Genomic DNA, 50,518 nt, shown 5'->3' with positions numbered 1-50,518 from the left:
TTTTATTGCCTCACCGCTTACGCCGCACTGAACAACTTGTGCGGATCAATCACAAACTTCTTCGGCACGCCGGCATCGAACTCGCCGTAGCCTTCCGGCGCCTGATCGAGGCTGATGACTTGCACGCCCACCACTTCGGCAATGTTGATGCGATCCCACATGATCGCCTGCATCAGCTGACGGTTGTACTTCATCACCGGAGTCTGGCCGGTGTGGAAGCTGTGGGATTTGGCCCAGCCCAGGCCGAAGCGAATGCTCAGGCTGCCCATTTTCGCGGCGGCATCGACAGCACCCGGATCTTCGGTCACGTACAGGCCCGGAATACCGATCTTGCCGGCGACGCGCACCACGCCCATCAGCGAGTTGAGCACGGTGGCCGGGGCTTCGGATTTGACGCCGTCGTGACCATGACCACGGGCTTCGAAGCCCACGCAGTCCACTGCGCAATCCACTTCAGGCTCGCCCAGCAGCGCGGCGATCTGTTCGTGCAGCGGGGTGTCTTTCGACAGGTCGACCACTTCAAAACCCTGAGCCTTGGCGTGGGCCAGGCGGATGGTGTTGACGTCGCCGATGATCACCACCGCAGCCCCGAGCAAGCGGGCGGAGGCAGCAGCGGCCAGACCGACCGGGCCGGCGCCCGCGATGTAAACGGTGCTGCCCGGACCAACGCCAGCGGTGACGGCGCCGTGGTAGCCGGTCGGCAGAATGTCGGAGAGGCAGGTCAGGTCACGGATTTTCTCCATGGCCTTGTCGCGGTCCGGCAGTTTCAACAGGTTGAAGTCGGCGTACGGCACCAGCACGTATTCGGCCTGGCCACCGGTCCAGTCGCCCATGTCGACGTAACCGTAGGCACCACCGGCGCGGGCCGGGTTGACGGTCAGGCAGACACCGGTGTGTTGCTCCTTGCAGGAACGGCAGCGCCCGCAAGCCACGTTGAACGGAACGGACACCAGATCGCCGATCTTCAGATTCTCGACATCGGAGCCTTTTTCGATCACTTCACCAGTGATCTCGTGGCCCAGCACCAGACCGGTCTGCGCCGTGGTACGGCCGCGCACCATGTGCTGGTCGGAGCCGCAAATGTTGGTTGAAACCACACGCAGGATGACACCGTGCTCGATCTTCCTGCCGCGCGGATCCTGCATTTTCGGATAGTCGATTTTCTGTACTTCGACCTTGCCAGCGCCGAGATACACCACACCACGATTGCCAGACATGCTTTCACCTCGCTGTTGTTTTTATGGAACCGCGCCGCCCAGGCAGGCAGCGCGTTAAGTGCTCGGGTTATTGCTTGTTGGTTTTGCGTTGTTATGACTTAAAGAACGACGGTGCGATTGGCGTTCAGGAACACCCTCCGCTCAATGTGATACCCCACGGCCCGGGCCAGGGTCAGGCCTTCGATGTCGCGGCCCTTGGCGATCAGGTCTTCGGGGTAATGACTGTGATCCACGGCCTCGACGCCCTGGGCGATGATCGGCCCCTCGTCGAGGTCGTTGTTGATGTAGTGCGCGGTGGCGCCCACCAGTTTCACGCCCTTGTTGTAGGCCTGGTGATACGGCTTGGCGCCCTTGAAGCCCGGCAGCAGCGAGTGATGAATGTTGATCGCCTTGCCATCGAGCTTGCGGCACAGCTCCGGCGACAACACCTGCATGTAGCGGGCGAGGATCACCAGTTCAGCGCCAGCCTCCTCGATCACCTGCCACACCTGCCGCTCCTGGCCCGGTTTGTCGTTCGGGTCGAGGGGGAAATGGTAGTAGGGAATCTGGTGCCAGTCGGCCAGCGGCTTGAGGTCCGGGTGGTTCGACACCACCGCCGCCACGTCCATCGACAGCTGGCCGATGCGCTGGCGGTAGAGCAAGTCGTTGAGGCAGTGATCGGCCTTGGAGACCATTATCACGACTTTTGGCCGGTAGTTCGGCGCGGTCAGCTCGAAGATCATGCCGAACGCCTGACCACGCTCGGCGAGGCCGGCGCGGAAGGATTGCTCGTCGAAACCGTCGGGCTGACGGAATTCCACACGAATAAAGAAACGCCCCGAGAGGCGGTCATCGAACGAGTGGTGTTCGGTGACGTAACAGCCCTGCTCGAACAGAAAACGCGTCACCGCGTCCACGGTGCCGAGAACGCTGGGGCAGTCGGCGGTCAGAATCCATGTGTCTGGGGCGCGGCTCATGGTGCGGTGACTCCTGTTCTTTGTGCGGGTGTCAGGGAGCTTCCCCTCACCCTAGCCCTCTCCCGGAGGGAGAGGGGACTGACCGGGTTGTTCTTTCGAGCTACGCCGACGTGAAATACCGAGCCGAACTCAGGCTTTGAAACCAACCGAGATCAGCTCCCTTTCCCCCTCGCCCCCTTGGGGGAGAGGGTTGGGGTGAGGGGGCAAAAATCTCAGGCCCTACACGCAAGCAAGATCGACGCAATTCACCTCAAGCCTGAACGCTAAGGCCGTATTCTGCGGACGCATCCTGCAACCACAACCACCAGTAATCCGAGAAGCTGCGTCGGATAAGCAGTTCCCAGGTGTCTTCGGCGGTGTGGCGGATCATCAGCTGCGACTTGGCGAACACCGTGCCCACAGCCTTGCCGACCGGGAAGTTGTTCGGGTGCACGTCGTAGCTGGTGGATTTCATCAGCACCTGACGCACGTTCGGGCCGCTCAATTCGAGAATCTGCTGGCCGCCGCTGACGTTGACGATGGCGATGTGCAGATCGCCCAGCGCTTCGCGCAGTTTCTGCTCGGCGGCAAACTCTTCACCGCTCGGCACAATCAGCAGCCACTCATCCGGGCCCATCCATTGCAGGCTGGTTTCGCCTTTGACGATCACACTCAGGGCGCCCGGCAATTCAATGCCCAGCGCCTTGTGCACACCGGCGGCGAACGCGGCATCGTGGCCATCGCCACGGATGGTCAGATGGCCGAGGAGTTTCTTCTCGCGCACGGTCACGCCGGCGGTCTTGCGGCCCTTGCCGACCAGGCTGGCGAGGTCGGCGTGATGCAGCGACGACTCGGCCTTGGCCCCGGTGGTCGGGCGTTGTTGGTAAACGTTGGCTGCGGTCATAAAGCACCTTTCCTGAATTCGGTGTCGCTCCCGCGCCAGGCGCGGGAGCGATCAATTAGATGTTCTGGCGATCGCCTTTCGGATCGAAGAACACCGAAGAAACGATTTCCGCCTCGATCACGCTGCCATCCGCCAGCGGTGCGAACACCCGCTCGCCCATGCGCTTGAGACCGCCCTTCACCACGCCCATGGCAAACGAATAGCCGAGGGAGTTGTGCGCGTAGCTGGAGGTCACGTGGCCGACCATGGTCATCGGGATCGACTGCTTGGTGTTGAACACCAGTTGCGCACCTTCCGGCAGCCATACGTTCGGATCGATCGGCTTCAGGCCCACCAGTTGCTTACGCTGGTCACGCACGCAGTCTTCACGGTTCATGCCGCGCTGGCCGATCCACGAGAACGGTTTGGTGCGACCGACGCACCAGCCCATGTTCAGGTCGTCCGGGGTCATCGAGCCGTCGGTGTCCTGGCCGACGATGATGAAGCCCTTCTCGGCCCGCAGAACGTGCATGGTTTCGGTGCCGTACGGCGTCAGGTTGTACTGCTTGCCCGCCTCGACGATTTTTTCCAGCACGCCCATCGCGTAGTCGGCCTGGACGTTGACTTCGTACGACAGCTCACCGGTGAACGAGATACGGAACACCCGCGCCGGCACACCGCCGACCAGACCTTCTTTCCAGGTCATGAACGGAAACGCTTCATTGGCCAGGTCGATGTCGGTCACGGCGCTGAGCAGCTTGCGGCTGTTCGGGCCGGACAGGGTCATGGTCGCCCAGTGGTCGGTGACGGAGGTGAAGTAGACCTTCATCTCTGGCCATTCGGTCTGATGGTACAGCTCCAGCCACTGCAGGACGCGAGCCGCGCCGCCGGTGGTGGTGGTCATGACGAAATGGTTGTCGGCCAGACACGCCGTCACCCCGTCGTCGAAGACCATGCCGTCTTCCTTGCACATCAGGCCGTAACGGGCCTTGCCCACGTCGAGCTTGGTCCAGGCGTTGGTGTACACGCGGTTGAGGAACTCGCGGGCGTCCGGGCCCTGGATGTCGATCTTGCCCAGGGTCGAAGCGTCCAGCAGACCGACGCTGTCGCGCACAGCCTTGCATTCGCGTTTGACGGCGGCATGCATGTCTTCGCCGTTTTTCGGGAAGTACCACGGACGTTTCCACTGACCGACGTCTTCGAACTCGGCGCCGTTTTTCAAGTGCCATTGATGCAGTGCGGTGTAACGCACAGGTTCGAAGATGTGCCCGCAGTGACGACCGGCTACCGCGCCGAAAGTGACCGGCGTGTAGTTCGGACGGAACATCGTGGTGCCCATCTGCGGGATGGTCACGTTCAGCGAGCGGGCGGCAATCGCCAGGCCGTTGACGTTGCCGAGCTTGCCCTGATCGGTGCCGAAGCCCAGCGCCGTGTAGCGTTTGACGTGTTCGACCGACTCGAAACCTTCGCGGGTCGCCAGTTCGATGGCGGCGGCGGTCACGTCGTTCTGCAGGTCGACGAATTGCTTCGGTGCCCGGGAAGTGCCCTTCTCGTGCGGCACCTGGAACAGCGCCAAGGTTGGTTCTTCGAGACGGCTCAGGGCTTTCGGCAACACGGCTTCAACGGCCTGAAAACCGGCTTCGGACGCAGCGCGCACGCCGCCTTCAAAACCGTCAGCCAGCGAATCGCCGAGACCGTAGACGCCGTTGATGCCACCGACGCAAACACGTTTCTGCGGTGCTTCGCCCGGTACGAAACCGAGGATGTCTTCACGCCAGATCGGCTTGCCGCCGAGGTGCGACGCCAGGTGAACCACCGGGCTGTAACCGCCGGAGCTGGCGATCAGATCGCAGTCGAGCCATTCGCCCGGGCTGGTGACCTTGTGGCCTTTGACATCGATCGCCGCCACGCGGGCAGTGGTGACGTGCTTGCTGCCACGGGCCTCGATCACGGCGCTGCCGGTGAGGATGCGAATGCCTTTGGCGCGCGCCTCTTCAACCAGTGCGCCACGCGGATTGCTGCGGGCGTCGGCGATGGCGACCACTTGCAGGCTGGCATCGAGCCAGTCCAGCGCCACGCGATAGGCGTGATCGTTGTTGGTCGACAGCACCAGCTTTTTGCCCGGTGCCACGCCGTAACGGCGCACGTAAGTCGACACCGCGCCGGCGAGCATGTTGCCCGGCACGTCGTTGTTGCCGTAGACCAGCGGACGCTCGTGAGCACCGGTCGCCAGCACCACACGCTTGGCGCGGACGCGGTGGATGCGCTGACGCACCTGGCCGATCGGCGCGCGGTCACCGAGGTGATCGGTGAGGCGTTCATGAATGGTCAGGAAGTTGTGGTCGTGGTAGCCGTTGACCGTGGCGCGCGGCAACAGCAGCACGTCCGGAGTGCTCTTCAATTCAGCGATGACGCCGGCCACCCATTCCATCGCCGGTTTGCCGTCGAGGCTTTCGCGGGAGTCGAGCAGGCTGCCGCCGAACTCTTCCTGTTCGTCGGCGATGATCACCCGCGCACCGCTGCGTGCAGCGGCCAGTGCTGCGGCCAGACCGGCCGGGCCGGCGCCGACGATCAGCACGTCGCAGTGCTGGTTCATGTAGTCGTAGGTGTCCGGATCGACTTCGGTCGGCGAACGACCAAGACCTGCGGCCTTGCGAATGTACTTCTCGTAAGTCATCCAGAACGATTGCGGGTACATGAAGGTTTTGTAGTAGAAACCCGGCGGCATCAGCTTGCCGCCGACCTTGCCGAGAATCCCCATCATGTCGTTGTTGACGCTCGGCCAGCCGTTGGTGCTGGTGGCGACCAGCCCTTGGTACAACGCCTGTTGCGTGGCGCGCACGTTAGGGATCTGGGTGGCTTCGGTAGCACCGATCTGCAGCACCGCGTTCGGCTCTTCGGCACCGGCGGCGAAGATGCCGCGCGGACGCGAATACTTGAAGCTGCGGCCAATGATGTCGACGCCGTTGGCCAGCAGGGCTGCGGCCAGCGAGTCGCCTTCAAAACCTTTGTAGGTCTGGCCGTTGAAGGTGAAGCTCAGCACTTTGTTGCGGTCGATCCGTCCACCGTTGGACAGGCGATTGGTCTGGCTCATACCTTCTCTCCCAGCGCCGTCGTGGCTGTTTTCGCAGTGTCAGCCTTGTCGGTGAATTGCGGCTTGGTGCCGATCTTGTAGGTTTCGAGAATCTCGTAGGTCACGGTGTCGCGGGTGACGTTGAAGTACTGGCGGCAACCGGCGACGTGATCCCACAGTTCGTGGTGCAGACCGCGCGGGTTGTCGCGGAAGAACATGTAGTCGCCCCACTCCTCGTCGGTGCAGCTGTTCGGATCCAGCGGACGCGGGATGTGCGCCTGGCCGGATGCGTGGAATTCCTCTTCGGAGCGCAGTTCGCCGCAGTGAGGACAGAAGATATGCAACATGGGGATTTCTCCTGTTAGTGGGCGACAGCCGCAGCGCCGTGTTCGTCGATCAACGCACCGTTGTGGAAACGGTCGATGGAGAAAGGTGCGGCCAGCGGGTGCATTTCACCCTTGGCCAGACTCGCGGCAAACACGTTGCCCGAGCCAGGTGTGGCCTTGAAGCCGCCGGTGCCCCAACCGCAGTTGAAGAACATGTTCGGTACCGGGGTTTTCGAAATGATCGGGCAGGCGTCCGGCGTGGTGTCGACGATGCCGCCCCACTGACGGTTCATGCGCACCCGCGACAGCACCGGGAACATCTCGACGATGGCCTGAATAGTGTGCTCGATCACCGGGTACGAACCGCGCTGACCGTAGCCGTTGTAGCCGTCGATACCGGCGCCGATCACCAGGTCGCCCTTGTCGGACTGGCTGATGTAACCGTGCACGGCGTTGGACATGATCACGCTGTCGATGATCGGTTTGATCGGCTCGGACACCAGCGCCTGCAGCGGGTGGGATTCGATCGGCAGACGGAAACCGGCGAGCTTGGCCATGTGCCCGGAGTTACCGGCGGTGACCACACCGACGCGTTTGGCGCCGATGAAGCCCTTGTTGGTTTCAACGCCGATGCACACACCGTTTTCCTTGCGGAAACCGATCACTTCGGTCTGCTGGATCAGGTCCACACCGAGGGCGTCGGCGGCACGGGCAAAGCCCCACGCCACGGCATCGTGACGGGCCACGCCGCCGCGACGCTGAACGGTTGCGCCCATCACCGGGTAGCGGGTGTTTTTCGAGCAGTCGAGGTACGGAATTTCGTCCGCGACCTGCTTGGCGTTGAGCAGTTCGCCGTCAACGCCGTTGAGACGGTTGGCGCTGACCCGACGCTCGGAATCACGGATGTCCTGCAGGGTGTGGCACAGGTTGTAGACGCCGCGTTGGGAGAACATCACGTTGTAGTTCAGGTCCTGAGACAGGCCTTCCCACAGTTTCATCGCGTGTTCGTACAGGTGCGCCGACTCGTCCCACAGGTAGTTGGAGCGAACGATGGTGGTGTTGCGCGCGGTGTTGCCACCGCCCAGCCAGCCCTTCTCGACTACGGCCACGTTGGTGATGCCGTGCTCTTTGGCCAGATAGTAGGCCGTCGCCAGACCGTGCCCGCCGCCGCCGACGATGACCACGTCGTAGACCTTTTTCGGGGTCGGCGTGCGCCACATGCGCTGCCAGTTTTCGTGGTGGCTGAGGGAGTGTTTGAAGAGGCCGAAGCCCGAATAGCGTTGCATAGTCATGTACTCCAGAACGCTCAGCGATAAACCGGGAAGTCAGCGCACAGGGCCGAAACCTGCTGGGCGACGTTGGCCTCGACATCGGCATCGCCGAGGTTGTCGAGGATGTCGCAGATCCAACCGGCCAGCGTCACGCACTGGGTCACCTTGAAGCCGCGGGTGGTCACCGCCGGGGTGCCGATGCGCAGGCCGGAGGTCACGAACGGCGACTGCGGGTCGTTCGGTACGGCGTTCTTGTTGACGGTGATGTGCGCGCGACCGAGGGCAGCGTCGGCGTCCTTACCGGTGAGGCCCTGACGGATCAGGCTGACCAGGAACAGGTGGTTGTCGGTGCCGCCGGACACTACATCGTAGCCACGTTTGATAAAGACGCTCGCCATCGCCTGGGCGTTGTCGATCACTTGTTGCTGATAGGCCTTGAAGCCAGGCTCCAGTGCTTCCTTGAAGCACACGGCCTTGCCGGCGATGACGTGCATCAGCGGGCCGCCCTGGGCGCCGGGGAATACCGCCGCGTTGAGCTTCTTCTCGATTTCTTCGTTGGCCTTGGCCAGGATCAGCCCGCCACGCGGACCGCGCAGGGTCTTGTGAGTGGTGGTGGTGACCACGTCGGCGTACGGCAGCGGGTTCGGGTACAGACCGGCAGCCACCAGACCGGCGACGTGAGCCATGTCGACGAACAGCAGCGCACCGACCTTGTCGGCGATCTGACGGAAGCGCGGGAAGTCGAGGGTTTTCGAGTAGGCCGAGAAACCGGCGACGATCATTTTCGGTTTGCACTCGACGGCCAGACGCTCGACTTCGTCGTAATCGATCAGGCCGGTCTTGGTATCGATGCCGTACTGCACGGCGTTGTACAGCTTGCCCGAGGACGACACCTTGGCGCCGTGGGTCAGGTGACCGCCGTGGGCCAGGCTCATGCCGAGGATGGTGTCGCCTGCTTGCAGCAGGGCCAGGTACACGGCGCTGTTGGCCGAGGAACCGGAGTGCGGCTGGACGTTGGCGTAATCGGCGCCGAACAGCTGCTTGGCGCGTTCGATGGCCAGGGCTTCGACCTTGTCGACGTGCTCGCAGCCACCGTAGTAGCGCTTGCCCGGATAGCCTTCGGCGTATTTGTTGGTCAGGCCGCTGCCTTGCGCTTCCATCACGCGTTTGCTGGTGTAGTTCTCCGACGCGATCAGCTCGATGTGATCTTCCTGACGTTGCTCCTCGGCATTCATCGCCGCCAGCAGTGCATCGTCGTAACCCTGGATCTGGTCTTGCTTGCTGAACATCGCGTCTCTCCCAGCGGCATCTGTGCGCCATTCGTCTCGGTAAGGCACGGCGTTCAGCCAATGCCCTTTGATGCGATGGTATGGCCGGCGCAGGGAGGTCAAATGCCTACGGACGCCACGCAAAGGTGCGTTTACGACATGGCGGCGGCGACGGACTCAAACAAGTAGCTGGCGCAAGGCCAGAAGAACCACGAAATGCGCGGGATAGAGCGCATACGCCCAGCGCCGCATGGGTGGCGTGTGGAGGTAAGTGGCTTGTCGCAACAGGAACATTCCGAGCAGTGGCGCGATCAGGCAAGTCACAATCCCGAGGATGGCGACAATGTTGCCGAACTGCGCGGATTCGTAGAGCGTCCGCCATTGATTCGCGGCCAGACACAGCAGGCCCGGCAGCAGGCTGAAATACCAGGGCCGACGAAACACCAGCAACATCGCCAGTGGCAGCAGGACGCCGAACAAGCCGAACATCAGTCGCTCCGGGAAAATCGCTGCCACCAGCAAGGCGCTGACGCCGAGCAGTCGCGAAATCAGCGCTGGATCCTGCCAGCCCCGCGCCACCAGCAAGCCCAGCGCCAGGGTGGGCATCACGTTCAACGTGTCGGGTTCGGGAATGTACAAACGGTAGGGAATCTCGCTGAGCAGACTGAACAGCAGCAGCCAGCCCAGATAGCGCCATTCGGTCTTGCGCGCGCCGTCACGGGCCAGGTTCGCCGCCATCGCCAGGCAGAACCACGGGAACGCCAGCCGTCCCGGCACATACAGCCAATCGGCGCTGATCCCGACATATCGCAAGTGATCGAGCAGCATGCTCAGCAGCGCCAGCCACTTGAGCAGATCGAGTGCGCCGTCGCGCCGGCTCAGGTGCATAATCGGCTCGCATCCTTGTAAAGTTCTGACAGCGACATCCCGTGTGCTCCCCGGATGATCTTCGGTACAGTGCGCACCATCATTGACCCCACGAAGCGCCACAAGCGCCTCGATCACGGAAGCCGGCCATGACCGACAAGAGCCAACAATTCGCCAGCGACAACTACTCCGGTATCTGCCCCGAAGCCTGGGCTGCCATGGAACAGGCCAACCACGGCCACCAGCGCGCCTATGGCGACGATGAGTGGACAGCACGCGCCTCCGATTATTTCCGCAAGCTGTTCGAGACCGACTGCGAAGTGTTCTTCGCCTTCAACGGCACCGCCGCCAACTCCCTCGCGCTGTCGTCGCTGTGCCAGAGTTACCACAGCGTGATCTGCTCGGAAACCGCCCACGTCGAAACCGACGAATGCGGCGCTCCGGAATTCTTCTCCAACGGTTCGAAACTGCTGATCGCCGGCACTGAAAACGGCAAGATCACCCCGGCTTCGATCCGCGAAGTCGCGCTCAAGCGCCAGGACATTCACTACCCGAAACCGCGCGTCGTGACCCTGACCCAGGCCACCGAAGTCGGCAGCGTCTACACCCCGGAAGAAGTCCGCGCCATCAGCGACACCTGCAAGGAGCTGGGCCTGAACCTGCACATGGACGGCGCGCGTTTCTCCAACGCCTGCGCCTTCCTCGGCTGCTCGCCGGCGGACCTGACCTGGAAGGCCGGCGTCGACGTGCTGTGCTTCGGCGGCACGAAGAACGGCATGGCGGTGGGTGAGGCGATCCTGTTCTTCAACCACAAACTGGCCGAAGACTTCGATTACCGCTGCAAACAGGCCGGGCAACTGGCCTCGAAAATGCGCTTCCTGTCGGCGCCGTGGGTCGGCATCCTGGAAAACGACGCCTGGCTCAAATACGCCCGCCACGCCAACCACTGCGCGCAACTGCTGGCCGAACTGGTCAGCGACATCCCGGGCGTGGAACTGATGTTCCCGGTCCAGGCCAACGGCGTGTTCCTGCAACTCTCGGAACCGGCCATCGCCGCCCTGACCGCGCGCGGCTGGCGCTTCTACACCTTCATCGGCAAGGGCGGCGCGCGCTTCATGTGCTCGTGGGACACCGAAGAAGAACGCGTACGCGAACTGGCACGCGACATCCGCGGAGTCATGTCGGCCTGATTTATCCCCTCCTCCTGATCGTTCCCACGCTCTGCGTGGGAATGCCTCCCGGGACGCTCCGCGTTCCTGCCGCACCGCCGATGCAACGCCAGGCATCGTCATGACGCGGAGCGTCAAAGGCTGCATTCCCACGCGGAGCATGGGAACGATCTCACGCCACAGCTCCTCCCCCTCCTGTTTCAGCTCCATCGTCTACATTGTCTGTCGAGCCATCACTCACATAACAATAAGCAGGAGCTTGCGCATGTCGCTTAAAGGCAAAACCTTGTTCATCACCGGCGCCAGCCGTGGCATCGGGCGCGAGATTGCGCTGCGGGCTGCACAGGACGGGGCCAATATCGTGATCGCGGCCAAGAGCGCCGAGCCGCACGCCAAGTTGCCCGGCACCATCCACAGCGTCGCCGCTGAAGTCGAAGCGGCCGGCGGCAAGGCCCTGGCGCTGCAACTGGATGTGCGGGATGAGGAGGCGGTGCGACAGGCGCTGGCCCAGGCCAATCAACATTTTGGCGGGATCGATGCGCTGGTGAACAACGCCGGGGCGATCAAACTGACCGGCGTGCAGCACATCGAGCTCAAGCGTTTCGATCTGATGCACCAGATCAACACCCGCGCGGTGTTGTTGTGCAGCCAGGCCGCCCTGCCCTATTTGAAGAAGTCCTCCGGCCACATCCTCAACCTTTCACCGCCGCTGAATCTGGCCAGTAAATGGTTCGCCCAGTACAGCCCCTACACCGTGACCAAATACGGCATGAGCATGCTGACGGTCGGGATGAGCGAGGAGTTTGCCAACTACGGCATCAGCGTCAATTCGCTGTGGCCGCAGACCATGATTGCCACGGCGGCCATCGAGTTTCAGCTGGGCAATCGGGAGTCGTTCAAGCATGCGCGCACGCCAGCGATCATGGCGGATGCGGCGCATGTGATTCTGAGCAGCAGCGAGCGGCGGATTACCGGGCGGTTGTTGATTGATGAAGAGATCTTGCGCGAAAGCGGCGTGAGCGAATTCGACCACTATCGGTTTGAGCCGAAGAGTGACGCGAAGTTGATGACGGATCTGTTTATCGACTGAGCATTTTCAGAATAGACCTACACCAGGACCTACATAAACCAAACAGGCTTCGCCATAGACTGCCTGCTCCTTTTTCGAGGAGTGCTGACTATGGCGAACCCTGCCTACATGACCATTACCGGCAAGACTCAAGACCTTATTTCAGCCGGGTGTTCGACCCCGGAATCGGTCGGCAACAAATACCAGAAAGCCCATACCGATGAAATCATGGTGTTCGCCTTGAGCCATGAAATGCGCCGCGACAACAACCTCGGCAAAGCCGTCCACCAACCGGTCATCATCACCAAAGCGGTCGACAAATCTTCCCCCTTGCTGGCCCAGGCGCATTCGAACAGCGAAGAACTCGAATGCACGATCAGCCTTTACCGAACCTCGCCTCAAGGTCAGCAGGAGAAGTTTTATTCAATTTCCCTCGATGGGGCCGTTCTGGCTGAACTCTCGCAGGAAGTGCCCCACGTCATTCTGCAAAACGACGCTCAACCTCAAGAACAACTGGCCATTCGTTACCGCGGCATCAGTTGGGTACACCACATTGCGGGCACCACCGGCCATACCTCGTGGGGCAGCCAGGATTGAACCCTCGATCACATGATCCCTGCGGCGTTGAGGATGCCGCAGGCAACTTGCTCGGCCAGGCGCTGACCGCCAGTGCTCGCCATCTGGCGTTCGGCATCGCGCGGGTGCAGTTCAATCAACAAGTCGCATATTTCGCCAAGCACATCACCGATGAGGTTGCCGCCGGACGCCTGACTCCGGAGCAGGGAATCCTTGCGCTTGTGCAGGAACAACACAACCTGCTGAACCAGTCTCGGATCCTGCAGCAAAACAGGCACGGAGCGATCACCGGCACGGCCAAGGCACGACGCTTGTCGATGCTCCCACAGCCTGCAGCAACTCCCGATCCGGAACGTCTGCTGCGGGCCGCTCACCAGCAGAACCTGAAAGTGACACGCCCGAACTCAGCCCCGCCCTCCTCTCCGCGTCCGGTCAACGACTTGCGAATGGTTCCCCGCGAGCATTGGCCGCAGGAGCTGCCGGCGCCCGAAGAGCCGGGGTTCTACATCGTGCCGAAAAGCGTGTCCGCCGAGAAACTTCAGGCGCAGCTGTTTGCGTCGCCAAACCCGAGTGTCATCGCCAAATTCAAAAGCCTGAATCCACTGGAGGACGTGGTGAAGGCCGGATCGATGATTGTTCTGAGTGATCCAGACAATCAGCAATGCACTTATGAAGAATCACTGCTGATGGAAACCGCGCACATCGTCAGCATGGCGCTGGCGCCGTTGACGGTGGAAGAGGCGGACTTTTTTGCCCAGCACTATGAGGTCATCAGAAGGACGCTTTCAGATGGGTCAAAAGTTATTGGGGTTGGTACTGCCATGGCGGCTAATCATCTGGATGGCATAAAAGCCGCTTTGAAAGACATTGAGGCATTGCATATCAGCACTATCGAGACCAATGGCAGCCTGAACTCAAAAGCATTCAAAAAGCGGCGCGCCGAATTACTTCAACGGCTGGACGGACAGCTAACCGGATTGACGAAGAAAGTCATTGGCCTCCCTGATCACCCAAACCTCAAGATCGCTCTAGGAATCGAGCATCCGCACCTGGTGCACCGCTGGAGGAAGGCTGGCGGCATCGGCCAGCCGCCCGGGTACGCCACTCACATTCAAGGCGTGGTGAAAGCCTCGCAATACGTAAAATATGGCGGATGGATTGGTACGGCCGTGGCTGGCGGAGCCTCGGCAATGAAGGTTCAGGATGTCTGTACGAACGAGAACGCCGAGGAGTGCGAAAAGATTAAATTCACCGAAACCGGAAGTTTTCTGGGTGGAGCTGTCGGTTCTGCTGTAGGTGCAAGCACGGCCTCCACCATTTGCGTAGCACTCGGGGTATCCAGTGCAGGAATCGGTGGGGCACTGTGCGGGATCGTGGTTGCGGGAGCCGGATCCTTTACGGTCGGCTATATGGGCGAAAAAGGCGGCGAAATCGCCGGTGAATTGATTTACGAGAAAACCCGATGAGTTATGAAACTGCAAGAGATGCCTTTATCATTCTAAACATCATAAACGTCGCCGCACTCATAATAATCAACTGCATCGTTTTATATATCGCAAAAACAAAAATAGAACTAATAATGAACAGCCTTCAAAACAGTTCGATCGCCGTAGGCCTTATGATGCTATGGCATGGAGGCGTGCGGGGGCGGATCTACATGATGGGGGAAATTTTTAGCTTCCTGAAACGTCCAGAAATCTACCTTTACCAAGGGAAACTGAGCGCAAAAGATATTAAAAATTTTCCGCCAGACTTCAAACGCACGCTACTTACACTATATAAATATCAGAGAATTTCCGGCTTAACTTTTTTGCTCTTTGGACTTCTCGCCGCATTAGAAATTATTTAAAAACAGCAACTAATGACTTCATACGATCTCCCCTACGAGAGATCGCCCCCAAGCCTGCAAACTGAATTCAATATTCGATCCGAACATCCCCCTTCGGCACACTGCAGCAAGAAAGAATGTACCCCTCCGCCTCGTCGTCCTCGGTGATCCCGCCGTTGTGATCCATCTCCACCTCGCCGCCCAGCTTGAGTACCTTGCACGTCCCGCAGATCCCCATGCCGCAGGCTTTCGGGATCATCAGGCCGACCTTCGCAGCCGCCGCATGCACGGTCTCGCCCGGGGCCACACGGATGCTCTTGTCCGAAGAGGTGAATTCCACCAGGTGCAGATCCGCCGCCGGGACTTCCGGTGCTTCCGCCGCCTGTTCGGCCTGCTCCACCGCATCGGCACGGGCTTCCGGCGGCGTGGCGCCGAAGGATTCCTCGTGATAGCGCTTCATTTCGTAGCCGGCGTTTTCCAGCAGGCGTTTGACCGCCGTCATGTACGGCGTCGGGCCGCAGCAGAAGACTTCGCGCTCGAGGAAGTCCGGCACCATCAGTTCCAGCATCTTGTGGTTGAGGTAGCCGCGATAGCCGGCCCACGGCTCGCCCAGCCCATGCTTTTCGCAGATCAGGTGCAGGCTGAAGTTGTCGATCCGCGACGCCATGTGTTCCAGCTCGCGGTGGTAAATGATGTCTTTCGGTGAGCGAGCGCTGTGAATGAACGTCATGTCGACGTTGCCGTTGGTGTCGTAGAACCAGCGCGCCATGGACATCACTGGTGTGATGCCGACACCACCGCTCAGGTACAGCACTTTCGGGCTCGGGAAATCGATGGCGTTGAACAGCCCGACCGGGCCGTGTACCGCCAGCTCCTGGCCTTCATGCAGGGTGTCGTGTAGCCAGTTGGACACCTTGCCCCCCGGCACGCGCTTGATGGTCACCGAAAAGCTGTACGGCACCGACGGCGAGCTGGAGATGGTGTACGAACGCATGATCGGCTGGCCTTCGATCTCCAGCTCCAGGGTCACGAACTGTCCGGGCTTGAAGAAGAACAGGATCGGCTGGTCGGCCATGAAACAGAAGGTGCGCACATCCCAGGTTTCCTGGATGACTTTGACGCAACGGACGATGTGTCGGCCATTGGCCCAGGTCTGGGTGGTGACCGGATTCAGGAAGCTGTTCGACATGCTGTTCTCCACGGCCGACTGTCGGCCTTCATGTGGCGATTCTGCGTATAGCGCGAACGCCCCGTTTACCTATCCGCGACATTGACATACTTATCGCGACCAGCCCCCAACCACCGGGGGTTGCGCGTCGGGAACAGATTGCACCATGTCGCCCATGGATAAGGTTCCGGGCAGCGGCGGCCCCACACTCGCCCCAACACAAACAGATTCTTTACACCTTGCGTAGCACCCCTTAGCCGCACACCCGATCAGCCACTTTCGCGGCCACGTAGATGGCCTTGAGGATTACATCGATGGACACCGCAAGAATCAGCCTGGGCGACCCGCTGGAACCCGCACGCAAGGCCACCGCACAAATGCTGCAGGAACGCGAGCGCACCTACTCCCTGCCGCAGCCGTTCTACAGCGACGAGCGGCTGTTCGATATCGACATGCAGGAGATCTTCCAGAAAGAGTGGTTGATCGCCGGCATGACCTGCGAAATCCCGGCCAAGGGCAACTACATCACCCTGCAGATCGGGAAGAACCCGATCATCGTGATTCGCGGCGCCGAAGGCGTGGTGCACGCGTTCCACAACGTCTGCCGTCACCGTGGCTCGCGCCTGTGCACCAGCGACAAGGGCAAGGTCGCCAAACTGGTCTGCCACTACCACCAGTGGACGTACGAGCTGGACGGTCGCCTGCTGTTCGCCGGCACCGAGATGGGCGCCGACTTCGACATGAAGCAGTACGGTCTGAAACCGGTGAACGTGAAGACTGCCGGCGGCTACATCTTCATCAGCCTGGCGGAGAACCCGCCGGCCATCGATGACTTCCTGTCGACACTGAACCACTACATGGAACCGTACGACATGGAGAACACCAAGGTGGCGATTACCACCACCTTGATGGAAAAGGCCAACTGGAAACTGGTGCTGGAAAACAACCGCGAGTGCTACCACTGCAGCGGCTCTCACCCGGAACTGTTGAAAACCCTGCTGGAATGGGACGACGTCACCGACCCGCGTGCCGATCAGGCGTTCAAGGATCACGTCGCCGCCTCCGCCGCTGCCTGGGAAGCCGAGAAGATCCCTTACGCCCACGCCAGTTTCGGCCTGCGCAACCGCATCGTGCGCATGCCGCTGCTCAAGGGCACCGTGTCGATGACCATGGACGGCAAACAGGGCTGCGCCAAACTGATGGGCCGGATCAAGAACCCGGACCTGGGCTCGATGCGCATCCTGCACTTGCCGCACTCGTGGAACCACTGCATGGGCGACCACATCATCGTATTCACCGTGTGGCCGATCAGCGCTCAGGAAACCATGGTCACCACCAAATGGCTGGTGCACAAGGATGCGGTCGAAGGCGTGGATTACGACGTCGAACGCATGCGCAAGGTGTGGGACGCGACCAACGATCAGGACCGTCGTCTGGCCGAAGAGAACCAGCGCGGGATCAACTCCACCGCGTACCAGCCGGGCCCGTACTCCAAGACTTATGAGTTCGGCGTGGTCAACTTCGTGGACTGGTACAGCGAGCGGATGCTGAGCAACCTCGGCGCCGAGCCTGCACCGTACCTCAAAGGCGTGCCGGTCCAAGGCTGATTGCATCTGACCGATCGTTCCCACGCTCTGCGTGGGAATGCAGCCGGGGACGCTCTGCGTCCCAAAAGCGGACGCAGAGCGTCCATTGAGGCATTCCCACGCGGACGGTTCGACGCCTCGACGTGGGAACGATCATGGCGTCCTTATAGCAACCGCATCATTGCGATGACCACCTTACCGAGCCATCCTCCCCGATAAACTCCTCGAAAATCTCCTCCCCCACCAACCTGATCTTCGCGTACCCATTCAACACCCGCAGCGGATAGTCCGGATCGTTGGCATCCTGCGTCTCCGAAAACAGCACCCGCGAATGCCCGTTCAGTTCGCTGGTGGTGCCATAGGGAATCGCTCCATGCCCGGCACAGCGCGCATGCAGCCCACCCTGCGGCGCATAGACGATGCCATTGTGCAGATGCCCCCAATACCAATAATCCGGCTCACGCCCCAGTGCATCGCACACCGGTTGATATAGCGCGGTCTTGTTGTGCCCGGTGATGTCGAAGCCCTGATGGTGGCTGAGCACCATGAGTTTCTTGCGTTTGGGCAGGCTTTTCATCCACTCGATCTGCGGCTTGTTCAGCGTGCCGTCCATGTACAGGTTCATGACGTCCGAGGCGTACGCCGTGTCCAGCCCGACAATCAGCCAGTCGTCGTTGATCAGGGCAAAGTAGCTGGTGCCCTGCTGCCCAGGAAAACGCGCGGCCAGTTCCTTGAAATAACCGTGGGCGCCGCTATACATCTCGTGGTTGGAATTGAGGGTGAACGAACCGTGGGTGCCCATTGGCCAGCCCGCCATGTCGGTGTCTTCCTGGGAGTGGGTGCCGGCGTAATAGACATCCCCCAGGTGAATGGTGAAATCGGCATTGACCAGTTGCATCTGGTTGGCCACCGACACCGCCGGCGCATGGCTGTTGAACGGCCCGGTGCCCCAGTCGCCGGCAATCGCCAGCGTCACTTCGCGATCCATTGTCACCATTGCCGGATCGGTGCCGAAGGTCGCGTGATGGCGCAGGTTCTCGATCCACTTCAGCAGCGCCTCGCTCCACAGCAGATCCAGCAGCTCCCATTTGCGACAGCCCAGTAGCGTGCCGTCCTTGAGCACCCTGGTCTGCAGTTGATCGGGCGATTGCGGCAGCGGCGTCGCGCTGCCGATACGCAGGATCGACAAACCGTGGGCCAACTCCCACGGCACGGCCGGCTCGTCGGTCGGCAACTCGCCGTGCTTGAGCACGTATTGCGCCTGATCGTGACCGCGCTGGAGCAACTTGATGATGGCTTGAAACTCCTGCGGCTCCAGCTCGCTGATGAGCTTCATCCAGGCCATTTCGATGCGCGTGAACAAGCCGTGCAGGCGCACCTTGACCTTGTCGTATTCGTGTTTCAGATGACCGACCGCTGACATGGCGTAATCCTCTATCCGTAGGGGGTTCACAGGGTTTTCATGAATTCGATCAGCGCACGCTTGTCGTCGTCCGACAGCGTCGTGCCGTACAGGTGACCGCTGTTGTGATTGCCTTCCAGGCGCGTGTCGTAGGTGAAATCCGCCGAGGCTTTGGCCTGCGCGCCGCTGGTCACGAAGCCGACGTTGACCGGATCGTAGACATCGGAGCCGGTGACGAACACCTGCGGACGTTTTTCCGGCGGTTGCAACAAATCCCACAGGGTCGGCACCGAACCGTTGTGCAGGTACGGCGCGCGCAGCCAGATGCCGTCGGTGGGCGTGTTGCTGTAGCTCTGGGTCTTGCGATAGGCGCCGAAATCGAACGGCGGTTTCTTGAAGGTGTGGAACGCCGCCACCAGCCCGGTGGTGAACGAGTTCAGCCGGTGTGGATCGGTGCCGAGCTGGTCGATGTTGGTGGTGACTTGCCCGGTGTCGGTACGGCCGAAGTCATGACAACTGGCGCAATTGGCCTCCCACACCGGTTTGCCTTGGGCGACCTTGGCCTGATCCAGTGCCCACGGCCACGCCGGCGCCTTGTGCCCGAGCAGCCAGTTGGTCACCCGGTTGAAACTCGGCGGCAGCACCGATTCCGGCGTCGCGCCCACGGCCATCGCGGCGGCGTAGTTGCGCTCGTGGATCTTGTTGTTATTGCCGTCCCAGTGCAGGTACATCGATTCCCGGGGTTTCTGGTTCCACACTTGCGGCAGGTCGACGGTGCCGATGGTCGAGTCATCCGGGAAGCCGAACACCACCATTTTCGTCGGGTTGAAGGTGTCGGTGCGCCCCGGTCCCTGTTGCGGGCGCAGTTTCTGCCAGGCGTAGGCCTGCTTCTGTTTGAGCAGCGCGGTCTTGGCCATCGGGATGATCAGGTAGCGGTTGTAGAGCTTTTCGAAAAAGCCCAGCTGGAACTTGCTGTTGATCGCCGCCATCACGGCGTCGGTGGTGAATTTCGGATCGCTGGCGCAATCGTAGGCGAACCACTGGAAAGCTTGCAGTTGCAGAGTGTTGGCCGGTGCGCTCGGCACATTCACCGCGACATCGCTGGCATTCGCCCGGTAGGAACCGGTGTGGCACAGCGCGCAGTTCGGCTCGACGGTCGGGTAGCCGATCTGTCGCTTGGCCATGCCGATCGGCAGGTCCTTACCGTTCTCGAACAGGAAGCCGAAGACTTCCCAGCCGCCGGGTTTCGGCAGTTTCTCCGGGCACATCTGCGGCAGCACGGAGAACAGGTAATACGGAATTCGCGCTTCGATACCGAGACCGATGGCGGCGTATTTATAGTGATCTTCGTCGGAGGCGTAATCCTGCTCCGGCACCACCCGCAGCATCTGATACCAGGTCTGGTAACCGATGAACGCCAGCAGTGCCACAACGATCAGCGTGCCGACCTTGAACCCGTGACTCTGCCACTGCCGCGCCCACGCTGCGCGCCATTCGCGCCAGCCGTCACAGAGCAGCGCCAAGGGTCGGTTTTCAGGGGTGGTGCCGAGGTACAGCAGGATGCCGAGGATCAGGAAAAAGCTCAGGTCGCCCATCAGCATCGGTACGAATACCGAGCCCTGGCTGCTGGTGTTGATCAGGTAGATCCAGAACGCCACGGCGATCAGCCGCGTCAGCACGCACAGCCAGGAATGCACCACGTAGCGCGGCGCGTTGAAGCCCGACGGCATGTAGAACACGCTGATGCCGACCAGCAGCATCCCGGCGTTTTCCAGCCACGGGTCGGAGAGTTGCGGCGGCAGGCCGACCACCGATGTCAGCAACCCCGGCGCGAACAGCGCCGGGATCGCGAACACCATGTTCATCGCAATGCCGAGCCAGATGAAGCGTTGAAACCAGCGGATGTAGCTGTCCATATCAGTTCCCCAGATCGTTCCCCCGTCGAAGCGTCGAACCGTCCGCGAGGGAATGCATCTCGTGACGCTCCGCGTCACAAAAGCGGACGCAGAGCGTCCATGGCGGCGTTCCCACGCAGAGCGTGGGAACGATCGACACGATCGGGGCTATCCGAGGGCTGTTTTCTCCAGGTGTTCAAGGATGATCGGATACACATCGACCACCGCGTTCTTGCCGAACATGCAATCGATATGGCCGTAACCCGGCACCACATGCCGGCTGTAGCGCTCCGGCCCGTGCTTCTCGCAAACCCGCTGATAAGTCTTGAGCGTGCTCTCCGGCAGATAACACTGGTTGTCGGCACCGCTGATAAAACAGATCGGCATGGTCAGCCGATCAAAGTGCGGCATGTACACGTCGTGCCCTTTGAAATCCACCAGATGCCCTTTGCGCACGATCAGCGCCAGGTGCTCGAAGGTCTCGATGTTCGACTCGCCGAACAGCTCGTGCAGGTTGTCGTGCAGGGTTTCGTTGAGGGTGTCGTGGCGATACAGCGAGGCGTACATGAAGGTGATGCGGTGGCACACCGGGTTGGTGCAGTAGCCCTGAGCTTCGATCCGCGCGTAGCCGTTGAGCGCCTTGTCGTAGAGCCGGTTGAACCAGTTCTCCTTGCTGTCGGCATAGGCGGTCATCGATTTGATGCCGATCGCATCGAGCATCCCCGGCAAGTGCAGACCGGCCTTCAGCCCCGTTGCCGTCGCGACCACCGTGTCGGCGGCGATCTGCGAGCAGACCACCGAACGCACACCCTGCAAACCGGCGAGCAGCGACATGAAGAAGGTCGTGGCGCCGTAGCAATGCACCACGCACTGCACGTCCTTGGCCTTGGTTTCCTGCTGGATCTGCGCGATGGCGGCCTTGAAGTCGTACTGGGCGATCTGGTCGCCGTTCCATTCCTTCTTGCTTGCCGGCAGCAGGATGCTCACCCGGAAATCCAGCAGCCACACGTCGTAATCGTGCTTGCACAGAAATTCGAGCAGGTTGGTCTGGATGGTGTCGGTGGAAAAGATATTCGAGCCCACGCCCAGACCATGCACCAGCATCACCGGGCCTTTGCTGCCGGCCTGATAGCGGGTCAGGCGCAGCTGGACGCCATCTTCAGTGGAGAAGAAATGCACGGCCGGCGTCGGTGCATCCAGTGGCCGTTTCAGCCGCGGCGGCGCGTCGGGATTGAAGTATTTGTCCCCGGCAAACACCCCGCCGTAACTCTCCCAGAGAATCCCGGCGAAGAACTTGCCGAACCGCGCCAGCCCTTCGATGCGCTCACGCTCGTTGCGCGCATTGAGGACTTTCATGGTGGTCATCTGCTTGGCGAAATCGGTCGGTTTGATGTGCATCACACCCGAACCGATGACTTCGCCGGATTTGTCCGGCCCGCGATACAGCGTGACGTAGAGGGTGCTGGTGTCGTGCCAGATATTCAGCACGCCGTTGTCTTCCGGCACGGTCTTGAAGGCGCTGAAGAAATAGTCGTGGCCGTCCTCGGCGGTCAGCTTCATGTCGTACTTCATGTGGCGCGTGTCGACCTGCTGCTCGAACTGCTCGAACAGGTTGAACACACCGTTGCTGGCGGTCAGCGGTTCCGGCGACAGCGCCGGGGCGATCACCGTGCCGACGATGGTCGCGGCGTGCTCCGGCTCCTTGATCATCCGGTTGAGGTCGTTGGCGGTGATGGTCAGGGTGAAGTCGATCGGCGAGTTGTCCGCCTCGCCGCGTTTGGCGGCCGCCTCATAAACCTTCAGGTCGGTGCTCTGCGCGGCGGTGAAGGCGCGGGAGAAGTAGCCTTTCATGGTTTCAGTGAACTGCACGCCAAGGGTCGGCGGCGCGGTCTGTTTGCGCTGCGCCGACGGCAGCGTGTAGTCGATCGTCCAGCCACGATCGGCGGCCAGCAGGCCCATGTTGCGCTCGCTCACGGCGGAGATGGTCAGGAGCGGGTTGACTGCCAGTGACGTCGGGATCACCGCGCCGTCGGTCACGTAAAGGTTGGCGTAGACATCGGTGCCACTGGCGCCGCTGAACACCTGGCCCTTGTGGTTGACCACGCCTTGCGCGGCGTCTTCGCCCATCACGCAACCGCCCAGCGGATGCACCGAGACGATGCTGTGCTTGAGCAGTTTGGTCCAGATCGGATTCTCGACCCAGATCCCGCCCAGAGCCTTGGTGCTCTGGTACAGCCGCTCGTTGCCGATCTTGAAGTTTTCCTGCTCGCCGACGCCCGGCCAGTCGATGCGCAGTTGATCCTTGCTGTCGAGGACCATGCGTCCCTGGCCGCTATCGTGGCTCATGATCAGGTAGGTCTGCATGTTGTGCAGCGCGCCGTGATACGGGCCACGCAGGAAGCTTTCGGCTTCGCGCTCCTTGTACTTCACCTTGCCGCTGAAGCTGTCGTCGGTGGGCTTGCCGATCATCTCGGCGAACCCGGCCATTGCCGGCACCATCGGCCGACCAAGGGCGCCCGGGATCGAACCTTCCTCGATGACCATGCGACTGCTGCGGTCACCCTCGGTGCGCATGTCGATGATCGAGGTGATGCACGGGCCGACCGGTTGCATTTCCTTGGCCGAGTGCGCGCCGAAGCCGATGCCGTTGATGGTCTGCTCGCAGTTATGGCCGAAGCCGAGGATGTCGCCGTTGCCGCTCATGTTCTCGCCGAGCTGGCCGGACATCACCAGGCCCTTGTCCCGCGAGCGCAACAGAATTTCGGTGGAGCCGAGGGTGCCGGCGGAGACCACGACGATGTCGGCCTTCACGAACAGCGTCGGCGCGTCGAACTTCTCGCGGCCGCTGTCCAGGTACTGGAAGTGCACGATCCAGCCATTGCCGTCGCGCTCCAGATGCCGCACCTGGGCCTGACAGAAAATCTCTGCGCCGTGGTTAGTGGCGTCCGGCAGATAGTTCATCAGCGTGGTGTTCTTGGCCTTGTTGTTACAGCCCGAAACGCAGTCGCCGCAGTGGTTGCACGGCAGTTGCTCGACGCCGACGTGGTTGAGGTTGTTGGGCAGTTTGTCGAAGGTCACGTTGATCGGCGGCTTGTAGAAGTGCGCGCCTTGCTTGAGGAAATCTGCGGATTTTTTGTTGGCATCAAGCTTCGGCAGGTTCGGCGAGGTGCTCGGGTAGGGATTGGGCTTGAGCATCTCCCGGGCCTTGGCGTAACCCTCCTTGAGCAAGCCGTCGTGGTCCTCACGTACCGCCAGTGGCCAGCGCGGATCCTGGAAAACATCGACGGTCGGCTCCAGGGAAACGTTGGCATTGATCAGCGACGTGCCGCCGAGGCCGCAACCGACCACCACGTTCTGCTGCGCGTTGACGTGCAAGTCGAACAACCCGGTGCGCGAGCCGATGTGGCCGTCCGGATCGTGCACCTGCAATTCCTCGGTCGCGGCGATCATGGTGTTGGGGTATTCGCCGGGCTGGATCTCCCGACCGCGTTCCAGCAGACAGACCTTTTTACCGGCCCGGGACAGGCGCGACGCGGCAATGCCGCCGCCGTACCCGGAGCCAATGACGATGACGTCGTAGTGTTCCTTGATTTCGCTGATGGGCGTTGCGATCCGTGTCATGAGGTGGTTCCTCTCTCAGGCAGATGGGGCAACTCTGCGGTTGCCTGCAATCAATGGGCGAACGGGCACCTGGCCTCCGGGAAATCCCGACGGCAGTACAACGGTTTGGGCAGGAATCAGGCGCTACAGACGGGCGTGCTGATTGGCGGCACGACGCAACGTGCGCTTGCGTGGCGAAGCTGCCGGCAGAGCACGGAGCGTGCAGGGATTGAGGGGTAAGCGGTGGGGCCGGGTATCCATCACGCGTTCTCCCTGAACCAGATGTGGATAAGTGAAGGCTGTCCTTGTGCCATTGCAGTGAAGACAGGCACCGGATCGAAGTCAAGGCAGCCTCTTAGAACTGTATGAAATCTGATCAATTGCCTTTTGGACTAAGCCCGCCGGGGGTTGCAGGGTTTGGCGAACAAGTTATCCACATAGACACCCACAGCTAATGGGGACAACTGTGGATGACCTGGAAAAAAAATCGGGATTTTGTGAAGAAAATTCGTGACTTATCCAGAAGCAGGGTTTCCATTGGCGATTGATTGTTTTTTGATCAATCGTCTACATGTCAAGGATTACGTGGCTTGTAGAGGATGGCGAACACCTTATCCACAGAAGCGCCAACAGAGTTCGGGGGTAACTTGTCGGGTGCTGTGGAAAAGCGCTGGAGGCGTTGATAAATAGGGGTTTGCGTGGGGATTGGCGGGTTAAAAGACTGAATTGAGCGTTTTTTGATCAGATCTTTGTAAGCCACGGTTTATATGGCTTGCAGCGTACAGCGAACATCTTATCCACAGAAGCGCCAACAGAGATTGGGGGCAAGTCTGAGAGTTGTTCTGGGGAAAAACTCAGAAAAAACCGCGAGTTAGGCTGGTTGTTTTTTGATCTGAGGGCTGAAGGACTTGGTTTGTATGGGGTTGGGAGAGGGGCGAACATGTTATCCACAGAGTGGTTAACAGGGATTGTGTGTAAATTCTGAGGAGTGGATGGTTTGTGACCGCTGCCCTCACCCCAGCCCTCTCCCGGGGGGAGAGGGAGCCTACGGTGGTGATCTCGCGAGGTACATCGACCTGAGCGTTTATCGTGACCTCAGGTTTTCTCAAATCTGGCGAGAGAGTGATCGAGTCTTGGCGAACCAAGGTCACCACCGGAGTCGCAGGTCGATGTAAGTGGCCGGCCCAACTCGGTCAGTCCCCTCTCCCCCCGGGAGAGGGCTAGGGTGAGGGGGCTTCTAGCGGACAACACCTTCTTCGATCAACAACTTCAAAATCGCTTCAGCACCGGCCTGCGCCGTCACACCTTTTAGTACTTGCCCACCACCCCCACTGGCCTTGGCCGTCGCCGCCTTCATCCGGTCCGCCCCGCTCTTGGCCTTGATCACCTTCAACCGTTTCGGTCGGGGCTTCGCCGGTTGCAGGGTCGCCACCGCCAGCAATTCGTCGTCCACCACTTCCACGTCCTCAGCCTGGAGAACGCCACGTCGCGCCGGGCCATAAGCACTCTGCCGAGGCTTGGGCGCAGCGTTATCCACAGTCGCCAGAAACGGCAGGCGCACCTTCAGCCGGCGCCGCTGCCCACGGGGCAACGCTTGCAGCACCAGTGCCGAACCGTCGTTGATCGACTCAACCTGAGCCAACCCCACCACCAGCGGCCAGCCCAGCCCTTCGGCCAGCAGGAACGGCAGCATCCCCGAGCCTTCGCCGGTTTCCGCCTGGCTGCCGGTCAACACGACTTGTGCACCGGCATCACGCAGATACTCGGTCAACGCCGGCAGCGCATCGGCGCCCGCCGGTTGTTCCAGCACATGCATCTGCGCAAGTCCCATGCCCAGATAGGCGCGCAGCGCCGGTTCCGCGATGTCGCCGGCGTGCAGCACTTGCAGGTTATCCCCTGCCAGTTGCAGGCCGAGTTCCACCGCGCGTGCGTCCTGATCGGCGCGGCGCGGGCGGCCGGAGGTCGGGTGGGCGCCGATTGAAACCAGACTGATGATCTTTGTGCTCATAACCGTTCCTTAAGCCGCATCGCGCTTGGCTTCGTTGCGGTAAGCCTCTACCGCCGCGATCAAGGCCTGAAGAATTTCCGCGCTTTCGCCGATCACCGACAGGTCGGCACGCTTGATCATGTCGCAACCCGGATCGAGGTTGATCGCCACGACCTTGTCGCAGGCACCGATGCCTTGCAGGTGCTGGATCGCCCCGGAAATACCCACGGCCACGTAAACCCGCGCGGTGACCCAGGTGCCGGACGCGCCGACCTGACGGTCGCGGGCCATGAAGCCGTCGTCCACCGCCACCCGCGAAGCACCTTCGGTGGCGCCGAGGGCGGCGGCAGTCCTGTGGAAAAGCGCCCAGTCCTTGACCCCGTTGCCGCCGGAGAAGATGAACTCCGCTTCGGCCATCGGAATCGCCGCCGGATCCACCGCCACAGCGCCCAGATCCTCGATCCGCGACAGGCTGCGCGCGACGGGTGTGGATAACTCCACCGGCAGCGCTTCGTGACGGGTTTCGCTGACCGGTTCCGCACATTCGGCGGACGCCAGAATCAAACGCGCCACCGGGCGGGCCAGATCCTGCAACCCGGCACCGGCGCGGCCGATGCACTCCTGATCCTTGACCTGCCACACCCGTGTCGCCGGGCGCTCGCCCAGTGCGGCAGCAAAGCGTCGACCGAGTTCGCCGCCACCGCTGCGGCTGTCCGGCAGGAGCCAGTGACGCGGGTTGAACTGGTTATCCACAGCCCGCAAGCCCTGGATCCGTTGTTCCGGTGCATAACCGCTGAATTCTTCGCCTTCCAGCACCAGCAGGCGGTCAACGCCCGCCGTGGCGAAAGCGTTTTCCTTGTGCTCACCAAACACCACGGCCAGCACCGCGCCGTCGCTGCCGGCCAGTTGATGGGCCAGGCCGAGCAGGTCGCGGTCGTGGCTGCTCAAGCGGCCGCCGACCATGTCCGGGACCACGCTGATGTAGAACGCCGGGGCTGGCACCTGATGCAGTGGCAATTGCACTTCGACCGCTGCCGAACGCTTGACCGCCCCGCCCTGCTGGGCGCCGCTGCGGTCGATGCGCTTGATGCCGTTCGGCCCGATGAAGCCGATGCCGTGCAGGTTCTTGCGGATGATCCCGTTGGGCCCCATCCAGCTGTGTTGCGCCGGTTGCATGGCCGCGTGCAGAGGGTGCAGGCGGTTGCGTGCGATCCATTCGGCGCGGGGGTCGCGGCGGATAATGTCGCTCATCAGTGGGCCTCCGCAGGTTCACGTTTGGCCGGGGTGGCAGGCTTGTTCGGCGCGGCGTCTTCGAGCAGCGCGTCGGCCACCAGTTCGGCGATGTCCTTGATCAGCGGACGCGGTTCGACCACGCCTTCAAGCATCGCCGTGCACTGTGGACAACCCACGGCCACCAGCTCGGCGCCGGTCTCGCGGATGTCTTCCATGCGCATGTCGGGGATCCGCTGCTTGCCCGGAATGTCGGTGATCGGCGCCCCGCCACCGCCGCCGCAGCAGCGCGAACGGAAGCCGGAACGTTGCATTTCCTTGATCTCGATGCCGAGGGCGCGCAGCACTTCGCGCGGCGCCTCGTACTCGCCGTTGTAGCGGCCGAGGTAGCACGGATCGTGATAGGTCACGCTGTTGCCTTTGTGCTGACCGAGGTTCAGCGCGCCGGCCTGGATGATTTCCGCCAGATAAGTGCTGTGGTGCTGCACGAGGTAGTTGCCATCGAACGCGCCGTACTCGTTTTTCAGCACATGGAAGCTGTGCGGATCGCAGGTGACGATGCGGTTGAAGCTGTAGTTGGCCAGGGTCTGGATATTGCGTTTGGCGAGCAACTGGAAGGTCGCTTCGTCACCCAGACGGCGGGCCACGTCGCCGCTGTCACGCTCTTCAAGACCGAGTACAGCGAAGTCGATTTTCGCCGCTTTCAGCACTTTGACGAACGCACGCAGCGTGCGCTGATTGCGCATATCGAAGGCACCGTCGCCGACCCAGAACAGTACGTCGGTGGATTTCTTTTCGCTAAGCAGATTGAGGTTCAAGTCCGCCGCCCAGTTCATCCGTCCGCCCGGGGCAAAACCGCCGGGGTTGTCGGTAGCGATCAGGTTTTCCAGGACTTCGGCGCCCTTGTTCGGCGTCGCGCCTTTTTCCAGCGTGAGGTGGCGGCGCATGTCGACGATGGCGTCGACGTGCTCGATCATCATCGGGCACTCCTCGACGCAGGCGCGGCAGGTGGTGCAAGACCACAGGGTTTCGGCATCGACCAGACCGTTGACGATCGGTTGATGTGGATTGCCGCCGTGTTCGCCCACCGGTTTGCCGGGGTACGGGCTGCCGGCGAATTTAGCATCGGTGCCGCCAGCGAGGCCGACGACCATGTCCTGAATCAGCTTTTTCGGGTTCAACGGCTGGCCGGCGGCGAACGCCGGGCACGCGGCTTCGCACTTGCCGCACTGCACGCAGGCGTCGAAACCGAGCAACTGGTTCCAGGTGAAATCCTTGGGTTTCTCCACGCCCAGTGGCACGGTCGGATCGTTCAGGTCCAGCGGTTTCAAACCGGTGGAACGACCACCACCAAAACGTTCGGCGCGACGGTGCCAGGCCAGGTGCAGGGCCCCGGCGAAGGCGTGTTTCATCGGGCCGCCCCAGGTCATGCCGAAGAACAACTCGGACACGCCCCACAACACACCGATGCCGAGAATCGCTGCCAACACCCAGCCACCGAAGTTCTCCGGCAGGATTCCGGCCACCGGCAAGGTCACCAGGAAGAACGAGGCCGAGAACGCCAGCAGGCTTTTCGGCAGGCGCATCCACGGGCCTTTCGACAGCCGCGACGGCGGGTTGAGCCGACGCCGGTAAACGAAGATCGCTCCGACGAACATCACCGCCGTCATCAGCAGCAACGCGTAGCCGAGGATCCGGTTATGCAGGCCGAAACCGTGCACCAGAATCGCCAGCACGATCGACGCCACCGCACCGCCCGCCGTGGCGACGTGGGTGTTGGCGATGTATTTGTCCCGCGCCACCACGTGGTGCAGATCGACCATGTAACGCTTGGGCATGGCGAACAGGCCGCCAATCAGATCGACCTTCGAGGCCCGGCCCCGGCGCCACATGGCCACCCGCCGCAACGCACCCAGCACCGCGAGGGCCAGGGCTGCGAACAACAGGATTGGAAGAAGGGTGTTCAACATCAGAGTCACCTCTGGCGAGGTGCAAGCTACAAGCTACAAGCTGCAAGAAAGAGCAGTGGAAACTGCAGTGCTTTTACTTGCGGCTTGCAGCTTGGGCTCGCAGCTGAGCCGTCAAAAATCCTTACAGAGCCGGAGTGCGTCGTAGATGGCGGCGTGGGTATTACGCTGCGCCACGCAGTCACCGATGCGGAACAGCAAGTAACCGTCGCCGGTGCTGCTCAACGAAGGTTGTGGCTGGATCGCAAACAGTGCCTCGACATCGATCTGGCCCTTGTTGCGCGAACCGTCCTTGAGGGCGTAGTAGATTTCTTCGTCCGGGCGCACGCCGTTCTCGACGACCACCTGATCCACCACCCGCTCCTCTTTGGCGCCGGTGTATTCGTTCTCCAGCACCGCGACGAGCTTGTCGCCTTCGCGGTAGACCTTCTCCAGCATCATGTCGCCGGTCATGATCACTTCTTTCGGGTACATGCTGCGGTAGTAGGTCGGGAACGACGTACCGCCGATGGCCACGCCCGGCTTGATGTCGTCGGTGACGATCTCGACCTGGCTGCCCTTGTCGGCGAGGAAGTCGGCCACCGACATCCCGGTGAACTCGCAAATGGTGTCGTAGACCAGCACGTTCTTGCCCGGCGCGACCTTGCCGTCGAGCACGTCCCAGCTGCTGACCACCAGCCCTTCGGCGGCGCCCCAGTGTTCGTTCTGTTCCAGGTACGGATGCCCGCCAACGGCCAGCACCACGATGTCCGGACGCAGATCCATGATGGTGTCGGCGTCCGCCGCAGTGCCCAGTCGCAGGTCGACTTTCAGTCGCGCGAGCTCCAGCTGGAACCAGCGGGTGATGCCGGCGATCTGGTCACGCTGCGGTGCTTTCGAGGCCGTAGTGATCTGCCCGCCGATGAATTCCTTCTTCTCGAACAGGGTCACGTCGTGGCCACGCTCGGCCGCCACACGGGCAGCTTCCATCCCCGCCGGGCCGGCACCGACGATCACCACCTTGCGTTTCGGCCCGGTGGATTTCTCGATGATGTGCGGCACGCCCATGTATTCACGGGAAGTCGCAGCGTTCTGGATGCACAGCACGTCCAGACCTTGATACTGACGGTCGATGCAGTAGTTGGCGCCGACGCACTGCTTGATCTGGTCGATCTGGCCCATCTTGATCTTGGCGATCAGGTGCGGGTCGGCGATGTGGGCGCGGGTCATACCGACCATGTCGACGTAACCGCCCTCCAGAATCCGCGTGGCCTGGTTCGGGTCCTTGATGTTCTGCGCGTGCAGCACCGGAACCTTGACCACTTCCTTAATCCCGGCCGCCAGGTGCAGGAACGGCTCCGGTGGATAACTCATGTTCGGAATCACGTTGGCCAGGGTGTTGTGGGTGTCACAACCCGAGCCGACGACGCCGATGAAATCGAGCATGCCGGTGTCGTCGTAATATTTGGCGATCTGCTTCATGTCTTCGTGGGACAGACCGTCCGGGTGGAACTCGTCACCGCAGATACGCATGCCGACGCAGAAGTCGTCACCGACCTCGGCACGCACGGCTTTCAGGACTTCCAGACCGAACTTCATCCGGCCTTCAAAGGTGCCGCCCCATTCGTCGGTCCGCTTGTTGACGCGCGGGCTCCAGAACTGGTCGATCATGTGCTGGTGCACGGCCGACAGTTCGACGCCGTCCAGGCCACCGGCCTTGGCGCGGCGCGCGGCTTGCGCGTAGTTGCCGATCACCCGCCAGATCTCTTCCGGCTCGATGGTCTTGCAGGTGGCGCGGTGCACCGGTTCGCGGATACCCGACGGCGACATCAGGGTCGGCCAGTGGAAACCGTCCCAACGGGAGCGACGGCCCATGTGGGTAATCTGGATCATGATCTTGGCGCCATGCTTGTGCATGGCGTCGGCGAGATTCTGGAAGTGCGGGATGATCCGGTCGGTGGACAGGTTCACCGAACTCCACCATTGCTGCGGGCTGTCGATCGCCACCACGGACGAACCGCCACAGATCGCCAGGCCGATGCCGCCCTTGGCTTTCTCTTCATAATATTTGACGTACCGTTCGGTGGTCATGCCGCCGTCGGTCGCGTAGACCTCGGCGTGCGCGGTGCTGAGCACGCGGTTGCGGATGGTCAGTTTGCCAATTTGAATTGGCTGAAACATTGCTTCGAAAGCCATGGCGGGTTCCTCGACTTACAACGGCTTGACGGTGAACAGGCCGTCGTCGTGGCCTTCTTCGGAGCCACCGTAGACCTGCTCGGCCACGGTGCGGATCTTGCTGCCGCGAGCGGCGAGGATCTGGTCCATGGCACCGGCAAACCAGCCGGTGAACATGTAGTCGACCTTGCGCCCGACCTTGCCGTAGACGTAGACGAACGCCGAGTGTTCGAGCTTGACGCTGGCGGTGCCTTTGTCGAGGTCGATGTCCTGGATCTTGAACAGGCCCCAGCCGCGCTGCGACAGGCGCTTCATGTAGTGCTCGAACACCGCGACGCCTTCCAGGCCGTGGCACTCGGCTTCTTTTTCACACCAGTGCCAGGCGGATTTGTAGCCGGCCTTGTAGAGGATTTCGGCATAGGCGTCAGCGCCCAGTACTTCCTCGATGCCCATGTGGTTGTTGACGAAGAAATGCCGTGGCACGTACAGCATCGGCAGGGCGTCGGAGGTCCAGACACCGGTCTCGCTGTCGACTTCGATTGGCAATTGCGGGGCGATCTTGGCCATGGAAACTTAACTCCAGAAAAATTTTGGTGTTGCCCCCGGCGCGGACGGCCGGGGGGAAGTATTCGGGAAGCGGCGGCTTACTCGCCCCAGACGTCCTTGAGGACGTTGACCCAGTTTTCACCCATGATCTTGCGTACCACGCGCTCGGAGTGGCCGCGCTTGAGCAGGGTTTCGGTCAGGTTCGGGAACTCGCCGACGGTGCGGATGCCCAGCGGGTTGATGATCTTGCCGAAGTTGGTCAGACGGCGGGCGTAGCCCTTGTCGTGGGTCAGGTATTCGAAGAAGTCCTGACCGTGACCCTGGGTGAAGTCGGTGCCGATGCCGATGGCGTCTTCGCCGACGATGTTCATGGTGTATTCGATGGCTTCGGCGTAGTCGTCGATGGTCGAATCAATGCCCTTGGCCAGGAACGGCGCGAACATGGTCACGCCGACGAAACCGCCGTGGTCAGCAATAAACTTGAGCTCTTCATCGGACTTGTTGCGCGGGTGCTCTTTCAGCCCCGACGGCAGACAGTGGGAATAGCAGACCGGTTTTTTCGATTCGAGGATGACTTCCTCGGAAGTCTTGGAGCCGACGTGGGACAGGTCGCACATGACGCCGACACGGTTCATCTCGGCGACGATTTCGCGACCGAAGCCCGACAGGCCACCGTCACGTTCGTAGCAACCGGTACCCACCAGGTTCTGGGTGTTGTAGCACATCTGCACGATGCCGACGCCGAGCTGCTTGAACACCTCGACATAGCCGATCTGGTCTTCGAACGCATGGGCGTTCTGGAAGCCGAAGAGGATGCCGGTCTTGCCCTGCTCCTTGGCCTTGCGGATGTCGGCGGTGGTGCGGACGGGGATCACCAGGTCGCTGTTTTCGCGAATCAGTTTCTGGCTGGCAGCGATGTTGTTGACCGTGGCCTGAAAGCCCTCCCACACCGACACGGTGCAGTTGGCCGCCGTCAGACCGCCCTTGCGCATGTCTTCGAACAGCTCGCGGTTCCATTTGGCAATGATCAGACCGTCGATAACGATGCTGTCGGCGTGTAATTCGGCTGGGCTCATCAGGCGTCCCCTTATTGGCGATTCATGCGCCGAATCGTCTGCCGGCGCTTTGGGGCCAGCATATGCCTCGGTGCGCGACCAGCCGGGTGCAAAAACGACAGGGGAATTGCCGAAAGCGTCAATCCGCGACAAAGGGTCGCCAACCGGTCCGACCGGCCACCTGTTCAAGCCCGCGAGCTTGAGCCAGAATCTGCCGCATCCCGGAAACACCACTGGATTAGAGCGGCGACATCAATGAAATCGATCTTCCTGGCCCTGGCCCTGATTGCGACCGGCGTACACGCCGCCGAAGAGTCCGACAACAACCCGTGCGACGCGGTGGAAAACGACATCCAGACCCTGGAATGCTCGACCTACAGCCGCACCACCGCCGAAGACCTGCTCAAGGACAACTACGCCAGCTTGAACGAGCGCATGCAGACCACCTACGGCAAGAACCCGGCGCAACTGGCCGACATCACCGCCAAACTCAAGGCCGCCCAGCAACAATGGCTGAAAACCCGCGACGCGGACTGCGCCGTGGAAGCCTTCCCGGCGACAGACGGCAGCAAGGCATTCAAGATTGCGCAGAATGACTGCGTGGCGCGTATGAGTGACGAGCGGTCGGAGTTTTTGGAGTCGATCGGACAGGAGTGAGAACGCTCCCCCGCACGAGTCGGGCAGGAACGTTGACACCCCATCGTCAAGACGCCATGAAGGGCGACTTGAACGGACTCTTCTGCAACGGCTGGATGGGTGCGTAGTCATAACCCAGTGCGCGGATGTCCATGACATCTCTGATGGTTCTCGTCCATGGCGCGAGCGCGTCATCAAAGTTATGACCGGGCGGCCCACCACGGATCGGCGTGTAATGCGGAGCCCACTGCGGATTGTCCAGCGCCATTTTTGCCTGCCACTCCGCCCAGATCCTGTCGATATTACAATGATGCAGGAAGAACACCGGATCTTCAGGGGAGGTCATGGCCAACATGTTGCCCCCTATCCACAGGTGGACGCGGTTGTGCAGCTGCGAACCCGGGGTGGTGACTTGAGGATCACCTCGCTGCGTGATCCACCCCTCTAGTCGATTGCGAAATCCCCTGGTGTATGGGCCGGAATCGTAAGGCGGCGTGTCATATAACCACTCTCGCATCGCCATTTCCACGTCTTCCGACGTCGGAAGCGAGGTAACAAGAACGCCGAACTGACGCTTGAGACCAGGTTCCGTCTCACCGTTCTCCGGGTAGGCAGGAACCGGCCAGTTTCCGTACTGGTGAGCAAAAGGTCCGGTCTGTACTCGGTCATGATCACCTTGACTGCCATTGCCACCCATCCATTGATCCGTCCAGACGGGTGAGCCTGTCGGATCCGACACATCTTCAGTCCAGTCCCAATATGGCAGAGTCACTTGAGGATCAATCGCGCGCAAATCCGTCTCAAGCTGCATCAGCATTTCTCGATGCCATGGCAGAAATGCCGGGCCAAGGTGGGCTCCGTTTCGATAATCAGAATCTTGCGGTTCCCAAGGATGCACAGTGGGTTTCATCACTTGGTGATGCCAGTGCACATATTTGTCGTACCCCCCATTACGCTTGAGGGTGAGCAGACAGTTGATGAAGGCTGCCCGCTCGACGGCCGTATGCGAGCGAATGTTTTTCCTGATGATCATTGTGCGACTCCTTTGCCGGAACAGTCGTTCTCATGTTCAGAGCCGATGATGGCTCTCGCATCAATCTTCGAGGCAATGTCGATAAGGATCTACTGTCAGAAATAACAGGTCGCCCCCGGTTTCAGATGAACGGTATTTACCTCTGAGTAATTCGTGGATGACAGCTAAGCCCGAAATTTTCCCCGCCATGCACCCTGCAACATTCGGTCGAACGTTGTTTATTGGCCACCTGAAAAATATAAGCAAAGATTCGCAAATCTTATAAAAGACTTATATTCTGCCATGAACAGCATCCACTGGACTCGAAAGGCCGTTAAGCAACTCCTGAAATTGCATTCCGCTCATCAGCGTCAGGTCAGAGATGCCATCACGGTGCTCGGTGATATGCCTGATGTGGGCAATGTGAAAGCACTGGTTGGTCATGACTACGCCTATCGGCTGCGCGTCGGTAGTTACCGAGTCATGTTTGACTGGAATGGCGCGATCAAAGTGGTCAGTATTCAAGAGGTAAAAAAACGCGATGAACGCACTTACTGACATCCAAATCATCAATGATTCCGAGGGCAAACCCGCTTTCGTAGTCATTCCGTACGCGCAATATGTGGCGCAGAAAATGGAGCCTGACCTGATTCCCCATGAGGTGGTCAGTCGCATTGTCGACGGGGCAACTCCGATCAGGGCCTGGCGCGAACATCTCAACCTGACCCAGGAAGAAGTAGCTCGGCGCATGGGCATTTCACAGCCGGCTTTTGCCCAGCAGGAAACCGTTGCAAAGCCGCGCAAGGCCACTCGCGAGAAGATTGCAGCGGCATTTGGCATCACCGCCAACCAGCTTGAGCTGTAAGCTGCACCTCTTCAGCCAATCAAGGGATTCACATGAACATCTGCGGTATCGAAATCAAAGGCAGTGAAGCGATCATCGCCGTGGCGTCCCTCGACGGTTCGGTGTTGAGCCATGTCGCGCTGAACACCAAGAAAATCGCGCTGGACGATGACGACGAGGCGGCCAACGTGAAGCTGTTCGCCGCTCAGGTGGCGTCGTTCGTGCGCGAGAACTCGATAGATCGCATCGCGATCAAGAAGCGCAGCAAGAAGGGCGAGTTTGCCGGTGGGCCGACCACGTTCAAGATCGAGGGCGTGTTTCAGTTGCTGGACGGTTGCGAGGTGACGCTGCTGTCGCCGCAGACGATCAATGCCCAGGCCAAAAAGCACAATTTCGAGCTGCCGGGCACGCTGAACAAGTATCAGCATGAAGCCTACAAGGCAGCGTGCTCGGCATTGGTGAAGAAGTAGCTAGCGCGCTTTACGTGCGCTCAGCCAATCACCGAAGGACTTATCCTCCAGCGCATAGCCCCCACGGCTCGACTTCCACACCAGCTCCTTGTCGCGCAGGGCATCGATGCAGGCCTGAATGGTCTGGGTGCCCGGCACCACGTCGCTGCCCATGTTTTCCAGTGCCTTGCCGACTGCCATGAGTGTGCTGTCAGTGAACGGTGCAAAAGGCTCGTTGTTCTGTGAGCGCTCCACCATCACCTCCAGCACGGCGCGCTGAGGGATGGTCAGCGCGTTCCAGGCGCTTTCGAACTCGGTCCACACGCCTGCGCGCAACAATTCGGCACGGCTTTGCAGCAACTGCCCCAGATTGCTGGCCTCGCCCAACTCCAGCGCGACTTCGCCGATGATGGTGCGCAACATTTCCGGGCGTCGCCCCACCAATTCAAAGGCGTCATCGATATCGGCCGCACTGAACTGGTTGGTCTCGGCCAGATGGGCGTTGAGGTGCAAGGTATACGCCTGGGTGAACTCTTTCCCCAGCAATGGAAAGGGCGTGATGCTCGAGCCGAAGAACGGTTGGCTCTTGCCCAGCACCAGATGGGCGAGTTTGTCGCGATTGGAACCGGTGAACACCAGATGCAAACCGCTGCCCTCGCCTTCACGTCCCTGGTTGAGCTGATCCCGCGCAGCCTTCAGGGCAAACATCGCGTTGATGCCCGCGGCGGTGGTGAGCGCGTGCTGAGCCTCATCGATCACCAGCACTACGGATTTTTCGGCGGCACTGTGGAGCAGTTCCAGCGCTTGCGTCAGGGTCGCGCCGGCCGGCAGTTGCGGCTTGGTGAAATCCCAGGACAAGGTGCGCAGAAAGCTGAGTTTTTCGATGCCGATATTCTTCGCCAGTTTGCGGATGCCCTTTTCAAAGGGGACCAACGCGCCTGCAATGGCACTGGCGATCAAGTCAGCAGGGTCTTTTTCCTTGTCGGCCCACAGGTCGACGTAAACCGTCAGCCAGCCTCGGGCCTGGCATTCCGGGATCAGGTCCTCGCGCAGGAAGGTGCTTTTGCCTGTGCGACGCGGCGCTGCCAGAAAAAGGCCGGAGGTGAAATCCTGCAGACCTGCACCCACCAGACCATCGGCAACGCTGCGGGCCAGAGCGGGGCGGCGGAAGGCGAAGCCGTTGTTTCGGGACATGGGTTTACACTCAATTATTCAAACGACTGTAATTTATACCTGAAAGTATAATTAACTATAATCGTCCGTCAAACGGCCTCCCGTCGCCGATCCTCTCGCGGACACCGCGCAAACTTCGCCCGGTAGCTGCGGGTGAAATACGACGGTGATTCAAACCCGCAGGCGATGCTGACTTCCAGCACGCTCATGTCGGTCTGGCGCAGCAGCTGTCGGGCCTTTTCCAGTCTTAGGCGCAGATAGAAATTGCTCGGCGTGTCGTTCAGGTGCAGGCGGAACAACCGCTCCAGTTGCCGCCTTGTCACCTTGATCGATTCCGCCAGCTCCAGGGTGGTCAGCGGCGGTTCGCTGTGCTGCTCCATCTCGCCAATCACATGCACCAGCTTCTTGTTGCTGATGCCGTAGCGCGTGGCGACCTCCATGCGCTGGTGGTCCTTGCGCGGACGAATCCGCCCCAATACAAACTGCTCGCTGACCTGGATCGCCAGCTGCGGGCCGTGGGCCTGGGCGATCAGGTCGAGCATCAGGTCGATGGACGCGGTGCCGCCGGCCGACGTGATGCGCCGACGGTCGATCTCAAACAGCTCCTGGGTGACGCTGAGCTGTGGATAAGATTCCTTGAAGGCGTCGATGGCCTCCCAGTGCAGGGTCAGGCGATGGCCATCGAGCAAACCGGCTTCGGCGAGGACGAAGCTGCCGGTGTCGATGGCGCCGAGGGTCACGCCTTCGTTGTCCAGCCGTCGCAGCCAGTGCTCCAGCGCCGGGGTGGCGAACTTCAGCGGTTCAAAACCGGCGACCACCAGCAGCGTCGCCCCTTTCTTCAGCGGCTCCAGCGCCGCATCGGCGTTGACCGACATCCCGTTACTCGCCAGCACCGCCCCGCCATCGGCGCTCAAGACGTGCCAGCGATACAACTCGCCGCGAAAGCGGTTGGCCACCCGCAGCGGTTCGATCGCGGAGATGAAACCGATGGCGGAAAAACCCGGCATCAACAGAAAGTAGAAATCCTGGGACATGGCGCGCACTCGGTCAGCGGGTAGCGTGCAACGTTGATACGCCAGTTGTCGGCGGCATTCAAGAGCACAGGTCGCTGCAGTGCAAGAGCTGGTCGCCGCAGTGCGTTTTTGCGGGGGCATTGCTGCGTAATTTGAGCATCACCGGCGCACAGACGCCGGAACCCACAATAACGACCTGCCGAGGAACCCGACATGAAACGACTGATCAGCAGCTGTGTTCTCGCACTCAGCGGTACCGCGTTTTTAAGCGCCAGTGTCATGGCGGCCGATTCCGCATCGTGTCAGAACGTGCGCATGGGCGTGGTGAACTGGACCGACGTGATCGCCACCAGCGCCATGGCCCAGGTTCTGCTCGACGGCCTCGGCTACAGCACCAAACAGACCAGCGCCTCCCAGCAGATCGTCTTCGCCGGCATCCGCGACCAGCGTCTGGATCTGTTCCTCGGCTACTGGAACCCGCTGATGACCCAGACCATCACCCCGTTCGTCGAGGCCAACCAGGTCAAGGTGCTTGAAGCGCCGAGCCTCAAGGATGCGCGCGCCACCCTCGCCGTGCCGACTTATCTGGCAGACAAGGGCCTGAAAACCTTCGCCGACATCGCCAAGTTCGAGAAAGAACTGGGCGGCAAGATCTACGGCATCGAACCAGGCTCGGGCGCCAACACCCAGATCAAGGCGATGATCGCCAAGAACCAGTTCGGCCTTGGCAAATTCCAGCTCGTCGAATCCAGCGAGGCCGGCATGCTCGCCGCCGTCGATCGCGCAGTGCGCCGCAAGGAAGCCGTGGTGTTCTTCGGCTGGGCGCCGCACCCGATGAACGTCAACGTGCAGATGACTTATCTGACCGGCAGCGACGATGCCCTCGGCCCGAACGAAGGCATGGCCACCGTGTGGACCGTCACCGCGCCGAAATATGCCGAACAATGCCCGAACGTCAGCCGCCTGCTGAGCAACCTGACGTTCACCGCCGAAGACGAGAGCCGGATGATGCAGCCGCTGCTCGATCACAAGGACGCTTTCGAATCGGCCAAGCAATGGCTCAAGGATCACCCGCAGGACAAACAGCGCTGGCTCGAAGGCGTCACCACTTTCGATGGCAAACCGGCGGCTGAAAACCTCCAGCTCACCAGCAAATAAACCGCAACGAACGAACCACTTCGCAGCCCGCCACGGGCTGCGAACAGACCCATCACGCCTGAAGGAAAACGCACCATGAACCACGACGTCATCATCACCTGCGCACTCACCGGTGCTGGCGACACGACCGCCAAGAGCCCTCACGTGCCGGTCACCCCGAAACAGATCGCCGCAGCCGCAGTAGAAGCGGCCAAGGCCGGCGCCACGGTCGTGCACTGCCACGTCCGCGACCCGCAGACCGGCAAGTTCAGCCGCGACGTGGCGCTGTACCGCGAAGTCATGGAGCGCATCCGCGAAGCCGACGTCGACATCATCGTCAACCTCACCGCCGGCATGGGCGGTGACCTGGAAATCGGCCCCGGCGAGAACCCGATGGAGTTCGGCCCGAACACCGATCTGGTCGGCCCGCTGACCCGTCTGGCCCACGTTGAAGAACTGCTGCCGGAAATCTGCACCCTGGATTGCGGCACCCTGAACTTCGGCGACGGCGACACCATTTACGTCTCCACCCCGGCCCAGCTGCGGGCTGGCGCCAAGCGCATCACCGAGCTGGGCGTGAAGGCGGAGCTGGAGATTTTCGACACCGGCCACCTGTGGTTCGCCAAACAGATGATCAAGGAAGGCCTGCTCGACAATCCACTGTTCCAGCTGTGCCTGGGCATCCCGTGGGGTGCGCCAGCCGACACCACCACCATGAAAGCTATGGTCGACAACCTGCCTGCCGACGCGGTGTGGGCCGGGTTCGGCATCGGCCGGATGCAGATGCCGATGGCCGCGCAAGCGGTGCTGCTTGGCGGCAACGTGCGGGTCGGTCTGGAAGACAACCTGTGGCTGGACAAAGGTGTGCTGGCGACCAACGGCCAACTGGTCGAACGCGCCACAGAGATCCTCAGCCGCCTCGGCGCCCGCGTGCTGACCCCGGCTGAAGGCCGCAAGAAGATGGGCCTGACCCAGCGCGGCTGAAATCACCCTTTCCCCCGGTGGGCGGGCCATTGACGCCCACCGTTTTTTTGCCTCATTCCAGGAAGTGACCATGAGCTTTATCACCGAAATCAAAACCTTCGCAGCACTGGGCAGCGGCGTCATCGGCAGCGGCTGGGTCGCCCGCGCCCTCGCCCACGGCCTCGACGTGGTGGCCTGGGACCCGGCGCCGGGTGCCGAAGCGGCGCTGCGCAAACGCGTGGCCAACGCCTGGGGGGCGCTGGAGAAAAACGGTCTGGCGCCGGGCGCGTCGCAGGATCGCCTGCGCTTTGTCGCGACCATTGAAGAATGCGTGCGCGATGCGGACTTCATCCAGGAAAGCGCCCCGGAACGCCTCGAACTGAAACTGGATCTGCACAGCAAAATCAGTGCGGCAGCCAAGCCGAATGCCCTGATCGGGTCCAGCACCTCGGGTCTGTTGCCAAGCGAGTTCTACGAGAGCTCGACCCACCCGGAACGTTGCGTGGTCGGTCACCCGTTCAACCCGGTTTACCTGCTGCCGCTGGTGGAAGTGGTCGGCGGCAAAAACACCGCGCCGGAAGCGGTTCAAGCGGCATTGAAAGTCTACGAATCCCTTGGCATGCGCCCGCTGCATGTGCGCAAGGAAGTGCCGGGCTTCATCGCCGACCGCCTGCTCGAAGCGCTGTGGCGCGAGGCGCTGCATCTGGTCAACGACGGGGTGGCGACCACCGGTGAAATCGACGATGCGATCCGCTTTGGTGCCGGTCTGCGCTGGTCGTTCATGGGTACGTTCTTAACCTACACCCTGGCCGGTGGCGATGCCGGTATGCGCCACTTCATGTCGCAGTTCGGCCCGGCGTTGCAGTTGCCGTGGACGTACCTGCCGGCACCGGAACTGACCGACAAGTTGATCGACGATGTGGTGGACGGCACCAGCGATCAACTGGGCCGGCACAGTATTTCGGCGCTGGAGCGCTATCGTGATGATTGCTTGCTGGCGGTGCTTGAGGCGGTGAAGACCACCAAGCAAAAGCATGGCATGGCGTTCAGTGAGTAATGTGATCGACGAGAGATCGCTGCCCTCACCCTAACCCTCTCCCGGAGGGAGAGGGGACTGACCGAGTTGTTCTTTAGAGTTACGCCGACCTGAACGACCGAGCCGAACTCAGGCTTTGAAAAGCCCCCGGTCTGCTCCCTTTCCCCCTCTCCCCCTTGGGGAGAGGGCTGGGGTGAGGGGTGGCTTTTGATCTCAACGACCAACCATCTGCCGGAACCCGACCATGCCCACCCTAACCACCTACCAAACCCGCATCATCCCCGACTGGGTCGACTACAACGGCCACCTGCGCGACGCCTTCTATCTGCTGATTTTCAGCTACGCCACCGACGCTCTGATGGATCGTCTCGGCATGGACAGCAACAACCGCGAAGCCAGCGGTCACTCGTTGTTCACCCTCGAACTGCACCTCAACTACCTGCACGAAGTGAAGCTCGACGCCGAAGTCGAAGTGCGCACGCAGATCATCGGCCACGACCAGAAACGCCTGCACCTCTATCACAGCCTGCACTTGGCCGGCGGCGACAAGGAGCTGGCCGGCAACGAACAGATGCTGCTGCACGTCGACCTCGCCGGGCCGCGTTCCGCGCCGTTTCCCCCGGACACCCTGAGCCGTCTGCAAGCCATCGTCGCCGAGCAGGCCGATCTGCCCGCCCCGGCTTACATCGGCCGGGTCATCGCCCTGCCCCCAGCCCGGTAAACCCATCCATCACAAGGAGCCGCCATGCAAACCGCCGTTGCCGTTGCCGATTTCCGTACTTATCCGTTAATCAGCGCGCTGAACGGCGTGCAGAACCTGGCGGATCGCGTCCTGATTGAATGGGCCGACGGGCGTGTCAGCCCGTTCCACCACGTGTGGCTGCGCGACAATTGTCCGTGTCCGCACTGCGTCTACAGCGTCACCCGCGAGCAGGTGTTCGAGATCGTCGATGCGGCGCAGGATCTGTCGCCCTCCGCCGCGCACATCGACACCGATGGCTGCCTGCGCATCGACTGGCAGGACGGCCACCTCAGCCGCTTCGATGCCGGCTGGCTGCGGGCCCACGCCTACGATGATGAATCGCGCACCGAACGCCTCGCCTCCAAGCCGAAACCCTTCCTGTGGCGCAGCGATTTGCAGTTGCCGGTGTTCGACTACTCAGCCCTGATGAACGACAACGCCGCGTTGCTGCAATGGTTGCTGGCAGTACGCGATATCGGTCTGACTCAGGTGCGTGGCGCGCCCACCGAACCCGGCTCGCTGAAGCTGATCGCCCAGCGCATTTCGTTCATCCGCGAGAGCAACTTCGGCGTGCTGTTCAACGTGCAATCCAAGGCCGATGCCGACAGCAATGCCTACACCGCTTTCAACCTGCCATTGCACACGGATCTGCCGACCCGCGAGCTGCAACCGGGGCTGCAATTTCTGCATTGTCTGGTGAACGACGCCGAGGGTGGCGAGAGCATTTTCGTCGACGGTTTTGCGATTGCCGAAGCGTTGCGTCAGGAAGACCCCGCGTCGTTTCAGGCGCTGTGCGAGATCCCGGTGGAGTTTCGCAACAAGGACCGCCACAGCGATTATCGCTGCCTGGCGCCGATCATCGCCCTGGACGCGTTGGGCCGGGTCGCAGAAATCCGCATGGCCAACTTTCTGCGCGGGGCGTTCGACACGTCTGTGGAGCAAATGCCCTTGCTGTATCGCGCTTACCGGCGCTTCATCGCCATGACCCGCGAGCCACGTTTCCGGGTCATGCAACGACTCAATCCGGGCGAGCTGTGGTGCTTCGACAACCGCCGCACCCTGCACGCGCGCAATGCGTTCGACCCGACCACCGGGGCCCGGCATTTCCAGGGCTGCTACATCGACCGAGACGAGTTGCTGTCGCGGATTCTGGTGTTGCAACGCTAGACCGCATCATCGTAATTCGCAGGCAAAAAAAGCCCCGATACAAGCCGTGACAGGATCGGGGCGAGGGTACTGTTGAGGAGCTGCCGTGGCGAGGGTGACCAAACCTTCGTGAAGCAAGCTGAGGCCAGTGTGCCCACTCCCCTTGACGGCGAGTTAGCCGAAAACGACCTGTTCATAGTTGTCGCGGCCACTGCGACAAATCGCCCTTGCCGTGCCTGGGCAGGCCTACCAGAATCGAGCCACGACCTCCGTTGCCGAAGAAGGATTCGCGTCATGATGTATGCCGATTTGATCGATCAGGAAGACCTGTTGGGCCAGCTCAAGTCGTTGGGATTCGAAGTACCGTCGGGCTCCACTGCCCAGCAGGCCTGCGAGTGCGCGGTGCGGGGTCTGGACGATGTGCGGGCCAACACGCTGCGCACCATGGTCAAGCAGATGTACACCAGCAGCGCGAGCATTCAGCCGACCGTGCGCGAAGCCATCGACAAGCAGTTGCTGCCGGCCCTGGCGCAGTATCAGCAAACCCGCGCCTGACATCTGACCGAAAAAAAGATCGCAGCCTGCGACAGTGCCCTTCCTGAAGGCGCTGTCGCAGGCTGCGATCTTTCGTTTTAGAGGCGCACGCTGGCGAAGGTCGACTCGTTGCGTGCCTGGCTCAACGCCGACATCGGCCCGGACAACGGCGACATCACGATGGCCTGCGGCAGCGGCATCATCGCCACCTGCTGGGTGGTGTTGGAGCCGACGCGCTCGTCACGCGGCGGAATGCCGAAGTATTCGCGGTAGCACTTGGAGAAGTGCGGTGTCGACACGAACCCGCAGACCGACGCCACTTCGATGATCGACATCGGCGTCTGCTTCAGCAGTTGTCGCGCGCGGATCAGGCGCAGCTTGAGGTAGTAGCGCGACGGCGAGCAATGCAGGTATTTCTGGAACAGGCGCTCGAGCTGACGACGGGACACGGCGACGTACACCGCCAGTTCGTCGAGGTCGATCGGCTCTTCCAGGTTGGCTTCCATCAGCGCGACGATTTCCTGCAGTTTCGGCTGGTTGGTGCCGAGCATGTGCTTGAGCGGCACACGCTGGTGATCCTGCTCGTTGCGGATACGTTCGTAGACGAACATTTCCGAGATCGCGGCGGACAGTTCACGGCCGTGATCGCGGCTGATCAGGTGCAGCATCATGTCCAGCGGCGCGGTGCCGCCGGAGCTGGTGAAACGGTTACGGTCGAGGGTGAACAGCCGGGTGCTCATCGCAACGCGCGGGAAAGCTTCCTGCATCGCCGCCAGACATTCCCAGTGCACGCTGCAATCGAAGCCGTCGAGCAGGCCGGCGCAGGCCAGGGCCCAGCTGCCGGTGCACACGGCGCCGAGGCGACGGGACTGACGCGCCTGGCTTTGCAGCCACGAGACGTGTTCACGGGTAACGGTGCGCTGAATGCCGATCCCGCCGCACACGATAACGGTGTCGAGGGCCGGGGCTTTGTGCATGGAGGCGTCGGGGGTGATCTGCAGACCGTCACTGGCCCAGACCTGGCCGCCATCGACAGTGAGGGTGGTCCAGCGATACAGCTCGCGACCGGACAACTGGTTGGCCATGCGCAGGGGTTCGACTGCGGAAGCCAGGGAAATCAGCGTGAAATTGTCCAGCAGCAGAAAGCCGATGGATTGAGGCGCACGGTTCTGGGGTTGAGCCCCGGAGTTGAACGACGTCATCGCGGTATCTCCTCACACAAAGCGGGTGATGGCCTCAGGCGGAGGCTCTTGTTATTGCCATCGTTCTCTTGCGTGAGACGGGCTTTGTTATGACAGAGCAATTGCCATGCCTAAAATTGAATGGCTGTTCAATAACTCCTGAAAACGACGTCGCGACGCGTCTATACAAGCGCTCCAACGAGAGGTAATTCGAAGTGCCATCAGCGGCCGCGAAAGCCCTGCCCCGGAGCGTGTGAGCAAATCGGTAGCACTTGTGGGAACTGGCCTGCGCGCGATTGTCCTACAGTGTCACCGCAGGCACGGGTGACGGACGGTAGCGCCTGCAAATCAGGCGCTGGAGGTGGGAAAGACTCTTATCTGATAGCGACGCGCCAAAAGGTGGCGCGTTTTATTGCCAATGCTCACTTGGTGCGCAGTTTTGACTGGTCCGAGGTTATCGAAGGAATCAGCATTCAACCGCGCTGACCGCCAACCCGCCCCGCGATGTCTCTTTATATTTGTCATGCATGTCGGCGCCGGTATCGCGCATGGTGCGGATCACCCGGTCCAGCGAAATAAAGTGCTGACCGTCCCCGCGCAAGGCCATCTGCGCCGCGTTGATCGCCTTCACTGCCGCAATCGCATTGCGCTCGATGCACGGCACTTGCACCAGGCCACCCACCGGATCGCAGGTCAGACCGAGGTTGTGTTCGAGGCCGATTTCCGCCGCGTTGCACAACTGCTCGGGACTCGCGCCGAGGATTTCCGCCAGCCCTGCCGCCGCCATCGCACAAGCCGAACCAACTTCACCCTGACAGCCGACTTCAGCGCCGGAGATCGAGGCGTTCTTCTTGCACAAAATCCCCACCGCTGCGGCGCCGAGGAAGTAGTCGACCACGTTGGCGTCGGTCACCGCCTCGCTGAATTTCATGAAGTAATGCAGCACCGCCGGAATGATCCCCGCCGCGCCATTGGTGGGCGCCGTGACCATGCGTCCGCCAGCAGCGTTTTCCTCGTTCACCGCGAGGGCGAACAGGTTGACCCACTCCATCGCGCTGAGGGTCGAGCCGATCACATTGGGCTTGTTCAATTCCTGAAGGCTGCGGTGCAACTTCGCCGCGCGGCGGCGCACGTTGAGGCCGCCGGGCAGGATGCCTTCGTGCTTGAGGCCCTGCTCGACGCAATCCTGCATCGCCCGCCAGAGCTTCATCAGGCCGGCGCGGATTTCCTCTTCGCTGCGCCAGACCTTCTCGTTGGCCATCATCAATTCGGCCACGCGCAGGTTGTGGGTCTTGCACAGCTCCAGCAGCTCCACCGCGCTGGAAAAGTCGTAAGGCAATTCGGTGCGGTCCAGGTCCACCACGCCGCTGGAGGCCTGCGCCTCGTCCACCACAAATCCGCCACCGACCGAATAGTAGGTGTCGCGGTGCAGCTCACCGTGATCGCCTTCGGCGACCAGGGTCATGGCGTTGGGGTGGAACGGCAGGTTCTCGTCGATCAGGCGCATGTCGCGGCCCCATATAAAGGGCACCGACAAACGACCGTCGAGCAACAGCGTGTGGGTTTCACGCAGAGCCTGGATCCGCGGGCCGATCTGCGACGGGTCGATCGCGTCCGGCCACTCGCCCATCAGCCCCATGATCACCGCGTTGTCGCTGCCGTGACCGACACCGGTGGCCGACAGCGAACCGAACAGCTGCACCTCGATGCGGCGCACCTGCTCCAGTAGATGTTTGTCGCGCAACGACTCGACGAACAGGGCGGCGGCGCGCATGGGCCCGACGGTGTGGGAACTGGAAGGGCCAATGCCGATTTTGAACAGGTCGAAAACGCTGATAGCCATTGCTGCAGAGCTCCTGAGAGTGCCGGTCCGGGGCGTTAAGCGCCCGCTGGCGGAGCTGCTACGCTCAAGCTGCGATCCGCCGGAATGCCCGCATCATCGGGCTTTTCCCGGGTCGTTCGGCGTCTGACACCGACGTACTCATGCCCACTAACGCCGTGCCGGTTTCAGCCCGTGTTTTCGCCGTTTTTATGCGGTTCAGATGGCCAGACAGGGCAGAAAAAAGCTGTAAACGACGTCACTGACACTGGATGCGACCATCCCTGTACTGGATACGACGCACCCTGTAGGCGTCAGATTTTCACTGGTACATGATCGTATCGACTCGATTGCAAGGCGCTGCGGTAGAGCTGTCTCCAGAACGCCATCCAACCGCAACCCATAAGTGCGGTGGTCCAATCGGAACACTGCCAAAAAAAACACCAAGGAGTCCATTCATGAAAGGTTCCCCGTCGTTGTTGTTGGCCGCCATGCTGAGTCTGCCGTTACTGGCTCAAGCCGCAGAACCGGCGCAGTGCAGTACCGTGAACTTCTCCGATGTCGGCTGGACCGACATCACCGCGACAACCGCCACCACCTCCGTCGTGCTTCAGGCCCTCGGCTACAAGACCAAGACCACCATGATTTCCGTCCCCGTGACCTACAAGTCGCTGGCCGACGGCAAGAACATGGACGTGTTCCTCGGCAACTGGATGCCGACCATGGAAAACGACATCAAGGCCTACCGCGACGCCGGCACCGTGGAAACCGTGCGCACCAACCTCAAGGGCGCCAAGTACACCCTCGCCGTTCCCCAGGCGTTGTATGACAAGGGTCTGCACGACTTCGCCGACATCGCCAAATTCAAGAAAGAACTCGACGGCAAGATCTACGGGATCGAGCCGGGCAACGACGGCAACCGTCTGATCCAGAGCATGATCGACAAGAACGCCTTCGGCCTGAAAGACGCCGGCTTCAAGGTCGTCGAATCCAGCGAGGCGGGCATGCTGTCGCAGGTCGACCGCGCGCAGAAACGCGACACCGCCGTGGTGTTCCTCGGCTGGGCGCCGCACCCGATGAACAAGCGCTTCAAGATTCAGTACCTGACCGGCGGCGATGACTTCTTCGGCCCGGATTTCGGCGCCGCCACCGTGGCGACCAACACCCGCAAGGGCTACGCCGAGGAATGCAGCAACGTTGGCCAGCTGCTGAAAAACCTGGAGTTCACCGTCGACATGGAAAGCGAACTGATGGGCAACATCCTGGACGACAAGATGAAGCCTGACGCGGCCGCCAAGGCCTGGCTGAAAAAGAATCCACAGGTGCTCGATACCTGGCTCGCTGGCGTGACCACCATTGACGGTAAACCTGGCCTGGAGGCCGTGAAAGCCAAGATTGCCCAGTAATCGCTTATGCCGGGCGGGCTAGTCCCGTCCGGGCTGTTTATTTCCTTGCATGCGGACGTTCACTACCATGCTGATTGATCAGAAAATCCCTTTAGGCCAGTACATCGCGGGCTTCGTTGAATGGTTGACGCAACACGGCGCCAACACCTTCGACGCAATCGCCGTGACACTGGAAACGATGATCCACGGCGTGACGTTTGCGCTGACCTGGTTCAACCCGCTGGTGCTGATCGGCCTCATCGCCCTGCTGGCCCACTTCATTCAACGCAAATGGGGCCTGACCGCGTTCGTGGTAGCCTCCTTTCTGCTGATCCTCAACCTGGGGTACTGGCAGGAAACCATGGAAACCCTCGCCCAGGTCATGTTCGCGACCCTGGTCTGCGTGGTCATTGGCGTGCCGCTGGGCATCGTCGCTGCGCACAAACCGATGTTCTACACTTTGATGAGGCCGGTACTCGATCTGATGCAGACCGTACCGACCTTCGTTTACCTCATTCCTACCCTGACCCTCTTCGGGCTGGGTGTGGTGCCGGGCCTGATCTCGACGGTGGTGTTCGCCATCGCCGCGCCGATCCGCCTGACCTACCTGGGCATCCGCGATGTCCCGCAAGAACTGATGGACGCCGGCAAGGCCTTCGGCTGCTCGCGTCGCCAACTGCTTTCACGGATCGAACTGCCTCACGCCATGCCGAGCATCGCGGCCGGCATCACCCAGTGCATCATGCTGTCGCTGTCGATGGTGGTGATCGCGGCACTGGTGGGCGCCGACGGACTCGGCAAACCGGTGGTCAACGCACTGAACACTGCTGATATCGCCCTGGGCTTCGAAGCGGGCCTGGCGATCGTACTGCTGGCGATCATGCTCGACCGTATCTGCAAACAACCCGACGCCAAAGTAGGGGGTGACGCATGAGCATAATTCGCTTCGATAACGTTGACGTGATCTTCACCAGGGATCCGCGCGAAGCACTGAAACTTCTCGATCAAGGCCTGACCCGCAGTGAGATCCTGAAAAAGACCGGGCAGATCGTTGGCGTTGAAAAGGCCAGCCTGGACATCAACAAAGGCGAAATCTGCGTGCTGATGGGCCTGTCCGGCTCCGGCAAGTCGAGCCTGCTGCGCTGCATCAACGGCCTCAACACCGTGAGCCGCGGCAAGCTGTTCGTCGAACACGAAGGCAAGCAGATCGACATCGCCTCCTGCACCCCGGCCGAGCTGAAAATGATGCGCACCAAACGCATCGCCATGGTGTTCCAGAAGTTCGCTCTGATGCCGTGGCTGACGGTGCGCGAGAACATCAGTTTCGGTCTGGAAATGCAGGGTCGCCCGGAGAAGGAACGGCGCAAGCTGGTCGATGAAAAACTCGAACTGGTGGGCCTGACCCAATGGCGCAACAAGAAGCCCGACGAGCTGTCCGGCGGCATGCAGCAGCGTGTCGGCCTGGCCCGCGCGCTGGCGATGGACGCCGACATTCTGCTGATGGACGAACCGTTCTCGGCCCTCGACCCGCTGATCCGTCAGGGTCTGCAGGATGAACTGCTGGAACTGCAACGCAAGCTGAGCAAGACCATCGTATTCGTGAGCCACGACCTCGACGAGGCGCTGAAACTCGGCAGCCGCATCGCGATCATGAAAGACGGCCGGATCATCCAGTACAGCGTGCCGGAAGAGATCGTGCTCAACCCGGCGGACGATTACGTGCGCACCTTCGTCGCCCACACCAACCCGCTGAACGTGCTGTGCGGTCGCAGCCTGATGCGCACCCTGGACAACTGCAAACGCATCAACGGTTCAGTGTGCCTCGATCCGGGTGGCGACTCGTGGCTGGATCTGGCCGAAGGCAACACCATCAAGGGTGCGCGGCAGAACGGTTCGGTGCTGAACCTGCAGAACTGGGCACCGGGGCAAGCCGTGGAAGGGCTGGAGCGCAAACCGACGCTGGTGGATTCGAACATCGGCATGCGCGACGCGTTGCAGATCCGTTACCAGACCGGCAACAAACTGGTGCTGCACGACAACAACCATGTGGTGGGGATCCTCGGGGACAGCGAGCTGTATCACGCACTGCTCGGCAAGAACCTGGGGTAAGGCGGGATGAAAAAAAGGGATCGCGGTGAGCGATCCCTTTTTTATTGGGTCAGGGAAAGTCCCCTCACCCTAACCCTCTCCCAGAGGGAGAGGGAACTGATTGGGGGATGCTGCAGATATACGTCAACCTGATCTTGCTTCACCGAATCCATAATCGACTCGATTTTTCAGGTCGATGTACAACGCAAGACACCTCGGTCGGCTCCCTCTCCCCCGGGAGAGGGCGGGGGTGAGGGAGCTTTTGACTTTAGCTATACACCCGGCCAA

General features: G+C 61.2%; 43 protein-coding genes (1 of these 43 cut by a window edge). 19 read left to right on the top strand and 24 right to left on the bottom strand.

Annotated elements, in window-relative coordinates; translation table 11 throughout:
- Nucleotides 1-17: 17 nt before the first annotated feature.
- The 8 genes from fdhA to C1X29_RS02490 all read right to left on the bottom strand — a co-directional run bounded on the left by fdhA (nucleotide 18) and on the right by C1X29_RS02490 (nucleotide 9,861).
- On the bottom strand, nucleotides 18-1,217 hold the full coding sequence (gene fdhA, locus C1X29_RS02525; RefSeq protein ID WP_007959809.1) for a formaldehyde dehydrogenase, glutathione-independent: 1,200 nt from the start codon (nucleotides 1,215-1,217) through the stop codon (nucleotides 18-20).
- 98 nt (nucleotides 1,218-1,315) lie between these two features.
- On the bottom strand, nucleotides 1,316-2,173 hold the full coding sequence (gene purU / locus C1X29_RS02520; protein ID WP_085746629.1) for a formyltetrahydrofolate deformylase: 858 nt from the start codon (nucleotides 2,171-2,173) through the stop codon (nucleotides 1,316-1,318).
- Between the two features lie 250 nt (nucleotides 2,174-2,423).
- On the bottom strand, nucleotides 2,424-3,056 hold the full coding sequence (locus C1X29_RS02515) for a sarcosine oxidase subunit gamma (protein ID WP_039768018.1): 633 nt from the start codon (nucleotides 3,054-3,056) through the stop codon (nucleotides 2,424-2,426).
- Nucleotides 3,057-3,111: 55 nt separating this feature from the next.
- Nucleotides 3,112-6,129, bottom strand: a complete 3,018-nt coding sequence (locus C1X29_RS02510) for a sarcosine oxidase subunit alpha (RefSeq protein ID WP_102716772.1) — start codon at nucleotides 6,127-6,129, stop codon at nucleotides 3,112-3,114.
- Nucleotides 6,126-6,455: a sarcosine oxidase subunit delta gene (locus tag C1X29_RS02505; protein ID WP_011336273.1), complete on the bottom strand. Its 330-nt coding sequence runs from the start codon at nucleotides 6,453-6,455 to the stop codon at nucleotides 6,126-6,128. The genes C1X29_RS02510 and C1X29_RS02505 overlap by 4 nt, the downstream gene beginning before the upstream one ends.
- Nucleotides 6,456-6,469: 14 nt before the next feature.
- A complete protein-coding gene (locus C1X29_RS02500) occupies nucleotides 6,470-7,720 on the bottom strand; it encodes a sarcosine oxidase subunit beta (protein WP_003206307.1) in 1,251 nt (416 codons plus the stop codon).
- Between the two features lie 20 nt (nucleotides 7,721-7,740).
- A complete protein-coding gene (gene glyA, locus C1X29_RS02495; RefSeq protein ID WP_102685725.1) occupies nucleotides 7,741-8,994 on the bottom strand; it encodes a serine hydroxymethyltransferase in 1,254 nt (417 codons plus the stop codon).
- Between the two features lie 156 nt (nucleotides 8,995-9,150).
- Nucleotides 9,151-9,861 carry a TraX family protein gene (locus C1X29_RS02490; protein ID WP_102716771.1) on the bottom strand — a complete coding sequence of 237 codons (711 nt, stop codon included), beginning with the start codon at nucleotides 9,859-9,861 and terminating at the stop codon, nucleotides 9,151-9,153.
- A gap of 128 nt (nucleotides 9,862-9,989) precedes the next feature.
- Between C1X29_RS02490 and C1X29_RS02485 the strand changes: the two genes are divergently transcribed.
- From C1X29_RS02485 to C1X29_RS02465, 5 genes are all read left to right on the top strand, one after another.
- Nucleotides 9,990-11,030, top strand: coding sequence for a low specificity L-threonine aldolase (locus C1X29_RS02485; protein WP_102716770.1), 1,041 nt, complete (start codon nucleotides 9,990-9,992; stop codon nucleotides 11,028-11,030).
- Between the two features lie 244 nt (nucleotides 11,031-11,274).
- The gene (locus C1X29_RS02480) at nucleotides 11,275-12,099 is read left to right on the top strand and encodes an NAD(P)-dependent oxidoreductase (RefSeq protein ID WP_085746634.1); all 825 of its coding nucleotides are present in this window, start codon (nucleotides 11,275-11,277) and stop codon (nucleotides 12,097-12,099) included.
- 90 nt (nucleotides 12,100-12,189) lie between these two features.
- Nucleotides 12,190-12,675: an Hcp family type VI secretion system effector gene (locus tag C1X29_RS02475; protein ID WP_102716769.1), complete on the top strand. Its 486-nt coding sequence runs from the start codon at nucleotides 12,190-12,192 to the stop codon at nucleotides 12,673-12,675.
- A gap of 47 nt (nucleotides 12,676-12,722) precedes the next feature.
- Complete coding sequence (locus tag C1X29_RS02470) at nucleotides 12,723-14,120, top strand: hypothetical protein (RefSeq protein WP_256584310.1); 1,398 nt, start codon at nucleotides 12,723-12,725, stop codon at nucleotides 14,118-14,120.
- On the top strand, nucleotides 14,117-14,503 hold the full coding sequence (locus C1X29_RS02465) for a hypothetical protein (protein WP_102716768.1): 387 nt from the start codon (nucleotides 14,117-14,119) through the stop codon (nucleotides 14,501-14,503). The genes C1X29_RS02470 and C1X29_RS02465 overlap by 4 nt, the downstream gene beginning before the upstream one ends.
- A 67-nt stretch (nucleotides 14,504-14,570) precedes the next feature.
- On the opposite strand, the gene gbcB is transcribed toward C1X29_RS02465, so the two are convergent.
- On the bottom strand, nucleotides 14,571-15,671 hold the full coding sequence (gene gbcB, locus C1X29_RS02460) for a glycine-betaine demethylase subunit GbcB (protein ID WP_102716767.1): 1,101 nt from the start codon (nucleotides 15,669-15,671) through the stop codon (nucleotides 14,571-14,573).
- A 293-nt stretch (nucleotides 15,672-15,964) separates the two neighbouring features.
- Here gbcB and gbcA point away from each other — a divergent pair, with 293 nt between their 5' ends.
- The gene (gbcA, locus tag C1X29_RS02450; protein WP_102716766.1) at nucleotides 15,965-17,257 is read left to right on the top strand and encodes a glycine-betaine demethylase subunit GbcA; all 1,293 of its coding nucleotides are present in this window, start codon (nucleotides 15,965-15,967) and stop codon (nucleotides 17,255-17,257) included.
- A 157-nt stretch (nucleotides 17,258-17,414) separates the two neighbouring features.
- On the opposite strand, the gene C1X29_RS02445 is transcribed toward gbcA, so the two are convergent.
- The 9 genes from C1X29_RS02445 to C1X29_RS02405 all read right to left on the bottom strand — a co-directional run bounded on the left by C1X29_RS02445 (nucleotide 17,415) and on the right by C1X29_RS02405 (nucleotide 33,093).
- The gene (locus C1X29_RS02445; protein ID WP_102716765.1) at nucleotides 17,415-18,659 is read right to left on the bottom strand and encodes a metallophosphoesterase; all 1,245 of its coding nucleotides are present in this window, start codon (nucleotides 18,657-18,659) and stop codon (nucleotides 17,415-17,417) included.
- A gap of 26 nt (nucleotides 18,660-18,685) precedes the next feature.
- Nucleotides 18,686-20,554 (bottom strand): hypothetical protein, encoded by a 1,869-nt coding sequence (locus C1X29_RS02440; protein WP_102716764.1) that lies wholly within the window; start codon nucleotides 20,552-20,554, stop codon nucleotides 18,686-18,688.
- Between the two features lie 147 nt (nucleotides 20,555-20,701).
- On the bottom strand, nucleotides 20,702-24,154 hold the full coding sequence (locus C1X29_RS02435; RefSeq protein WP_102716763.1) for a GMC oxidoreductase: 3,453 nt from the start codon (nucleotides 24,152-24,154) through the stop codon (nucleotides 20,702-20,704).
- Nucleotides 24,155-25,370: 1,216 nt separating this feature from the next.
- Complete coding sequence (locus C1X29_RS02430) at nucleotides 25,371-26,141, bottom strand: electron transfer flavoprotein subunit beta (protein WP_102716762.1); 771 nt, start codon at nucleotides 26,139-26,141, stop codon at nucleotides 25,371-25,373.
- A gap of 9 nt (nucleotides 26,142-26,150) precedes the next feature.
- Nucleotides 26,151-27,371 carry an electron transfer flavoprotein subunit alpha/FixB family protein gene (locus C1X29_RS02425; RefSeq protein ID WP_102716761.1) on the bottom strand — a complete coding sequence of 407 codons (1,221 nt, stop codon included), beginning with the start codon at nucleotides 27,369-27,371 and terminating at the stop codon, nucleotides 26,151-26,153.
- Complete coding sequence (gene dgcB, locus C1X29_RS02420) at nucleotides 27,371-29,320, bottom strand: dimethylglycine demethylation protein DgcB (RefSeq protein ID WP_102716760.1); 1,950 nt, start codon at nucleotides 29,318-29,320, stop codon at nucleotides 27,371-27,373. Before dgcB ends, C1X29_RS02425 begins: the two co-directional genes overlap by 1 nt.
- 111 nt (nucleotides 29,321-29,431) lie before the next feature.
- Nucleotides 29,432-31,492 carry a dimethylglycine demethylation protein DgcA gene (gene dgcA, locus C1X29_RS02415; RefSeq protein WP_011336289.1) on the bottom strand — a complete coding sequence of 687 codons (2,061 nt, stop codon included), beginning with the start codon at nucleotides 31,490-31,492 and terminating at the stop codon, nucleotides 29,432-29,434.
- A 15-nt stretch (nucleotides 31,493-31,507) separates the two neighbouring features.
- A complete protein-coding gene (locus C1X29_RS02410) occupies nucleotides 31,508-32,038 on the bottom strand; it encodes a DUF5943 domain-containing protein (protein WP_007926354.1) in 531 nt (176 codons plus the stop codon).
- Nucleotides 32,039-32,115: 77 nt separating this feature from the next.
- Complete coding sequence (locus C1X29_RS02405; RefSeq protein ID WP_007959776.1) at nucleotides 32,116-33,093, bottom strand: dipeptidase; 978 nt, start codon at nucleotides 33,091-33,093, stop codon at nucleotides 32,116-32,118.
- 234 nt (nucleotides 33,094-33,327) lie between these two features.
- Here C1X29_RS02405 and C1X29_RS02400 point away from each other — a divergent pair, with 234 nt between their 5' ends.
- Nucleotides 33,328-33,729, top strand: a complete 402-nt coding sequence (locus C1X29_RS02400) for a lysozyme inhibitor LprI family protein (protein ID WP_007959774.1) — start codon at nucleotides 33,328-33,330, stop codon at nucleotides 33,727-33,729.
- Between the two features lie 46 nt (nucleotides 33,730-33,775).
- On the opposite strand, the gene C1X29_RS02395 is transcribed toward C1X29_RS02400, so the two are convergent.
- Nucleotides 33,776-34,741 carry a tyrosinase family protein gene (locus C1X29_RS02395; protein ID WP_102716759.1) on the bottom strand — a complete coding sequence of 322 codons (966 nt, stop codon included), beginning with the start codon at nucleotides 34,739-34,741 and terminating at the stop codon, nucleotides 33,776-33,778.
- Between the two features lie 282 nt (nucleotides 34,742-35,023).
- On the opposite strand from C1X29_RS02395, the gene C1X29_RS02390 reads away from it, so the two are divergent.
- Genes C1X29_RS02390 through C1X29_RS02380 form a run of 3 tightly spaced genes read left to right on the top strand, consistent with a single transcriptional unit; the run spans nucleotide 35,024 to nucleotide 36,034 of the window.
- Nucleotides 35,024-35,278, top strand: a complete 255-nt coding sequence (locus tag C1X29_RS02390; protein ID WP_102716758.1) for a type II toxin-antitoxin system RelE/ParE family toxin — start codon at nucleotides 35,024-35,026, stop codon at nucleotides 35,276-35,278.
- On the top strand, nucleotides 35,262-35,585 hold the full coding sequence (locus C1X29_RS02385; protein ID WP_085608908.1) for a helix-turn-helix domain-containing protein: 324 nt from the start codon (nucleotides 35,262-35,264) through the stop codon (nucleotides 35,583-35,585). Before C1X29_RS02390 ends, C1X29_RS02385 begins: the two co-directional genes overlap by 17 nt.
- 32 nt (nucleotides 35,586-35,617) lie before the next feature.
- A complete protein-coding gene (locus C1X29_RS02380; protein ID WP_007959772.1) occupies nucleotides 35,618-36,034 on the top strand; it encodes a DUF3010 family protein in 417 nt (138 codons plus the stop codon).
- Here C1X29_RS02380 and C1X29_RS02375 read toward each other — a convergent pair whose 3' ends face one another.
- Both C1X29_RS02375 and C1X29_RS02370 read right to left on the bottom strand, forming a co-directional pair.
- Nucleotides 36,035-37,207: a hypothetical protein gene (locus tag C1X29_RS02375; RefSeq protein WP_102716757.1), complete on the bottom strand. Its 1,173-nt coding sequence runs from the start codon at nucleotides 37,205-37,207 to the stop codon at nucleotides 36,035-36,037.
- Between the two features lie 68 nt (nucleotides 37,208-37,275).
- Entirely contained in the window at nucleotides 37,276-38,220 is a 945-nt protein-coding gene (locus C1X29_RS02370; RefSeq protein WP_011336294.1) for a GlxA family transcriptional regulator, read from the bottom strand.
- Between the two features lie 192 nt (nucleotides 38,221-38,412).
- Here C1X29_RS02370 and choX point away from each other — a divergent pair, with 192 nt between their 5' ends.
- The 6 genes from choX (at nucleotide 38,413) to C1X29_RS02340 (ending at nucleotide 43,778) form a co-directional block, all read left to right on the top strand.
- Nucleotides 38,413-39,357 carry a choline ABC transporter substrate-binding protein gene (gene choX, locus C1X29_RS02365; RefSeq protein ID WP_039768001.1) on the top strand — a complete coding sequence of 315 codons (945 nt, stop codon included), beginning with the start codon at nucleotides 38,413-38,415 and terminating at the stop codon, nucleotides 39,355-39,357.
- A gap of 75 nt (nucleotides 39,358-39,432) precedes the next feature.
- Nucleotides 39,433-40,320, top strand: a complete 888-nt coding sequence (locus tag C1X29_RS02360) for a 3-keto-5-aminohexanoate cleavage protein (RefSeq protein ID WP_064380223.1) — start codon at nucleotides 39,433-39,435, stop codon at nucleotides 40,318-40,320.
- 70 nt (nucleotides 40,321-40,390) lie between these two features.
- The gene (locus C1X29_RS02355) at nucleotides 40,391-41,356 is read left to right on the top strand and encodes an L-carnitine dehydrogenase (protein ID WP_102716756.1); all 966 of its coding nucleotides are present in this window, start codon (nucleotides 40,391-40,393) and stop codon (nucleotides 41,354-41,356) included.
- A gap of 223 nt (nucleotides 41,357-41,579) precedes the next feature.
- Nucleotides 41,580-42,056, top strand: coding sequence for a thioesterase family protein (locus tag C1X29_RS02350; protein WP_102716755.1), 477 nt, complete (start codon nucleotides 41,580-41,582; stop codon nucleotides 42,054-42,056).
- A 24-nt stretch (nucleotides 42,057-42,080) separates the two neighbouring features.
- Nucleotides 42,081-43,244, top strand: a complete 1,164-nt coding sequence (locus C1X29_RS02345; protein WP_102716754.1) for a gamma-butyrobetaine dioxygenase — start codon at nucleotides 42,081-42,083, stop codon at nucleotides 43,242-43,244.
- A 273-nt stretch (nucleotides 43,245-43,517) separates the two neighbouring features.
- Nucleotides 43,518-43,778 (top strand): hypothetical protein, encoded by a 261-nt coding sequence (locus C1X29_RS02340; RefSeq protein ID WP_007959758.1) that lies wholly within the window; start codon nucleotides 43,518-43,520, stop codon nucleotides 43,776-43,778.
- 77 nt (nucleotides 43,779-43,855) lie between these two features.
- Here the strand turns inward: C1X29_RS02340 and C1X29_RS02335 are convergent, their stop codons facing one another.
- Together C1X29_RS02335 and C1X29_RS02330 are read right to left on the bottom strand one after the other, a co-directional pair.
- Nucleotides 43,856-44,959 carry a GlxA family transcriptional regulator gene (locus C1X29_RS02335; protein ID WP_011336300.1) on the bottom strand — a complete coding sequence of 368 codons (1,104 nt, stop codon included), beginning with the start codon at nucleotides 44,957-44,959 and terminating at the stop codon, nucleotides 43,856-43,858.
- A gap of 445 nt (nucleotides 44,960-45,404) precedes the next feature.
- Nucleotides 45,405-46,781, bottom strand: coding sequence for an L-serine ammonia-lyase (locus tag C1X29_RS02330; RefSeq protein ID WP_007959754.1), 1,377 nt, complete (start codon nucleotides 46,779-46,781; stop codon nucleotides 45,405-45,407).
- A 434-nt stretch (nucleotides 46,782-47,215) separates the two neighbouring features.
- Between C1X29_RS02330 and C1X29_RS02325 the strand changes: the two genes are divergently transcribed.
- The 3 genes from C1X29_RS02325 (at nucleotide 47,216) to choV (ending at nucleotide 50,251) form a co-directional block, all read left to right on the top strand.
- Nucleotides 47,216-48,163 carry a choline ABC transporter substrate-binding protein gene (locus C1X29_RS02325; RefSeq protein ID WP_085746647.1) on the top strand — a complete coding sequence of 316 codons (948 nt, stop codon included), beginning with the start codon at nucleotides 47,216-47,218 and terminating at the stop codon, nucleotides 48,161-48,163.
- A 67-nt stretch (nucleotides 48,164-48,230) separates the two neighbouring features.
- Nucleotides 48,231-49,076 carry a choline ABC transporter permease subunit gene (choW, locus tag C1X29_RS02320; protein ID WP_007959749.1) on the top strand — a complete coding sequence of 282 codons (846 nt, stop codon included), beginning with the start codon at nucleotides 48,231-48,233 and terminating at the stop codon, nucleotides 49,074-49,076.
- On the top strand, nucleotides 49,073-50,251 hold the full coding sequence (gene choV, locus C1X29_RS02315; RefSeq protein ID WP_085746648.1) for a choline ABC transporter ATP-binding protein: 1,179 nt from the start codon (nucleotides 49,073-49,075) through the stop codon (nucleotides 50,249-50,251). The genes choW and choV overlap by 4 nt, the downstream gene beginning before the upstream one ends.
- Nucleotides 50,252-50,498: 247 nt before the next feature.
- Here choV and C1X29_RS02310 read toward each other — a convergent pair whose 3' ends face one another.
- A protein-coding gene (locus C1X29_RS02310; RefSeq protein WP_256584311.1) for a BCCT family transporter crosses the window boundary here: on the bottom strand, nucleotides 50,499-50,518 show its final stretch. The gene runs 1,921 nt beyond the window's last position; only the last 20 of its 1,941 coding nucleotides appear in the window; its start codon lies beyond the right edge, outside the window; its stop codon occupies nucleotides 50,499-50,501.

The organism is Pseudomonas sp. GW456-12-10-14-LB2 (assembly GCF_002884345.1).
Classification (GTDB): Bacteria; Pseudomonadota; Gammaproteobacteria; order Pseudomonadales; family Pseudomonadaceae; genus Aquipseudomonas; species Aquipseudomonas paraglycinae.
The sequence above is the reverse complement of the archived record's forward strand: the minus strand, read 5'-3'. Positions and strand labels throughout refer to the sequence as shown.

What these genes read in the sequence shown, in the direction of transcription:
- fdhA (WP_007959809.1), bottom strand. Translation starts at nt 1,217, where the DNA reads ATGTCTGGCAATCGTGGTGTGGTGTATCTCGGCGCTGGCAAGGTCGAA.
- purU (WP_085746629.1), bottom strand. Translation starts at nt 2,173, where the DNA reads ATGAGCCGCGCCCCAGACACATGGATTCTGACCGCCGACTGCCCCAGC.
- C1X29_RS02515 (WP_039768018.1), bottom strand. Translation starts at nt 3,056, where the DNA reads ATGACCGCAGCCAACGTTTACCAACAACGCCCGACCACCGGGGCCAAG.
- C1X29_RS02510 (WP_102716772.1), bottom strand. Translation starts at nt 6,129, where the DNA reads ATGAGCCAGACCAATCGCCTGTCCAACGGTGGACGGATCGACCGCAAC.
- C1X29_RS02505 (WP_011336273.1), bottom strand. Translation starts at nt 6,455, where the DNA reads ATGTTGCATATCTTCTGTCCTCACTGCGGCGAACTGCGCTCCGAAGAG.
- C1X29_RS02500 (WP_003206307.1), bottom strand. Translation starts at nt 7,720, where the DNA reads ATGCAACGCTATTCGGGCTTCGGCCTCTTCAAACACTCCCTCAGCCAC.
- glyA (WP_102685725.1), bottom strand. Translation starts at nt 8,994, where the DNA reads ATGTTCAGCAAGCAAGACCAGATCCAGGGTTACGACGATGCACTGCTG.
- C1X29_RS02490 (WP_102716771.1), bottom strand. Translation starts at nt 9,861, where the DNA reads ATGCACCTGAGCCGGCGCGACGGCGCACTCGATCTGCTCAAGTGGCTG.
- C1X29_RS02485 (WP_102716770.1), top strand. Translation starts at nt 9,990, where the DNA reads ATGACCGACAAGAGCCAACAATTCGCCAGCGACAACTACTCCGGTATC.
- C1X29_RS02480 (WP_085746634.1), top strand. Translation starts at nt 11,275, where the DNA reads ATGTCGCTTAAAGGCAAAACCTTGTTCATCACCGGCGCCAGCCGTGGC.
- C1X29_RS02475 (WP_102716769.1), top strand. Translation starts at nt 12,190, where the DNA reads ATGGCGAACCCTGCCTACATGACCATTACCGGCAAGACTCAAGACCTT.
- C1X29_RS02465 (WP_102716768.1), top strand. Translation starts at nt 14,117, where the DNA reads ATGAGTTATGAAACTGCAAGAGATGCCTTTATCATTCTAAACATCATA.
- gbcB (WP_102716767.1), bottom strand. Translation starts at nt 15,671, where the DNA reads ATGTCGAACAGCTTCCTGAATCCGGTCACCACCCAGACCTGGGCCAAT.
- gbcA (WP_102716766.1), top strand. Translation starts at nt 15,965, where the DNA reads ATGGACACCGCAAGAATCAGCCTGGGCGACCCGCTGGAACCCGCACGC.
- C1X29_RS02445 (WP_102716765.1), bottom strand. Translation starts at nt 18,659, where the DNA reads ATGTCAGCGGTCGGTCATCTGAAACACGAATACGACAAGGTCAAGGTG.
- C1X29_RS02440 (WP_102716764.1), bottom strand. Translation starts at nt 20,554, where the DNA reads ATGGACAGCTACATCCGCTGGTTTCAACGCTTCATCTGGCTCGGCATT.
- C1X29_RS02435 (WP_102716763.1), bottom strand. Translation starts at nt 24,154, where the DNA reads ATGACACGGATCGCAACGCCCATCAGCGAAATCAAGGAACACTACGAC.
- C1X29_RS02430 (WP_102716762.1), bottom strand. Translation starts at nt 26,141, where the DNA reads ATGAGCACAAAGATCATCAGTCTGGTTTCAATCGGCGCCCACCCGACC.
- C1X29_RS02425 (WP_102716761.1), bottom strand. Translation starts at nt 27,371, where the DNA reads ATGAGCGACATTATCCGCCGCGACCCCCGCGCCGAATGGATCGCACGC.
- dgcB (WP_102716760.1), bottom strand. Translation starts at nt 29,320, where the DNA reads ATGTTGAACACCCTTCTTCCAATCCTGTTGTTCGCAGCCCTGGCCCTC.
- dgcA (WP_011336289.1), bottom strand. Translation starts at nt 31,492, where the DNA reads ATGGCTTTCGAAGCAATGTTTCAGCCAATTCAAATTGGCAAACTGACC.
- C1X29_RS02410 (WP_007926354.1), bottom strand. Translation starts at nt 32,038, where the DNA reads ATGGCCAAGATCGCCCCGCAATTGCCAATCGAAGTCGACAGCGAGACC.
- C1X29_RS02405 (WP_007959776.1), bottom strand. Translation starts at nt 33,093, where the DNA reads ATGAGCCCAGCCGAATTACACGCCGACAGCATCGTTATCGACGGTCTG.
- C1X29_RS02400 (WP_007959774.1), top strand. Translation starts at nt 33,328, where the DNA reads ATGAAATCGATCTTCCTGGCCCTGGCCCTGATTGCGACCGGCGTACAC.
- C1X29_RS02395 (WP_102716759.1), bottom strand. Translation starts at nt 34,741, where the DNA reads ATGATCATCAGGAAAAACATTCGCTCGCATACGGCCGTCGAGCGGGCA.
- C1X29_RS02390 (WP_102716758.1), top strand. Translation starts at nt 35,024, where the DNA reads ATGAACAGCATCCACTGGACTCGAAAGGCCGTTAAGCAACTCCTGAAA.
- C1X29_RS02385 (WP_085608908.1), top strand. Translation starts at nt 35,262, where the DNA reads ATGAACGCACTTACTGACATCCAAATCATCAATGATTCCGAGGGCAAA.
- C1X29_RS02380 (WP_007959772.1), top strand. Translation starts at nt 35,618, where the DNA reads ATGAACATCTGCGGTATCGAAATCAAAGGCAGTGAAGCGATCATCGCC.
- C1X29_RS02375 (WP_102716757.1), bottom strand. Translation starts at nt 37,207, where the DNA reads ATGTCCCGAAACAACGGCTTCGCCTTCCGCCGCCCCGCTCTGGCCCGC.
- C1X29_RS02370 (WP_011336294.1), bottom strand. Translation starts at nt 38,220, where the DNA reads ATGTCCCAGGATTTCTACTTTCTGTTGATGCCGGGTTTTTCCGCCATC.
- choX (WP_039768001.1), top strand. Translation starts at nt 38,413, where the DNA reads ATGAAACGACTGATCAGCAGCTGTGTTCTCGCACTCAGCGGTACCGCG.
- C1X29_RS02360 (WP_064380223.1), top strand. Translation starts at nt 39,433, where the DNA reads ATGAACCACGACGTCATCATCACCTGCGCACTCACCGGTGCTGGCGAC.
- C1X29_RS02355 (WP_102716756.1), top strand. Translation starts at nt 40,391, where the DNA reads ATGAGCTTTATCACCGAAATCAAAACCTTCGCAGCACTGGGCAGCGGC.
- C1X29_RS02350 (WP_102716755.1), top strand. Translation starts at nt 41,580, where the DNA reads ATGCCCACCCTAACCACCTACCAAACCCGCATCATCCCCGACTGGGTC.
- C1X29_RS02345 (WP_102716754.1), top strand. Translation starts at nt 42,081, where the DNA reads ATGCAAACCGCCGTTGCCGTTGCCGATTTCCGTACTTATCCGTTAATC.
- C1X29_RS02340 (WP_007959758.1), top strand. Translation starts at nt 43,518, where the DNA reads ATGATGTATGCCGATTTGATCGATCAGGAAGACCTGTTGGGCCAGCTC.
- C1X29_RS02335 (WP_011336300.1), bottom strand. Translation starts at nt 44,959, where the DNA reads ATGACGTCGTTCAACTCCGGGGCTCAACCCCAGAACCGTGCGCCTCAA.
- C1X29_RS02330 (WP_007959754.1), bottom strand. Translation starts at nt 46,781, where the DNA reads ATGGCTATCAGCGTTTTCGACCTGTTCAAAATCGGCATTGGCCCTTCC.
- C1X29_RS02325 (WP_085746647.1), top strand. Translation starts at nt 47,216, where the DNA reads ATGAAAGGTTCCCCGTCGTTGTTGTTGGCCGCCATGCTGAGTCTGCCG.
- choW (WP_007959749.1), top strand. Translation starts at nt 48,231, where the DNA reads ATGCTGATTGATCAGAAAATCCCTTTAGGCCAGTACATCGCGGGCTTC.
- choV (WP_085746648.1), top strand. Translation starts at nt 49,073, where the DNA reads ATGAGCATAATTCGCTTCGATAACGTTGACGTGATCTTCACCAGGGAT.